This window comes from Thioalkalivibrio sulfidiphilus (genome assembly GCF_000377945.1).
Lineage (GTDB): Bacteria > Pseudomonadota > Gammaproteobacteria > Ectothiorhodospirales > Ectothiorhodospiraceae > Thioalkalivibrio_A > Thioalkalivibrio_A sulfidiphilus_A.
In genome coordinates, this window is sequence record NZ_KB898939.1 from 1 (window position 1) to 56,543 (window position 56,543).

Annotated in this window: 55 protein-coding genes, 1 pseudogene and 1 riboswitch (1 of these 57 running past the window's edge); of the genes and pseudogenes, 25 read left to right on the forward strand and 31 right to left on the reverse strand. The window is 63.2% G+C overall.

The genetic code is table 11. The annotated features are described in order from the left end of the window. The coding region (locus D580_RS16215; protein WP_155999743.1) for a DUF4372 domain-containing protein at nt 1-135 on the reverse strand (135 nt) is incomplete at its 3' end. A 174-nt stretch (nt 136-309) separates the two neighbouring features. Continuing rightward, nucleotides 310-1,266 (reverse strand): ChaN family lipoprotein, encoded by a 957-nt coding sequence (locus D580_RS0108925; protein ID WP_018954060.1) that lies wholly within the window; start codon nt 1,264-1,266, stop codon nt 310-312. A 103-nt stretch (nt 1,267-1,369) separates the two neighbouring features. On the opposite strand from D580_RS0108925, the gene D580_RS0108930 reads away from it, so the two are divergent. The 3 genes from D580_RS0108930 (at nt 1,370) to D580_RS0108940 (ending at nt 3,417) form a co-directional block, all read left to right on the forward strand. After that, a complete protein-coding gene (locus D580_RS0108930) occupies nt 1,370-1,669 on the forward strand; it encodes a DUF1244 domain-containing protein (RefSeq protein ID WP_018954061.1) in 300 nt (99 codons plus the stop codon). Continuing rightward, entirely contained in the window at nt 1,659-2,849 is a 1,191-nt protein-coding gene (gene rnd / locus D580_RS0108935) for a ribonuclease D (RefSeq protein WP_026289845.1), read from the forward strand. Before D580_RS0108930 ends, rnd begins: the two co-directional genes overlap by 11 nt. A 79-nt stretch (nt 2,850-2,928) precedes the next feature. Next, nucleotides 2,929-3,417 carry an FKBP-type peptidyl-prolyl cis-trans isomerase gene (locus D580_RS0108940; protein ID WP_012637093.1) on the forward strand — a complete coding sequence of 163 codons (489 nt, stop codon included), beginning with the start codon at nt 2,929-2,931 and terminating at the stop codon, nt 3,415-3,417. Between the two features lie 102 nt (nt 3,418-3,519). On the opposite strand, the gene D580_RS0108945 is transcribed toward D580_RS0108940, so the two are convergent. The 3 genes from D580_RS0108945 to D580_RS0108955 form a co-directional block, all read right to left on the reverse strand. Further along, a complete protein-coding gene (locus D580_RS0108945; RefSeq protein ID WP_012637092.1) occupies nt 3,520-3,723 on the reverse strand; it encodes a cold-shock protein in 204 nt (67 codons plus the stop codon). A 358-nt stretch (nt 3,724-4,081) separates the two neighbouring features. Next, a complete protein-coding gene (locus D580_RS0108950; protein ID WP_018954063.1) occupies nt 4,082-5,224 on the reverse strand; it encodes a response regulator in 1,143 nt (380 codons plus the stop codon). A 133-nt stretch (nt 5,225-5,357) separates the two neighbouring features. Then, nucleotides 5,358-5,540 (reverse strand): hypothetical protein, encoded by a 183-nt coding sequence (locus D580_RS0108955; protein ID WP_018954064.1) that lies wholly within the window; start codon nt 5,538-5,540, stop codon nt 5,358-5,360. Nucleotides 5,541-5,729: 189 nt separating this feature from the next. On the opposite strand from D580_RS0108955, the gene D580_RS0108960 reads away from it, so the two are divergent. Both D580_RS0108960 and D580_RS0108965 read left to right on the forward strand, forming a co-directional pair. Then, nucleotides 5,730-6,185 carry a universal stress protein gene (locus D580_RS0108960; RefSeq protein WP_018954065.1) on the forward strand — a complete coding sequence of 152 codons (456 nt, stop codon included), beginning with the start codon at nt 5,730-5,732 and terminating at the stop codon, nt 6,183-6,185. Continuing rightward, nucleotides 6,182-6,448, forward strand: a complete 267-nt coding sequence (locus D580_RS0108965; RefSeq protein ID WP_018954066.1) for a hypothetical protein — start codon at nt 6,182-6,184, stop codon at nt 6,446-6,448. Before D580_RS0108960 ends, D580_RS0108965 begins: the two co-directional genes overlap by 4 nt. 9 nt (nt 6,449-6,457) lie before the next feature. Here the strand turns inward: D580_RS0108965 and D580_RS0108970 are convergent, their stop codons facing one another. Beyond that, entirely contained in the window at nt 6,458-6,877 is a 420-nt protein-coding gene (locus tag D580_RS0108970) for a hypothetical protein (protein ID WP_018954067.1), read from the reverse strand. A gap of 315 nt (nt 6,878-7,192) precedes the next feature. Here D580_RS0108970 and D580_RS0108975 point away from each other — a divergent pair, with 315 nt between their 5' ends. Continuing rightward, the gene (locus D580_RS0108975; protein ID WP_231363528.1) at nt 7,193-7,624 is read left to right on the forward strand and encodes a SprT-like domain-containing protein; all 432 of its coding nucleotides are present in this window, start codon (nt 7,193-7,195) and stop codon (nt 7,622-7,624) included. Nucleotides 7,625-7,782: 158 nt separating this feature from the next. Then, the gene (locus D580_RS15370; RefSeq protein WP_018954069.1) at nt 7,783-8,244 is read left to right on the forward strand and encodes a PGPGW domain-containing protein; all 462 of its coding nucleotides are present in this window, start codon (nt 7,783-7,785) and stop codon (nt 8,242-8,244) included. Between the two features lie 191 nt (nt 8,245-8,435). Here the strand turns inward: D580_RS15370 and D580_RS0108985 are convergent, their stop codons facing one another. Then, nucleotides 8,436-10,331, reverse strand: a complete 1,896-nt coding sequence (locus tag D580_RS0108985; protein WP_018954070.1) for an ATP-binding cassette domain-containing protein — start codon at nt 10,329-10,331, stop codon at nt 8,436-8,438. Nucleotides 10,332-10,580: 249 nt separating this feature from the next. Then, on the reverse strand, nt 10,581-11,780 hold the full coding sequence (locus D580_RS15375; protein ID WP_038043480.1) for a GGDEF domain-containing protein: 1,200 nt from the start codon (nt 11,778-11,780) through the stop codon (nt 10,581-10,583). A 162-nt stretch (nt 11,781-11,942) separates the two neighbouring features. On the opposite strand from D580_RS15375, the gene mltF reads away from it, so the two are divergent. From mltF to D580_RS0109020, 6 genes are all read left to right on the forward strand, one after another. Next, entirely contained in the window at nt 11,943-13,316 is a 1,374-nt protein-coding gene (gene mltF, locus D580_RS0108995) for a membrane-bound lytic murein transglycosylase MltF (RefSeq protein ID WP_018954072.1), read from the forward strand. A gap of 139 nt (nt 13,317-13,455) precedes the next feature. After that, nucleotides 13,456-14,295 carry a hypothetical protein gene (locus D580_RS0109000; RefSeq protein ID WP_018954073.1) on the forward strand — a complete coding sequence of 280 codons (840 nt, stop codon included), beginning with the start codon at nt 13,456-13,458 and terminating at the stop codon, nt 14,293-14,295. 206 nt (nt 14,296-14,501) lie between these two features. Next, nucleotides 14,502-15,581: a homoserine O-succinyltransferase MetA gene (metA, locus tag D580_RS0109005; RefSeq protein WP_018954074.1), complete on the forward strand. Its 1,080-nt coding sequence runs from the start codon at nt 14,502-14,504 to the stop codon at nt 15,579-15,581. Nucleotide 15,582: 1 nt separating this feature from the next. Beyond that, nucleotides 15,583-16,911, forward strand: coding sequence for an MFS transporter (locus tag D580_RS0109010; RefSeq protein ID WP_026289847.1), 1,329 nt, complete (start codon nt 15,583-15,585; stop codon nt 16,909-16,911). After that, complete coding sequence (locus tag D580_RS0109015; RefSeq protein WP_018954076.1) at nt 16,908-17,258, forward strand: hypothetical protein; 351 nt, start codon at nt 16,908-16,910, stop codon at nt 17,256-17,258. The genes D580_RS0109010 and D580_RS0109015 overlap by 4 nt, the downstream gene beginning before the upstream one ends. A gap of 393 nt (nt 17,259-17,651) precedes the next feature. After that, complete coding sequence (locus D580_RS0109020; protein WP_018954077.1) at nt 17,652-17,855, forward strand: cold-shock protein; 204 nt, start codon at nt 17,652-17,654, stop codon at nt 17,853-17,855. A gap of 211 nt (nt 17,856-18,066) precedes the next feature. Here the strand turns inward: D580_RS0109020 and D580_RS0109025 are convergent, their stop codons facing one another. The 6 genes and pseudogenes from D580_RS0109025 to pap form a co-directional block, all read right to left on the reverse strand. Then, nucleotides 18,067-18,537 (reverse strand): GNAT family N-acetyltransferase, encoded by a 471-nt coding sequence (locus D580_RS0109025; protein ID WP_018954078.1) that lies wholly within the window; start codon nt 18,535-18,537, stop codon nt 18,067-18,069. A 107-nt stretch (nt 18,538-18,644) separates the two neighbouring features. Next, complete coding sequence (locus tag D580_RS0109030) at nt 18,645-18,866, reverse strand: DUF2061 domain-containing protein (RefSeq protein ID WP_018954079.1); 222 nt, start codon at nt 18,864-18,866, stop codon at nt 18,645-18,647. A 190-nt stretch (nt 18,867-19,056) separates the two neighbouring features. Then, entirely contained in the window at nt 19,057-20,550 is a 1,494-nt protein-coding gene (locus D580_RS0109035) for an ArnT family glycosyltransferase (RefSeq protein ID WP_018954080.1), read from the reverse strand. A gap of 113 nt (nt 20,551-20,663) precedes the next feature. Continuing rightward, nucleotides 20,664-21,355 (reverse strand): annotated as a pseudogene (locus tag D580_RS15380) (glutamate synthase-related protein); the annotation flags it as partial. 3 nt (nt 21,356-21,358) lie between these two features. Next, entirely contained in the window at nt 21,359-23,248 is a 1,890-nt protein-coding gene (gene thiC / locus D580_RS0109045) for a phosphomethylpyrimidine synthase ThiC (RefSeq protein ID WP_018954082.1), read from the reverse strand. Between the two features lie 46 nt (nt 23,249-23,294). Then, a riboswitch (TPP riboswitch) is annotated at nt 23,295-23,397 on the reverse strand. A 244-nt stretch (nt 23,398-23,641) separates the two neighbouring features. Then, a complete protein-coding gene (pap, locus tag D580_RS0109050) occupies nt 23,642-25,129 on the reverse strand; it encodes a polyphosphate:AMP phosphotransferase (RefSeq protein WP_018954083.1) in 1,488 nt (495 codons plus the stop codon). Between the two features lie 162 nt (nt 25,130-25,291). Between pap and D580_RS0109055 the strand changes: the two genes are divergently transcribed. From D580_RS0109055 to D580_RS0109070, 4 genes are all read left to right on the forward strand, one after another. Continuing rightward, a complete protein-coding gene (locus D580_RS0109055) occupies nt 25,292-25,948 on the forward strand; it encodes a protein-L-isoaspartate O-methyltransferase family protein (RefSeq protein ID WP_026289849.1) in 657 nt (218 codons plus the stop codon). Between the two features lie 18 nt (nt 25,949-25,966). Then, nucleotides 25,967-26,290, forward strand: a complete 324-nt coding sequence (locus D580_RS0109060) for a rhodanese-like domain-containing protein (RefSeq protein WP_018954085.1) — start codon at nt 25,967-25,969, stop codon at nt 26,288-26,290. Nucleotides 26,291-26,397: 107 nt separating this feature from the next. After that, entirely contained in the window at nt 26,398-27,720 is a 1,323-nt protein-coding gene (locus D580_RS0109065; RefSeq protein ID WP_018954086.1) for a TolC family outer membrane protein, read from the forward strand. 4 nt (nt 27,721-27,724) lie between these two features. Then, a complete protein-coding gene (locus D580_RS0109070; RefSeq protein ID WP_018954087.1) occupies nt 27,725-28,288 on the forward strand; it encodes a hydrolase in 564 nt (187 codons plus the stop codon). Nucleotides 28,289-28,570: 282 nt separating this feature from the next. On the opposite strand, the gene waaA is transcribed toward D580_RS0109070, so the two are convergent. The 4 genes from waaA to hldE all read right to left on the reverse strand — a co-directional run bounded on the left by waaA (nt 28,571) and on the right by hldE (nt 32,556). Continuing rightward, the gene (gene waaA / locus D580_RS0109075) at nt 28,571-29,818 is read right to left on the reverse strand and encodes a lipid IV(A) 3-deoxy-D-manno-octulosonic acid transferase (protein WP_018954088.1); all 1,248 of its coding nucleotides are present in this window, start codon (nt 29,816-29,818) and stop codon (nt 28,571-28,573) included. An 81-nt stretch (nt 29,819-29,899) separates the two neighbouring features. Further along, nucleotides 29,900-30,436, reverse strand: coding sequence for a D-glycero-alpha-D-manno-heptose-1,7-bisphosphate 7-phosphatase (locus D580_RS0109080; RefSeq protein ID WP_018954089.1), 537 nt, complete (start codon nt 30,434-30,436; stop codon nt 29,900-29,902). Further along, a complete protein-coding gene (locus D580_RS0109085) occupies nt 30,433-31,044 on the reverse strand; it encodes a D-sedoheptulose-7-phosphate isomerase (protein WP_018954090.1) in 612 nt (203 codons plus the stop codon). Before D580_RS0109085 ends, D580_RS0109080 begins: the two co-directional genes overlap by 4 nt. An 87-nt stretch (nt 31,045-31,131) precedes the next feature. Beyond that, a complete protein-coding gene (gene hldE, locus D580_RS0109090) occupies nt 31,132-32,556 on the reverse strand; it encodes a bifunctional D-glycero-beta-D-manno-heptose-7-phosphate kinase/D-glycero-beta-D-manno-heptose 1-phosphate adenylyltransferase HldE (protein WP_155999790.1) in 1,425 nt (474 codons plus the stop codon). A gap of 127 nt (nt 32,557-32,683) precedes the next feature. Here hldE and lpxL point away from each other — a divergent pair, with 127 nt between their 5' ends. From lpxL to cysN, 3 genes are all read left to right on the forward strand, one after another. Beyond that, entirely contained in the window at nt 32,684-33,607 is a 924-nt protein-coding gene (gene lpxL, locus D580_RS0109095) for an LpxL/LpxP family Kdo(2)-lipid IV(A) lauroyl/palmitoleoyl acyltransferase (RefSeq protein ID WP_026289851.1), read from the forward strand. A 123-nt stretch (nt 33,608-33,730) separates the two neighbouring features. After that, nucleotides 33,731-34,642 carry a sulfate adenylyltransferase subunit CysD gene (gene cysD, locus D580_RS0109105; protein WP_026289852.1) on the forward strand — a complete coding sequence of 304 codons (912 nt, stop codon included), beginning with the start codon at nt 33,731-33,733 and terminating at the stop codon, nt 34,640-34,642. Beyond that, a complete protein-coding gene (cysN, locus tag D580_RS0109110) occupies nt 34,642-36,552 on the forward strand; it encodes a sulfate adenylyltransferase subunit CysN (RefSeq protein WP_018954095.1) in 1,911 nt (636 codons plus the stop codon). Before cysD ends, cysN begins: the two co-directional genes overlap by 1 nt. A gap of 143 nt (nt 36,553-36,695) precedes the next feature. Here the strand turns inward: cysN and D580_RS0109115 are convergent, their stop codons facing one another. From D580_RS0109115 to D580_RS16235, 6 genes are all read right to left on the reverse strand, one after another. Further along, nucleotides 36,696-38,180, reverse strand: a complete 1,485-nt coding sequence (locus D580_RS0109115) for an ArnT family glycosyltransferase (RefSeq protein ID WP_018954096.1) — start codon at nt 38,178-38,180, stop codon at nt 36,696-36,698. Further along, on the reverse strand, nt 38,177-39,274 hold the full coding sequence (locus D580_RS0109120; protein WP_038043493.1) for a glycosyltransferase: 1,098 nt from the start codon (nt 39,272-39,274) through the stop codon (nt 38,177-38,179). The genes D580_RS0109115 and D580_RS0109120 overlap by 4 nt, the downstream gene beginning before the upstream one ends. Before the next feature lie 2 nt (nt 39,275-39,276). Further along, nucleotides 39,277-40,353 (reverse strand): glycosyltransferase family 9 protein, encoded by a 1,077-nt coding sequence (locus tag D580_RS0109125; RefSeq protein ID WP_018954098.1) that lies wholly within the window; start codon nt 40,351-40,353, stop codon nt 39,277-39,279. A gap of 53 nt (nt 40,354-40,406) precedes the next feature. Further along, nucleotides 40,407-41,177 (reverse strand): glycosyltransferase family 9 protein, encoded by a 771-nt coding sequence (locus tag D580_RS16225; protein ID WP_196799732.1) that lies wholly within the window; start codon nt 41,175-41,177, stop codon nt 40,407-40,409. Between the two features lie 101 nt (nt 41,178-41,278). Then, the gene (locus tag D580_RS16230; RefSeq protein WP_196799733.1) at nt 41,279-42,334 is read right to left on the reverse strand and encodes a polysaccharide pyruvyl transferase family protein; all 1,056 of its coding nucleotides are present in this window, start codon (nt 42,332-42,334) and stop codon (nt 41,279-41,281) included. 146 nt (nt 42,335-42,480) lie between these two features. Further along, a complete protein-coding gene (locus D580_RS16235) occupies nt 42,481-43,584 on the reverse strand; it encodes a glycosyltransferase (RefSeq protein WP_081617267.1) in 1,104 nt (367 codons plus the stop codon). Between the two features lie 54 nt (nt 43,585-43,638). On the opposite strand from D580_RS16235, the gene D580_RS17080 reads away from it, so the two are divergent. The 3 genes from D580_RS17080 to D580_RS0109140 are packed head-to-tail and all read left to right on the forward strand — an operon-like array spanning nt 43,639 to nt 46,614. Further along, entirely contained in the window at nt 43,639-44,766 is a 1,128-nt protein-coding gene (locus D580_RS17080; protein WP_081617268.1) for a glycosyltransferase, read from the forward strand. Further along, a complete protein-coding gene (locus tag D580_RS0109135) occupies nt 44,759-45,910 on the forward strand; it encodes a glycosyltransferase (RefSeq protein ID WP_051081794.1) in 1,152 nt (383 codons plus the stop codon). Before D580_RS17080 ends, D580_RS0109135 begins: the two co-directional genes overlap by 8 nt. 50 nt (nt 45,911-45,960) lie before the next feature. Then, a complete protein-coding gene (locus D580_RS0109140; protein WP_018954101.1) occupies nt 45,961-46,614 on the forward strand; it encodes a sulfotransferase family 2 domain-containing protein in 654 nt (217 codons plus the stop codon). Between the two features lie 119 nt (nt 46,615-46,733). On the opposite strand, the gene D580_RS0109145 is transcribed toward D580_RS0109140, so the two are convergent. The 4 genes from D580_RS0109145 to glnE form a co-directional block, all read right to left on the reverse strand. Next, on the reverse strand, nt 46,734-46,952 hold the full coding sequence (locus D580_RS0109145; RefSeq protein WP_012637053.1) for a zinc-finger domain-containing protein: 219 nt from the start codon (nt 46,950-46,952) through the stop codon (nt 46,734-46,736). A gap of 50 nt (nt 46,953-47,002) precedes the next feature. Beyond that, complete coding sequence (locus D580_RS0109150) at nt 47,003-47,380, reverse strand: GxxExxY protein (protein ID WP_018954102.1); 378 nt, start codon at nt 47,378-47,380, stop codon at nt 47,003-47,005. A 49-nt stretch (nt 47,381-47,429) separates the two neighbouring features. Then, nucleotides 47,430-48,350, reverse strand: coding sequence for a branched-chain amino acid transaminase (locus D580_RS0109155; protein WP_012637051.1), 921 nt, complete (start codon nt 48,348-48,350; stop codon nt 47,430-47,432). A gap of 217 nt (nt 48,351-48,567) precedes the next feature. Continuing rightward, nucleotides 48,568-51,480: a bifunctional [glutamate--ammonia ligase]-adenylyl-L-tyrosine phosphorylase/[glutamate--ammonia-ligase] adenylyltransferase gene (gene glnE / locus D580_RS0109165; RefSeq protein ID WP_018954104.1), complete on the reverse strand. Its 2,913-nt coding sequence runs from the start codon at nt 51,478-51,480 to the stop codon at nt 48,568-48,570. 615 nt (nt 51,481-52,095) lie between these two features. Between glnE and D580_RS0109170 the strand changes: the two genes are divergently transcribed. Next, nucleotides 52,096-52,653: an RNA polymerase sigma factor gene (locus D580_RS0109170; protein ID WP_051081795.1), complete on the forward strand. Its 558-nt coding sequence runs from the start codon at nt 52,096-52,098 to the stop codon at nt 52,651-52,653. Then, nucleotides 52,653-53,408, forward strand: coding sequence for a hypothetical protein (locus D580_RS0109175; protein ID WP_018954106.1), 756 nt, complete (start codon nt 52,653-52,655; stop codon nt 53,406-53,408). Before D580_RS0109170 ends, D580_RS0109175 begins: the two co-directional genes overlap by 1 nt. 90 nt (nt 53,409-53,498) lie before the next feature. On the opposite strand, the gene D580_RS0109180 is transcribed toward D580_RS0109175, so the two are convergent. The 3 genes in view from D580_RS0109180 to D580_RS0109190 are tightly spaced (at most 6 nt apart) and all read right to left on the reverse strand, a layout consistent with a single transcriptional unit that may run on beyond the window. Then, nucleotides 53,499-54,572 (reverse strand): type IV pilus twitching motility protein PilT, encoded by a 1,074-nt coding sequence (locus tag D580_RS0109180; RefSeq protein ID WP_018954107.1) that lies wholly within the window; start codon nt 54,570-54,572, stop codon nt 53,499-53,501. A gap of 6 nt (nt 54,573-54,578) precedes the next feature. Then, complete coding sequence (locus tag D580_RS0109185) at nt 54,579-55,673, reverse strand: type IV pilus twitching motility protein PilT (RefSeq protein ID WP_018954108.1); 1,095 nt, start codon at nt 55,671-55,673, stop codon at nt 54,579-54,581. Next, nucleotides 55,673-56,543, reverse strand: partial view of a HEAT repeat domain-containing protein gene (locus D580_RS0109190; RefSeq protein WP_018954109.1) — the final stretch only. 1,538 nt of this gene lie beyond the right edge of the window; the window shows 871 of its 2,409 coding nt (coding positions 1,539-2,409); its start codon lies off the right edge, out of view — the gene reads right to left on this strand; the stop codon is at nt 55,673-55,675. The genes D580_RS0109185 and D580_RS0109190 overlap by 1 nt, the downstream gene beginning before the upstream one ends.

Consider the following 56,543-nt stretch of genomic DNA (forward strand, 5'->3'; position numbering starts at 1 on the left):
CAGGATGCGAAAGTGTTCGGTACAAGGAAATGTCCTGACGCGGTGATCTCCGCCATAGCGTGTGACGATGCGGGCGAAAGTCGTCCAAGGCAGAAAGTCCATCAACTGCGCGAACAAGGTCTTTCCGGTGTACATAGGGGGTCCTCGATGGAATACCCCTTGTACGATCCCTTGAACACGACCTCGCGCTCAAGTCGACACCACCAATTTTCAGAAAAATATGACTAAAAGTCATATTGTTATGCGAATATGCATCAGAGTTAACCGGACACTAGTGTTGAATTTTGAATTTTGAATTTTGAATTTGAATCACCCCCTCATCCCCTCCAGCTGCTTGCGGAAGGCCTCGCAGGGGTCATCGGGCGAGTTGCGCCGGGTGAACCAGAACAGGTGATGGGGCGAGCCCCCGGCGTTGAGATAGTCAACGGCTGCCTGCCGCTCGGGATCCACCTCCACGAACATCAGGCTCAGCACCTGGCGGTCCGGCGCCTGCTGTTCCAGGTACCAGGGCACGCCGTAATCGAGCCGGGCATGGGCCGCGCCGGTGATCAGCACCACGGGCCCCTCCTGGGCTGCGATCCGGTCGGCCATGTAGGCGTCCCGGGCACGCTGGGCATTGATCATGCCGCCCGCCCGCGCCGCCGGCAGGTGTCCGCAATGGGCATCGACGATGCGCCGCTCAAGCCGCTGCATCGCGTCCTCCGGCAACGGCCTGTCCAGACCCAGCCTGGCGCGATCCTCCCCGGGCAGGGATTCCAGCCCCTCCATGGCCACGGCCATGGCGCCGCGACGGGACAGGTTGGTGGCCACGATGGGCAGCGCCTGATCCAGGGCGAACTGCACCAGGGGCCGGTACTCCGCCCAGACCCAGCCGCGCCCCGTCAGGCCCACCGCCTCGGCCAGGTCATCGGCATCCGCGACACCGGCCAGGCGCTGCCGGTCGATGATCTCCTGATCCTCCAGATCGAAGATCTCGAAGGCCAGCGCAGGACGCCGCCCCAGCGCTAGCAGCGCCTGCAGGATCTCCAGCTGCCGGGCGTGGTGATCCGCGTTGCCGTGGGACTCGCCCAGCAGCACCACGTCGGCCCGGGCCATGCGTGCCAGGGCCTCGTGGCGGTCGGACTGTGCCCCGCCGGACCAGATCTGCCCCACCAGGGGATGGTCGCCGTGGCGCAGGTCTTCCTGCACGGCCTGGACCTGGGAAACAGAAATACACGGCACGATCAGGAGCGTCGCGAACCAGGTCCGCAGGCGTCGGCGGGGCATGGGGCATCCTCGGTGGCAGCCGGACAACGGCCGTTGAGTATAATGGCTGCGACCATGGCCCGGGCTTCCGGGTTCCTGACACTGTATTCCCGAGGAGATTTTGATGGACGACAAGACCCGCACCGAGATCGAGGCGGCCGCCTTCAGGCGCCTGCTGGAACACCTGGATAGCCGCAAGGACGTGCAGAACATCGACCTCATGAACCTGGCCGGTTTCTGCCGCAACTGCCTGTCCAAGTGGTACAGCGCCGCGGCCCAGGAGCGGGGCGAGAACGTGGACTACGAGGCCGCCCGGGAGATCGTCTACGGCATGCCCTACTCGGAATGGAAGGCGCGCTACCAGCAGGAGGCCAGCGCCGAGCAGCAGGCGGCCTTCGAGCAGGCCCGGCCCCGTGACCATTGAATCGGGATCACGCCGGGTGACCGACGAGATCCGCTTCATCGACACCGCCGAGGCCCTGGCGGCCTTCTGCGGCGAGATCGCCGGCGCCGGGTGGATCGCCCTCGACACCGAGTTCGTGCGCGAAAAGACCTACTACCCGCGCCTGTGCCTGGTACAGGTGGCCACCCCCGACGCCCTGGCCTGTATCGACCCCATCGCCCTGCCGGACCTGGGTCCGCTCGCGGCCCTGCTGCACGACCCGGCCGTGACCAAGGTGGTGCACGCCGCCCACCAGGACATGGAGATCCTGCTCCAGTCCACCGGGCGGGTGCCCACGCCGGTGTTCGATACCCAGGTGGCCGTGAGCCTGCTGGGCCACGGCGACCAGATCGGCTACGCCCGCATGGTGCAGATCTACCTGGACCTGGAACTGGACAAGGGCCACACCCGCACCGACTGGAGCCAGCGCCCGCTGGAGACCGCCCAGCTGCGCTACGCCGCCGACGACGTGCGCCACCTGGCCCGGGTCTATCCCATGATCCTGAAGGATCTCGAGGAGAAGGGCCGGCTGGACTGGCTCAGCGAGGACTTCGCGGCCATCTCCGAGGAAAGCCGCTACCTGCCGGACCCGGACAACGCCTGGCGCCGGATCAAGGGACAGAAATACCTCAAGGGGGCGCAATTGGCCGTCCTGCAGGCCCTGGCCGCCTGGCGGGAACGCCAGGCCATGGAGAAGAACCTGCCCAAGCGCTGGATCCTGTCCGATGACGTGCTCACGGAACTGTCCCAGCGCTCGCCCACGGACCTCGCCAGCCTGGCGAAGGTGCGCGGCCTGGAGGAAAAGACCCTGCAGCGCCACGGTGAGACCCTGCTGGCCCTGGTCCGGGAGGCCCGCAGCCTGCCCGCCTCCGCCTGGCCCACCCGGCCGGGCCCATCCCGGGGCATCGGCCCCGAGCACGAGGAACTCATCGACGTGGCCATGGGCCTGCTGCGCCACCAGGCCCGGATCAACAACATCAGCCCCGCCGCCATCGCCACCCGCAAGGACCTGGAGGCCCTGTTCCGGGAAGAGCCCGGCTGCGCCCTGCTGCAGGGCTGGCGCGCGCGCATCGCCGGACGGGTGATCCTTGACTGGTACCTGGGCCGACTGCGCCTTCAGGTCCGGGACGAGCGCATGGCCCTCGACCGGGACGGTTCGTGATCAGCGCCCCTTCGTGACCTGCCACGGGCCGGCGGGTTAAACTGTCCAGCTAACTCATTGCTCCCCGGGGTTTCTCCCAATGCAGATTTCCAAAGACAAGGTGGTCGTGCTGGACTACGTGCTCACCGACGAACAGGGCCAGGTGATTGACCGCTCCGACGACGCCAGCCAGTTCGCCTATCTCCACGGCGCCAACAACATCATCCCCGGCCTGGAAAAGGCGCTGGAAGGCCGTTCCACCGGCGACAGCCTGAAGGTCAGCATTCCGCCCGCCGAGGCCTACGGCGAGCGTGACGACAGCCTGACCCACACCCTGGACCGCAGCCAGTTCCAGGGCGTCGACGAGTTGCAGACCGGCATGCAGTTCCACGCCGGCAACCCCGACGGCACAGGCATGCACGTGGTCACCATCACCGCCATCGACGGCGACGCGGTCACCATCGACGCCAACCACCCCCTGGCCGGCATGACGCTCAACTTCGACGTCACCGTGCGCGAGGTGCGCGACGCCTCTGCCGAGGAGATCGAGCACGGCCACGTGCACGGACCCGGTGGTCACCACCACTGAGCCGCCCGGCGTAATGCCCCGCGCGGGTCAATTGATCGCGCAAACAAAGAACCCCGCCAGTGGCGGGGTTCTTTATTACGGGTCCGGTTCTGATTCAGTCCCTTATGCCGGCGTGACATTCACGGCCTGCAGACCCTTCGGGCCCTGCTGCACCTGGAAGCTCACGCGCTGGCCTTCGGCCAGGGTCTTGAAGCCCTCGGCCTGGATGGCAGAGTAGTGCACGAACACATCGGCGCCGCCCTCTTCCGGGGCAATAAAACCGAATCCTTTGGATTCGTTGAACCACTTAACAATACCGGTAGACATAAAAATAACCTCGGTCGATAGAGATAAACGTCATCGCACGGCCGGGTTCGCGAATCTCTGACTCAGGACACTAGGCTCACCCGACGCGCGCGGGGCTCAGTCTAGCGAGGAAGCGCCGAAGGCGCCAGAAGGACAAAATGCGCCACTCACGGAACCGTGAGTCGCCATAGGGCGGCCCGTGGCCGCCTGCTGACCACGAGCCTGCGGCTGACGGCGGGCACGGCCCGCCCTATGCGTTAGCGTGACGGCGCTTGCGCTGGAAAACAGCTCAAATGATGCATGCACTCGCCTGCAGGCTGCGCTTTTTAGCCGCTGTCTGCCTTGCTATGCATCTGCCGGAGGATGGTTCCGGCGCCAGCTAGCGATCCACCTGCCAGCGCAGCACCGGCAGGGGACGGCTGCGCCCCTTGAGGAACAGCGGATTGGGCAGGCACTCGCAGGCGCGCGCACGTTCCTTGTCCAGGGTCTCGTGCAGGCTGCCGGAGAGCAGCACCTCGCCCGCCCTGGCCTGGGCCTGCAGGCGCGCGGCCACGTTCACCGCATCGCCCACCACCGTGTAGCTCAGGTAGGACTCGGCACCCACGTTGCCGCAGACCACCTCGCCACGGTTGATGCCGATGCCGAGCCCCGCGTCCACACCCCAGTCTTCGCGCCAGCTGCGGCTCAGCCCCCGGAAGGCCCTCTGCATCTCCCGGGCACAGTCGAAGGCGCGCACACCGGCATCCTCCTGGGGCAGCGGCACACCGAAACCCACCAGCAGGCTGTCGCCCCCCATGCCGAACACGGTGCCCCGGTGGGCATGGGTCACCCGGGTCATCACGGAGAAGAAACTGTTGAGCAGGGTCACCACCTGCTCGGCGGAGAGGCGCTCGGAGAGCCTGGTGAAACCGCGCAGGTCGGCGAACATGACCGCCGCGTCGCGCCGCTCACTGCGCTTGAGCAGGCTGCGAGCCTCGTCTTCCGGGGCGGCCAGCAGGTCATCCACCAGTTCGGGACACAGGAAACGGCTGAACAGCCCGCGCATCTGCTCGCGGCGGGCCTGCTCCAGGGCCTCGCGCGCATCGCGCCAGCGCATCAGGGAACGGATGCGGGCACTGAGTTCTTCCGGGTAGACCGGCTTGGACAGGAATTCGTCGGCGCCTGCCTCCATGGCGCGCACCCGGTCCGACTGGTTGTTGAGCACCGTGACCATCACCACGGGAATGAACCAGGTCACCGGATCGGCCTTGATGCGCCGGCAGACCTCGTAGCCGTCCATGCCGCGCATCACCACGTCCAGCACCACCCCGTCCACCGCCTGCTCCCTAAGGATCTGCAGAGCCTGTGGGCCACTGTCCGCCTGCAGCACCCGATGTCCGAGCAACTCCAGGTGACGGGCCAGGATGAGACGGTTGACCTCCTGATCGTCCACCACCAGCAGGGTACGGCGTCCGCTCGCCTGCTCCAGCAGAGAGGCGTCGTCGGTGGTGGTATTTCCCTGAGGAAGGTGTCGTGCGTGCATCGGGGCGGCCCGGAAAATCACTGTCCTGAGCCTGAGCTTATGCACAAATGTGACGGAGTTCTGCCTCTATCCCGTGACAGACGACGGGAGCGGCCGGACGGCCGATGGACGGGGGATCAGCGAACCGGCAGGTTCACTCGGCGGGCAACCACTCCACCTGGATGCTCAGACGGCGGTCCGGGGTGCGGCGTCGGTCCTCCAGGACCAGGCGGCCCTCGAAGTCCACGCAGGGGAAACTGGGTTCCAGATCCAGACAGCGCCGGTCACGCCTGCGGCGCTCCCCCACCCCACTGGATTCGCCCCCATCCCCCAACATATATCTATTTTTATTCATTATAGTTATAAGAAAAAACTCACACGCCAGAGAGGAGTTTTTCGTAACGACATGAGAATAGGATAAAAACTCCGGATCCACAAGCAGGATAATCGAGCCGGGATCGACCAGCGGCCCCGCGACCCCGGACACGGATTACACTTGTCATGGCACCCCCACCGGAGCCCGCCCATGGCCGCCTATCAGCGCATCCTGGTCTGCCTGGACCTTGATCCCAACAGTGGACAGACCCTCTCCCGCGCCGCGATGCTGGCCCAGGCCTGCGGCGCCCGCCTGGAGGCGATACACGTGGTGGAACACCACGCGCCCATGGACCTGGACTACGGCCTGGGCGGATTGCCCGGGATCGAACTGGACCTGCCGGCCCTGCTCAAGGGAGCCCGGGAGCGGCTGGACGGCCTTATGAACGAGGCCGGCCTGGGAGAGACCCCCAGGGAGGTGCTCGCCGGGATGGCGCACCTGGAGATCCCGCGCCTGGCGGAGGAACGGGGAGTCGACCTGATCGTCATGGGTGCCCACGCCCGGCGCGGCTTGGAGCGGCTGCTGGGCTCGACCACCCGGGCCGTGCTCAACCACGCGCCCTGCGACGTGCTCGCCGTGCGTCTCGAGAAACAACCGCAGCCATGAGCGGCAGCGATCGCGACTGGATCACCTTCAGGGAACTGGATCAGGCCTGCGCCCGGGACAAGGGCAGCGCCTTTCGCGCCTTCAAGCGCCTGAGCGCCGGCTGGCAGGAGGAGAGGGATTTCAGGGTGCTGAAGGCCGGGGAGGATCAGGAACAGATCCTGACACTGAAGTCTGCGGGAAGACTCTACGCCGGGACGGTCAATGCGGTGCTGCTGTCGCCAGCGGCGGCCCGGCAGATCCGGGCCGCCCTGGATCAGTCCTGAACTCGAGACTCAGGCGACGGCGTAGACGCCGCGCCCCTTGGTCTTGAGACGACCGGTGCGCTTGAGGTAGGCCAGGGTCTGGCTGAGGTTCTTCACATTGGCGCCGGCGGCCTCCAGCTGGGCACGCAGATCGGAGGTGCTGATCTGCCCGGCCTCGGCCACGGCGTTCAGGACCACCTGGCTCAGGTTGCCACCGCTGCGCCCGCCCCGGCCGCCAGCGGCACGTCCACCCAGGGCACGGATCTGACGATCCAGGGCCGCGAGCTCGGAGCGATGACGGGCCACCAGGGCACGCCGCTCCTCGCGCAGGGCCTGCACCTGTGCGCGCCGGGACTCCTCCTCCTGCATCCGCTCCTGTTCCTCGCGTTCACGGGCAATCTGATAGAGTTCTTCGGAGGAGAGCTCCTCCAGGGGCTTGCGCTTCGCCATGTATAAAAACCTCAATGAAAAGTAGAATATAAAATAAAACGACGCCGGGAGTTTATAACAATATCGCGTGATACATCAATCGAGAATCCGAATTCCCAATCATGGATTACCACTACACGACCAAGATCACGCTTTATGAATAAACATAGAATCCTCATCATGAACAGCATGGCGGCAAACAATGAACAGATCTCCGCAGATGCAAATACGCCACCGCGCCTCTCGCCCGGGGATCGCGATGAGATCGTGCAACGGGTGACTGAGTTCTATGAAATTGCCGCACGTCGATTCGGCTGCAGCGCGCACGCCGTTCCCGTGAGTTTCAGATTGCGCGGCAGGGCGGCCGGGCAATGGCGTCTGCGCCAGGGACAGGAAAGCCTGCACTTCAACGAGCGCCTGTTCGCCGCAGACCCCGCTCAGCACATGCCCGACACCGTCGCCCATGAAGTGGCTCATTCGGTGGTCTATCGCTGCCATGGCCGCGGCAAGAGACCCCACGGTCCGGAATGGCGCGCCGTGATGAAGCACCTGGGTTTCGAGCCCCGCGTGACCCACGAGACCTCCCCGGAGCTGCTCGCGCGAATCCTCAATCACCACCTCTACCGGTGCGCCTGCCGAAGCCATGCGCTGGGCCCCAGGCAACACCAGCAGGTGCACAGGGGCAAACGGGACTATCGCTGCAAACTCTGCGGCGAGAGGCTCATCCGGGCGGATCAGACGACCGGACTCGCAGTGCGGGAAAAATAAATATCACGCCCGGTGAGAAATAAAAGCGGCGTGAAGAAACCGCGATCCATTTGATGCGGTGCTCGCGGGACTCGCGGGGCTCGAACACCCGGATTAATCGCCCGACCCGGACGAGGTTACCAGAACCGGGTCGGTGAATTCTGTCCAATGAGTTGATGATGGACTGGATACTCACCAACTTCTCCACGCTGACCCTGGCACTGGGACTCATCCTGGCCGGCATCGTGCTGCCCCTGGCGGTGGCAGGCATCATGGTGCTGCGCCTGCCGCCGGACTATTTCACCCACAGCCGCCGCGACCCCCTCTACCGCCACGGCACCCACCCGCTGATCGGCTGGTCCATGGTGCTGTTCAAGAACCTTTCGGGACTGGTGCTGGTAGCCCTGGGCGTGGTCATGCTGTTCACGCCGGGCCAGGGGCTGCTCACCCTGCTGGTGGGACTGATGCTGCTCAACTTCCCCGGCAAGTACCGGCTTGAGCGCCGCCTGGTTCGCCTGGGGCCGGTGATCCCGGCGCTCAACTGGCTGCGCATGCGCTGGGGCCGGCCAGCGCTGATCGATCCCGCCGATCCGGTGGAAGATCAAGCGGGGCGGCGTAAAAAGCCCGGGGTCCGCGAATGAACGCGAATCAACGCAAATGAAGGGCGGATTAAAGCGAACCGCGAAGGACGCGAAGGGATGCACGAAGGTCGCGAGGCTTTTTCAGGATGAATTTCCTCTGCGTCCCTTGCGAGACCTTTGCGTCCTTCGCGGTTCGGCTTTTGATTTCGCATTCGCGTTGATTCGCGTTCATTTGCGGACCCCATAACCCCTTACCCCTCCAGCGCCTCCCAGCGCGCGTAGCACTGGGCCAGTTCCGTCTCGATCGCCGCGAGCCGCGCCTGCACTTCGGCGATCTTCTCCGGGCCCTGCTGGTAGAAGGTCGGATCACCCAGGGTCTCGGTCAGCGTCGCCTGCTCCGTCTCCAGGGCCTCGATGCGACCCGGCAGGGCCTCCAGTTCGCGCTGGTCCTTGTAGCTCAATTTTTTCTGTTTCACCGCCGGTGCTGACTCCGGCTGGGGTTTCGGCCTCGCCGATGCGGCCGGGGCGGCCGGCGCCGCGTCCCGGGATGCGGCACGCTGTCGCAACCAGTCCTCGTAACCGCCCACGTATTCGTTCACCCGGCCGTCGCCCTCGAAGGCGATGATGCTGGTGGCCACGTTGTCCAGGAAGGCGCGGTCGTGGCTGACCACCAGCACCGTGCCGGCGAAATTCACCAGGCGGTCTTCCAGCAGTTCCAGGGTCTCGGCGTCCAGGTCGTTGGTGGGCTCGTCCATCACCAGCAGGTTGGCGGGCCGGGTGAAGAGTTTTGCCAGCAGCAGGCGGTTGCGCTCGCCGCCGGACAGGGCCTTGACCGGCTGGCGTGAGCGGGCCGGCTCGAACAGGAAGTCCTGCAGGTAGGAGAGTACGTGGCGCGGCTCGCCGTCGATGTCCAGGCGGTCCCGGCCCTCGCCCACGTTGTCGGCCACACTGGCCTCCTCGTCCAGGGCCGCCCGGTGCTGGTCGAAGTAGGCGATCTCCAGGTTCGTGCCCAGGCGCACGTGGCCGGACTGCGGCTCGAGCTTGCCGAGCAGCAGGCGCAGCAGGGTGGTCTTGCCGGCGCCGTTGGGGCCGACGATGCCCACCTTGTCGCCGCGCAGGATCAGGGTGGAGAAATCCCGGATCACGGGCCTGCCGTCGTAATCAAAAGAAATATTCTCGGCCTCGATGACCAGGCGCCCGGAGCGCTCGGCGGACTGGATCTCCAGCCGCGCCGCCCCCTGGCGAACGCGGCGCTCGGCCCGTTCCGCGCGCAGCGCCTTGAGCGCACGCACCCGGCCCTCGTTGCGGGTGCGACGTGCCTTGATGCCCTGGCGGATCCAGGCCTCCTCCTGGGCGAGCTTCTTGTCGAACAGGGCGTTGGCGCGCTCCTCCGCCTCCAGGGCCTCGGCCTTGCGGCGCAGGTAGGTGTCGTAGTCGCCGGGCCAGTCGGTGAGCTTGCCCCGGTCCAGTTCGATGATGCTGGTGGCGAGCCGGCGCAGGAAGGCCCGGTCGTGGGTGATGAACAGCAGGCTGCCGCCGAAGCCCAGCAGGAACTCCTCCAGCCAGGCGATGGATTCGATGTCCAGGTGGTTGGTGGGCTCATCCAGCAGCAGCAGGTCCGGATCGGTGACCAGGGCACGGCCCAGCAGCACCCGGCGCTTGAGGCCGCCGGACAGGGCCTTGAAATCCGCATTGGCGGGCAGGCCCAGGCGCGAGACCACCGTCTCCACCCGCTGCTCCAGGCTCCAGCCGTCGCCGGCCTCGAGCTTCTGCTGGGCCCGCTCCAGTTCCGCCATGGCGGCAGGGTCATCGGGACGCTCAGTGAGGGCGTGCACGGCGCGGTGGTAGCGGCGCACCTGCTCGCCCATCTCCCCCAGGCCATCAGCCACCACGTCAAACACGCTGCCGCTGGTTGCGGCGGGCACCGCCTGCTCCAGCATGGCCACGCGCAGTTCACCGTTGCGCACCACCTCGCCGCCATCGGGCAGCACCTGCCCCAGCACCACCTTCATGAGCGTGGACTTGCCGGCCCCGTTGCGGCCCACCAGGCACAGTCGTTCGCCGGGTTCGATGCTCAGATTCACGTGGTCCAGCAGGGGGGCGGCGCCGTAACTCAGGGTGACGTCGCGCAGGGTCAGCAGGGGCATAAGGGAAGCAAGGCCGGTAGGAATGGGCCCCGTATTCTACGCCACGGGGGCCTGCGCGGTCTGCGTCCCCTAGCCCGCATATCTCACCACCGTTCGTAGCGAGGGCGTCGAGATGCCGCTGTGACGGGGCGCGCGGAGCGGAAGACGGCGCAGGCGTAGCCGACACTACGTCAAGCCGGCTGCAGGGAGCACGCCCCGTCACAGCGCGCATATCGGCGGCCGCAGTAGAAGGGTGGTGAGATATGCGGGCTAGGGATGGAGCACCTCGCCCGGCCCCGTGGCTCGGTGGAAACAGTAGCCGTTGCGCCCGGAGCGCTTGACCTCGTACATGGCCCGGTCGGCATGGTCGATCACCTCCGGCGGCGAGGCGGTCATGTCCGGGAACTCGCAGATGCCGATGCTGGCCCCCACGGTGACGAGCGGACTCTGGGGGTCCTGCTCGTCGATGGGAAACGGTTGGGACAGGGCCTCGATGATGCGCAGCGCCACCTCGTGGATGCGCTCGCTGGTTTCCAGATCCTCCAGCAGCACGAAGAACTCGTCCCCGCCCATGCGCGCCACGGTATCGCTCTCGCGCACGCAGGCCTGCAGGCGCTGCGCCACCTGCCGCAACACCCGGTCGCCGGCCTCGTGGCCGTAGCTGTCGTTGACCGGCTTGAAGCGGTCCAGGTCGATGAACAGCCCGGCCCCCAGGCGGCCATGGCGGCGCGCCCGGGCCATGGCCTGTTCCAGGCGCTGTTCCATCTGGTAGCGGTTGGGCAGGTTGGTCAGGTGGTCGTGCAGGGCACGCTCGCGATGCCGGTTGCGCTCCGATTCCAGTTCCTGGCGGCGCAGGTAGAGCTGGCGCCGCTGACGCTCCAGGGCGTAGGCGGAAAATCCGCAGATCAGCAGGGTCGAGACCAGGTAGAAGTTGTAGCGCACCAGGATCTCGCCCAGGGGCTGGATGCCCACCAGGAACAGCCCGTTGAACAGGGCGAGCACCAGCAGGTTGATCAGCAGGGCGCGCGCAAAGGACAGGCCGATGAACAGGAAGATCCAGATCATCACCAGCATCAGGCCCGCCAGGTACTCCATGAAGGTGGTCCCGGACACGAAGGCCAGCATGAACAGGATGCCCAGGCTCGGCGCAAGGGACACCAGGGTCAGGACCCGCTGCGACAGGCGGGTGAAGGAGGGCAGGAAGGTGTAGACCAGGGCGGCGAGGCCCGCCACCATGACCAGGGCACGGACCACCCAGAAAAACGGCTGGTGATCGCCGTGAAACCAGACATCCACCCAGCCGTGCAGAAGATACAGCAGCACCCCCGTCACCAGGGCGATGCGTGCCTGCACGCGCTGCAGCCCCACGGTCTCCAGGTGATAGTCCCGCTCCACGGCCACGGGGCGAAACCACAGACCGAACCAGTGCATGCGCACCGGCAGGTTCCGTGACAGCTCGTCTGGCGACATGGGGCCTCTTGTCGGCTGGTGGGGGATGATGGAACGATTTTCCGACAATCTTACTCAATATTCTGGGGGCGAAGCATAGCTGCGCATCCATCAGGCCATCGGGCAGGGAGTCCCGAGCAAGTCAGGCTGACCAACAAGAACAACAAGATCCGGGGAAGACCCTTGACCAGACACAGCACAACCCTGCCGAGCGCATGCCTGGCCCTGGTCCTCGCCGTTGCGGGGCTCAGCGGCTGCGAGCGTGCGCCACACACCTCCCCGGAACTGGCCGCCATCGAACAGCGGGGCGAACTGGTGGTGCTCACCCGCAACGCCCCCACCACCTACTACTTCGACCGGGACGGCGAGCCGGCCGGTTTCGAGTACGACCTGATCAGCGGCTTCGCCGCCCAGCTGGGCGTCACGCTCCGCTTCGTGATCAAGGACAGCATCGATGAGATCGTGCGCGCCCTGGCCGCCGGCGAGGGCGACCTGGCTGCCGCCGGGCTGACCCGCACCAGCCGCCGCCAGGAACAGTTCCTGTTCGGCCCCGCCTACATGCAGGTGCAGCAGCAGCTGGTCTGCCGTCGCGGCGGCCCGGCGCCCGCGAACCTGGAAGGCCTGAGCGACGTCAGCCTGATGGTCACCGCCAGCAGCAGCTACGTGGAACGCCTGGAGGAACTGCGCGAGCAGTTCCCCGAACTCGCCTGGGAGGAGCGCGCCGACCTGGCCACCGAACAGATCCTGGAGAAGGTCTGGAACCGGGAAGTGGACTGCGCCGTGGCCGATTCCAACATCGTGGCCATCAACCGTCGCTACTACCCGGAACTGCTGGTGATCATGCCCCTGACCGAGGAGGAACCGCTGGCCTGGATGCTGCCGCCCGAGTCACGGGGGCTCGCCCGGGCCATCGAGCGCTGGTTCGTGGGCATGGAGGACGAAGGCCTGCTGACGGTGCTCAATGGCCGCTACTACGGTCACGTGGAGATCTTCGACTACGTGGACCTGGCCCGCTACCAGCGGCGCATCCGCAGCCTGCTGCCCCGCTACCGCCCCCATTTCGAGGCCGCCGCCGAGGCCCACGAACTGAGCTGGACCCTGCTGGCCGCCCAGGCCTACCAGGAATCCCACTGGAACCCCTCGGCGCGCAGCCCCACCGGGGTACGCGGCATGATGATGCTCACCCTGCGCACCGCCTCGGAACTGGGCGTCGACAACCGCCTGGACCCGGTACAGAGCATCCACGGCGGTGCCCGCTACCTGGCCGACCTGCGCCGCCGCCTGCCGGAGTCCATCCAGGAACCGGACCGCACCTGGATCGCCCTGGCCGCCTACAACATCGGCATGGGCCATATCTTCGACGCCCGGGGCCTGGCCCGGGACCTGGGCCGCGACCCGGACCGCTGGGTGGAATTCCGCGAGGTGCTGCCCCTGCTCGCCCAGCCCCAGTACCACCGCAACCTGCGCTTCGGCTACGCCCGGGGCAACGAGCCGGTGGAATACGTGCGACGCATCCGCAACTACGAGGACATCCTGGTCAGAAGCCTGGGGGAATGACGATTCAAAATTCAAAATTCAAAATTCAAAGGGGATCGTTCATGCGGCTGGACCCGACTACCTTTGAATGTTGAATTTTGAATTTTGAATCCCGCTACAATACCCCTCCTCGCCAACAGACTATTCCCCGGAGCCTTCCGTGAGACTCACCCGCCAGGAATTCCGCGACTGGCCGCACAAGAGCATCACCCTGCTGGGCATGTCCGGCGTGGGCAAGACACGCCTGGCGCACATCCTGCGCCAGCGCCACTGGTTCCATTACTCCGGTGACTACCGCATCGGCACCCGCTACCTGGACGAGCCGATCCTGGACAACATCAAGCACCAGGCCATGCAGGTGCCCTTCCTGCGCGAGCTGCTGCGCTCGGACTCCATCTACATCCTGAACAACATCACCGTGGACAACCTGCAGCCGGTGTCGAGCTTCCTGGGCAAGCTGGGCGACCCGGAGCGGGGCGGCCTGCCGCTCACCGAGTTCAAGCGCCGCCAGGCCCTGCACCACGCCGCGGAGATTGCGGCCATGCGCGACGTGCCCGAGTTCATCGGGAAGGCGCGCAGCATCTACGGCTACGAACATTTCGTGAACGACGCCGGCGGCAGCGTGTGCGAGCTGGACGATCCCGAGACCCTGGAACTGCTGGCCGAGCACACCCTGCTCATCTACATCCAGGCCACCCGCCAGGACGAGGAAGAGCTCATCCGCCGCGCCGAATCCGCGCCCAAGCCCCTCTACTACCGGGAGGCCTTCCTGGACGAGCAGCTACGCGAGTACAAGCAGGCCCACGCCATCGAGTACGTGGCCCAGATCGACCCGGACGACTTCGTGCGCTGGATGTTCCCGCGCCTGTTCCGCTCCCGCATCCCCCGCTACGAGGCCATCGCCCGGGACTACGGCTACACCATCACCACGGAAGAACTCGGGCGGGTGAAATCGGAACAGGACTTCCTGGCGCTGATCGAAACGGCCTTGGAGAGATAAGTACGAATTGGGAATTGGGAAGTGGGAAGTAACCCCATAGGGCGGCCCGCGGCCGCCATCACCAAGACCCAAATACGGGCAGGCGGACATTGCCCGCCCTTATATGTCCCGGAAGGATAGGGACGACGCGGGAATTGGGTAGTCGCAACGAAAGGATTAGAATCAACCCCATTCCCACTTCCCAATTCACACTTCCCACTTCAAAAGTGCCCCTCGTCGCCCACACCGACCTGCCTACCTTCACCCGCCTCGCCGAGGAAGGGGAGACCGTGCTGTCCGGCAACATCGCCCTGCAGCAGGAGATCCGCGAGCTGCACATCGGGCTGCTCAACATGATGCCCGACGCGGCCATCGCCGCCACCGAGCGCCAGTTCTTCCGCCTGGTGGGACAGAGCAACCAGATCGCCCAGTTCTACATGCACCCCTTCACCCTGGACGCCCTGCCCCGGGGCGCGGAGGGGCGCGCCCACGTGGAACGCTTCTACGAGAGCTTCGAGCAGATCAAGCGCGAGGGCCTGGATGCCCTGATCATCACCGGCGCCAACGTCACCCAGCCGGACCTGTCCATGGAGCCTTTCTGGGAACCGCTCATCGAGGTGATCGACTGGGCCGCGGAGAATGTCACCTCCACCCTGTGCTCCTGCCTGGCCACCCACGCGGTGATGCAGTTCCGCCACGGCCAGCGCCGCCAGCCCCTGGGCTTCAAGCGCTGGGGGGTGTACGACCATCGCGTGCTGGATCGCAGCCACCCGCTGGTGGCCGGCGTGAACACCCGTTTCGACGTGCCCCACTCCCGCTTCAACGAGATCAACCGCGCCCAGTTCGAGGCCGAGGGCCTCAAGGTGCTGGTGGAAAGCGACCAGGCCGGTCCGCACCTGGCGGTGAGCGAGGACGGCTTTCGCATCGTGTTCTTCCAGGGTCACCCGGAGTACGACATCATCTCCCTGCTCAAGGAGTACAAGCGCGAGGTGAAGCGCTTCGCCGCCGGCGCCATCGACACCTATCCGCCGTTGCCGGAGAACTACTTCTCGCCCCGCTCCCAGGCCATCCTGGAGGAACATCGGGAGCGCGTGGAGGCAGCGCTGGCCCGGCGCGCCCCGGTGCCGGATCTGCCCGAGGCCCTGATCACCTCACACCTGGACAACACCTGGCACGACAGCGCCGAAGCGGTGATCAACAACTGGGTGGGCATGGTCTACCAGCTGACCCACATCGACCGCCGCCGTCCCTTCAAGGACAACGTGGATCCCGCCGACCCGCTGCGCTCCCTGCGTGGCGGGCACTGAGGTGTCAGAACCCGCCTCCAGGCTGCCGCGCCCGGCAGCCGCCCTCTTCGACCTGATCGCCAGCGACGAGGACGCGCGGGTCTGCAAGGACATCCCCGAGGCCGCCTGCCGGGAGATGCCGCGCAACTTCTTCCTCACCATCCTTTCCAACACCGCCAGCAAGATCGGCGACGAACTGGCCAGCGCCAAGCTGGTGCTGGCCTGGCTCATGGCCGCCCTGGGCGCGCCCGGCTTCCTGGCCGGATTCCTGGTGCCGGTGCGCGAATCCGGATCCCTGCTGCCCCAGCTGTTCGTGGCCAGCCACATCCGGCGCGCGGCCATCCGCAAGTGGTTCTGGGTGGGCGGCAGCATCGGTCAGGGGCTCGCGGTGCTGGGCATGGCAGTGGTGGCCCTCACCCTGAGCGGCACCGCCGCGGGCTGGGCGCTGCTCGGCCTGCTGGCCCTGTTCGCCCTGTCCCGGGGGGTGAGTTCCGTGGCCTCCAAGGACGTGCTCGGCAAGACCATCGCCAAGACCCGGCGCGGCACGGTGATGGGCTACGCGGCGGCCCTGGCCGGTTTCGTCACCCTGGGCGTGGGCGGCTGGGTCAGCCTGCGCGCGGAAAGCACCGACAGCGTCGGCTTCTTCGCCGTGCTGCTGATCGCGGCGGGCCTGATGTGGTTTGCCGCCGGCGGCATCTTCGCCGCCGTCAAGGAGGCACCCGGCGCCACCGAGGGCGGCGGCAATGCGGTCAGCGAGGCGCTGCGCTCCCTGGGCCTGATGAAGACCGATCCGCTGTTCCGCCACTTCGTCATCACCCGCGCCCTGCTCATGAGCACCGCGCTGGCCATGCCCTTCTACGTGATCCTGGCCCAGCAGCAGACCGGCGGTAGCCTGGGGAGCCTCGGGCTCATGATCATCGCCACGGGGCTGGCCGGCGGCCTGAGCGCGCCGGTATGGGGACGGCTCTCGGACCGTTCCAGCCGCCTGGTGCTGGTGGCCTCGGGGGTAGTGGCCGGCGCCCTGGGGCTGCTGACCTTCGGCCTGTCCGGTGTTGAAGGCGCCTGGGCGAAGAGCGAAGTCCTGTTCGCCGCCCTGTTCCTGGTCATCGGCATTGCCCACTCGGGGGTGCGCCTGGGGCGCAAGACCTACCTGGTTGACATGGCCACCCAGGACAACCGCGCCGCCTACGTGGCGGTGAGCAACACCCTGGTGGGCGCCCTGCTGCTGGTGGGCGGGCTGTTCGGCGTGGTGGCGGACCTGGCGGGTGTGGCCGCCACTCTGGCCCTGCTGGGCCTGATGTCACTCCTGGGCGCGGTCAGCGCCTGGCGACTGGAGGAGGTGCAACGATGAACCTGTTTCGAACCCTGAGCCCACTGCTGATCATCCTCTGGGCCGCTGGGGCGGCTGCGCAGGCGTCCTTCGAGACCCGCCTGGTCTCCATTCATCCCATCGACTGGCAATTCGCCGACGGGCGAGTCACGGAGGCCTTTCTGGTGCTGGAGGATGGCCGGGAGGTCCGCTTCGCCCACGAACGGGTGACCGAGTTACAACCGGGCGAACGCCTGCGCCTGCACCCCTCCGGGCGCAGCATGCGGGAACGGCGCATTCCGGTGATCTGCACCCTGGAAAGGCTGGACGCCGGCGGTACGGTTTGGCAGTCCACCCGCGGCAATCTGTGTACAACCGGGGAGCTTTAATAAGGCGGCCCTTTAATTCACTCACCTTGTCACCTATGGTGAATCGTAGGCCGGACAAAGCGCAGCGGTGTCCGGCATAAGCTGCCCGATGCCGCTTGCGCTCTATCGGGCCTACGAATCTTGCGCGATGGTCTCGTTATTTAATGGCCGGGGTAATAGGAGTGAGGAGATAAGGGTGAGGCGTCATAGCCCCCCTCACACCTATCCCTCACCCCTGACAAAATATCGCTGGCGATTCCCCGAACGGCCGCGTATAGTGGCACTCGCAGTCTGTTCTTGCAGTCAGAGTCGGAAGTCCCCTGTCGTTTCGTTACCGCAGTCACTCCCGCCGGTTGTTCTCCAGGAATCCGCTGCATCACCGTTTGTTTCCTGATATTTGAGGTTTATCGAGTTATGTCTAAAGGCACTGTGAAGTGGTTTAACGAAAGCAAGGGCTTCGGCTTCATCACCCCCGAAGATGGCGGCAAGGATGTGTTCGTGCACTTCTCCGCGATCGAAGCCAGTGGTTTCCGCACCCTGGCCGAGGGCCAGCAGGTCTCCTTCGAGGTGACCAACGGTCCCAAGGGTCTGGCCGCTGCGAACGTCAAGCCGGTCTAAGATCAGTCTGCCGAAAGCAGATACCTGGAACCCCGCCTTGTGCGGGGTTCTTTTGTTTTGTCCGTGAAAAAGACCGGCATACCCAGCAGATCAAGACCGGGGACCGGGTAAATCGACAGGATTAACATGATTTACAGGATTGGGTCATGAAAGACGAGTCCTTGTCTCAAATCCTGTAAATCATGTTAATCCTGTCCAATGCTGTTTTGACTCATGCCCGATGCCAGTAACGCAGGGCGTAGTCCCGGGACTCATCGCGCACCGGCAGGCGCTCCAGGCCCCGCCGCTGGAAGAACGGCTCGGCGTCCGCCTGGGCCTTGATCAGGACACCGTCCAGCCCCAGTTCGCGGGATCGCTCCAGGCAGACCGCAAGCAGGTGCGCACCGATACCTTGACGCTGCCGCTCGGGATCCACATACAGGCCATGGAGCAGCAGGCCTGACATGCCCTCGGGCAGATCTGCCCGCTCCGCTGGCTCCCAGGCGGCCAGGCCCGTGACCACTGAATCTTCCTCCGCCACCCACACCTCCAGGTGCCCCAGATCCGTTTCGCTGTAGCGGTACAGGGGCAGGGACAGGCGCTTGACCCGCTCCGGGAGCCGCCAGGTCATGACGGCGCGCTCAATGACGCCATTGATGGCGGGCAGGTCGGCCTTGCCGGCGGCACGGTACGCGATGCTCATCGGGATGGATCCTGGCGTTTCAGTCATGGGCAATCCAGAGCCGGACTGCGACGGGCGCGAAGGCTTTTCATCGAGCATTGCTTCACGGCCTTCGCGGTCCAGCATTTTCAGGCGGCGATCGCAGGTCCCCGGGGGGTGGCAGACGCCCTGGCCGCGCGGCGGGCGCGGATGCGCTCCCAGACCTTCTCGTGGAAGTGGTAGGCCACGGTGTTCACCAGGGGTTCCACCAGGGCCACCAGACCGCCAATCACCACGCTGCCCGTGAGTGCGAAGACGACGGCGAAGGCGACGCTGAAGTGCACGATGGCAAAGCTTGCAGTCTTGATCATGGCGGCATCTCCTCATCAAACATGTTGCCTTGATGATGAGAGTAGGCAAATGAGAATCATTATTGAAATTGATTTTTCAAAAATACCGAATAGGCAGGGACTATCCGGCCATCGGGCAAGCCCCGCACGGCACCAGGAGGCCGACCGGGGGGCCGCTGAAGGAACAAGGGTTTGTCGTGCGAGCGGCTGCCTACTCGACCACCACCATGCCGAGACGTGCCACATGACGCGTCGGTGAAAACTTGAACGGGTGTTCTACATAGACGGGTTCGTATTCGTTGGGATCGACACCCAGATGACGGATCGCCCACTCAGTAACGCGCTCGGTCGGTTCGGCGGTTCCACGCCGGCCAGCATCCCACAGAATGATCAGCGGGCGACGTGCGGCGTCATCACTCTGCGGGGGGACGGCGGCCGCTGAACTGTAGGCTGGCTGGCGGAACTGGTAATGAAGGTTGCCGCTGATGAAGTAGTTGTGCCCGAGAATCAGTCCCTGCTCGAACCCCGTCTGCTGCCTGATCTGTGCAGCCAGTTCGGCGTAGGGCCAGTTAGCATTGGCCGGTCGCTTGATGTGCTCCGCCAGCGGGATACGCACCAGGGTGAAGGTGACGGTGATCGCCGCCAACGCGATACAGGTGCGCGCATACCACCGTACGCGACGGGCGGTGAGCACGCTGTCTGGCACTACAGCGAAAAAGACCAGAGGTGCGAGAAAAAACAGTGGCAACACCCAACGCACCTTCGGCTTCCCCAGGTTTAGCGCAACGACGATGACGGTCAGGATCACCAAGGCGATCAGCATGTAACGCACCAGCAGGCGTGCGTGGTCGCCGGCTGGCCTCAGGAGATGCGGCCAGCCGCGGTGGAAGAAAACCAGCAGGACCAGCCAGAGCGGGCTCAGGAATGCCAGCGTGGTGTTGAGATAAAGGTGGGGCAGCGCATCCAGGACACGGAAGCTGTCCCCTCGGTCATGAACCCGGAGAAACGCCGTCCCTGCGGACAGATTCTCCGCCAGCCACAGCAAATGGGGGATCATCAGCGCAAAGGCGAGGATCAATGCCGCCACAGTGCGCCAGTCGAGCACCAGTCGACGACCTGAGGGTATGGTAAGCAGCGCCAGCGTGATGGCGGTCAGGAAGAAGGCGAAGTTGTACTTGGACAGCAACCCGCCGGCGATGACGCCACCGGCGAGAACGTAGTGCAGATGAGTCGCGCGCCGCGACGGGCTTTCCTCCACCCACCTCAACGCATTGGCCGTCAGTGCCAGAAAGGCCGCCGCCATGACCAGCACCGCGAGGCTATGGGTCAGATCACGCTGGGCCTCCCAAAGGATCTCCGGAATCAGAAAGAGGCTGAGCGTAGCAAGTACGGCACGGCGCTCGTCTCTCAGAAGATCGCGGGCAGCGAAATAGACGAACAGGTAAGTCAGGAAAAGGAGCGAATTGCGGGCCAGCAGCATCGTCAGCGGATGCATGCCAAGGAACTCAGCCCACAGTTTCACGTACCAGACGAACATGGGAGGCTGATCGGTGTACCCCGACAGCCACCACTGGGTAAACAGCACGATCTCCGCCTCGTCCATTTCAAACGAGTCGGAGAAAAAGGGGCGGTAGAGGGCGTGTATGGTGAAGTAGGCGGCAAGGCCCAGCAGGAGCGTGCGAGCATTCAGTATCGTCGAAGTCATCGTCGCCACAGGTGCGTTATCGGGTTCAGGTCAGCCCCTGTTCCGGGATGCGGGGAGGCTGTGGTGGCGTGAGCGTACCGGACCGTGCCTTGGACCGTCCACATCCGTATATCGTGGCCGCAGGTTCGGGCCATGACCTGCATCAGCGCCGACGAACTCTTCAGGAATCGCGCCACAGCCGTGCCGTCCCTTCGTCCACATCCAGCCGCTTGCGCAGTTCCGGGTCCTGTGTGGCGATGCCCGAGGGACACCGGTTGGTGAGACACATGCGCGCAGCCACGCAGCCCACCGCCTGGATGGCGCTGTTGGCTATCGCGATACCGTCGGCGCCCAGGGCCAGGGCCTTGATGAAGTCCTCGGGCGTGACCAGATCCGTGAAGGCGGGCGGGGAGACGGCATCCTGCCCGGGCTCGATACCACGCACCTTCGCTATCTCCTCGGTCACCTTGCGGCCCGGCAGATATCCGCCGACGCCGGTCTTGGCCGAGCCCCGGGCCAGTGCCAGCTTGGCCTCCCGGGAGAGCGAGCCGAAGCTCATGTCGGAGACGAACAGCGGGATGTCGAGCTTGAGCGGGCGCTTCGCCCGCGGCCCGATGACGAGTTCAGTACCCACCTCGGCATCCTGGGGAAGCGGGCGGGTGGCGAGCTGGGCGGTGAGGATCTGGATGTCATCCCAGCAGGGCAGCTCCGCCCGGGGCACGCCTATGGCCACGATCTCTCCGTGGGGACCGGTACGCTCCAGCCCGTGAACGAGTTTGAATCCCACGAACCCCGCCTTGCCTCTTGCTTCTGGCGGCCTCCGGCCGCCTTACACCTCCCGGTAGATCTGCGCCCCCTTCTCCACGAATTCCACCGCCTTCTCACGCATACCCTGCTCCAAGGCCTCCTGTTCGGTGAGACCCTGCTTGGCGGCATAATCACGCACATCCTGGGTGATCTTCATGGAGCAGAAGTTGGGGCCGCACATGGAGCAGAAGTGCGCCACCTTGTGGGCCTCCTTGGGCAAGGTCTCGTCGTGGAATTCCCGGGCCCGCTCGGGGTCCAGGGCCAGGTTGAACTGGTCCTCCCAGCGGAACTCGAAGCGGGCCTTGGACAGCGCGTTGTCCTGCACCTGGGCACCGGGGAAGCCCTTGGCGAGATCGGCGGCGTGGGCGGCGATCTTGTACGTGATGATGCCGTCGCGCACGTCCTGCTTGTTGGGCAACCCCAGGTGCTCCTTGGGGGTCACGTAGCAGAGCATCGCGGTGCCGTACCAGCCGATGTTGGCGGCACCGATGCCGGAGGTGATGTGGTCGTAGGCCGGCGCGATGTCGGTGACCAGGGGGCCGAGGGTGTAAAAGGGCGCCTCGAAGCAGTCGCTGAGCTCCTTGTCCACGTTCTCCTTGACCCTATGCAGGGGCACGTGGCCGGGACCCTCGATCATCACCTGCACGTCATGCTCCCAGGCGATCTTGGTCAGCTCACCCAGGGTCTCCAGTTCGCCGAACTGGGCGGCGTCGTTGGCATCCGCCAGACAGCCGGGGCGCAGGCCGTCGCCCAGGCTGAAGGCCACGTCGTAGGCCTTCATGATCTCGCAGATCTCCTCGAAGTGGGTGTAGAGGAAGTTCTCGCGGTGGTGGGCCAGGCACCACTTGGCCATGATGGAGCCGCCCCGGGAGACGATGCCCGTGACCCGGTCGGCGGTGAGCGGCACGTAGCGCAGCAGCACGCCGGCGTGGATGGTGAAGTAGTCCACCCCCTGCTCCGCCTGCTCGATCAGGGTGTCCCGGAACAGCTCCCAGGTCAGATCTTCGGGCTTGCCGTTGACCTTCTCCAGGGCCTGGTAGATGGGCACGGTACCGATGGGCACGGGGCTGTTGCGCAGGATCCATTCCCGGGTCTCGTGGATGTTCTTGCCCGTGGACAGGTCCATGAGGGTGTCGCCGCCCCAGCGGCAGGACCACACCAGCTTCTCCACCTCCTCCTCGATGCTGGAGGTGACCGCGGAGTTGCCGATGTTGGTGTTGATCTTCACCCGGAAATTGCGCCCGATGATCATGGGCTCCAGTTCCGGGTGGTTGATGTTGCTGGGGATGATGGCCCGGCCCGCGGCCACCTCGTCACGCACGAACTCGGGCGTGATCAGCTCCGGGATCTTCGCGCCGAAGGGCTGGCCGGCATGCTGGCGCAGCAGCTTGGCGTAGCGGGGGTCGGCGCGCATCTCCTCCAGACGGCAGTTCTCGCGAATGGCCACGAACTCCATCTCGGGCGTGATGATGCCCCGGCGGGCGTAGTGCATCTGGGTGACGTTCAGGCCGGGGCGCGCCCGGCGCGGCGCGCGGATGTGCTCGAAGCGCAGGGCGGCCAGCTGCGGGTCGGCGGCCCGGGCGCGGCCGTACTCGGAGCTGGGCCCGTCCAGGCGCTCGGTATCCTGGCGCGACTCGATCCAGGCCTCGCGCAGCGCCGGCAGGCCCTGCATCAGGTCGATGGACGCAGCCGGGTCCGTGTAGGGGCCGGAGGTGTCGTAGACGGTGATCGGCGGGTTCTCCTCCGCCCCCATGGAGGCCTGGGTGGGCGCCTGGCTCACCTCCCGCATGGGCACGCGGATGTCCGGGGTCGAGCCCTGGACGAAGATCTTGCGGGAACGGGGGAACGGCCGGGTGATCTCCTCGGAGAGCCGGGCGGTCTTGGCGATGAAGTCCTGTGGGATGGCGCTCATGGTGTACCTCGCGTGGGGAGCGGGGGAGGTACGGAGCGGCTGTGGAGGCGTGGCTCCGAAGCTTCCCTCCGCCGGTATGATCCGGTTCAGGTTCCAAGGGTATTTCTCAGCCCAATCGGTCGCTCCGGTGGGCACCCCTAGCCTCGTCTGTGATTTGAAACTATAGCAGCCCGGTCGGGTTTGCTGGAATAGTGGCAAGTAGCAAGTGGCTAGTGGCATGAAAAATCAAAGGCTTGCCGCAGAGGCGCGGAGAAGAACTGACTCGACAGGATTTACATGATTAACAAGATTTAAAACATGGATTTTGTGGTTTCTGATTCAATCCTGTTAATCATGTAAATCCTGTCCGATCCTTTGACTTTTCTGCGCCTCCGCGCCTCTGCGGCAGCCTTACTAATCCAGCACCGCTTCCAGGCGCTCGCAGACGGTCTCGATGACAGCGACCCGGGCGAAGCGCTTGTCCTCGGATGGCACCAGGGTCCAGGGGGCTTGCTCGGTGCTGGTACGGAACACCATCTCGTTGATGGCAGCCTCGTACTCGGGGCGCTTCTCCCGGTTGCGCCAGTCCTCGTCGGTGAGCTTGTGCTGCTTGTAGGCGGTCTCCTCCCGGGCGCGGAAGCGGGCCAGCTGCTCGGCCTCGCTGATGTGCAGCCAGAACTTGTGCACCAGGATGCCGTGCTCGCAGAGCTGCTGCTCGAAGTCGTTGATCTCGTGGAAGGCCCGGCGCCACTGCTCCGCCCGGGCCAGATCCTCCACCCGCTCCACCAGCACCCGCCCGTACCAGGAACGATCAAACACGGTGATGCGCCCGCTCCCCGGCACATGGCGCCAGAAGCGCCAAAGGTAATGATGGGCCAACTCCTCGTCGCTGGGGGCGCCCACGGGGATCACCCGGTGCAGCCGGGCATCGATGCCCGCGGTGAGCCGCCGGATGGTGCCGCCCTTGCCCGCCGCATCCCAGCCCTCGAACACCAGCACACTGGCCCGGCCGGCATCGTGGGCCTTCCAGGTCAGTGCGCGCAGGCGCCGCTGAGCCTCCTCCAGACGCTTCTTGTACCGAGCCTTGTCCAGGGACTGGCCCAGGTCCACCTGGTCCAGCACCGTGAGTCGCGCTTCCTCCGCCTCGGGCAGGCTGGGGGCGTGGGACAGTATCTCCTCCCGGTGCACGGGGCCCTCGGCATCCAGCCGTTCCGTGATGGCCTTGAGCAGGGTGCGGGCCACGGTCAGGTCCCGGTAGCGGGGGTCGGTGGCCTCGATCAGATACCAAGGGGCGAGCGCCGTGTCCGTGGCCTGGATGACCGTCTCGCCGACGCCGACAAAGGCCTTGTAATCCAGCAGCTTGTCGCCGTTGCGCCGGCGGGACCAGCGGCTGTCCGGGTCCTGCTTGCGTGCCTTGAGCCGCTGTTTCTGGGTGTCCTTGTCCAGATGGAACCAGAACTTGAGGATCAGGGTGTCCTCCAGGGCCAGCATGCGTTCCAGGTCCCGAATGCGGGTGGCGGCAGCCTCCACCCGCGCCCTATCCCACTCGCCGGTGGTGCCGCGCATCAGCGGCTCGGCATACCAGGCGCCGAAGAACAGGCCGATCTTTCCCCGGGCGGGCAGGCTACGCCAGTAGCGCCAGTAGCGCGGGTGCGACTGCTCCTCGCTGGAGACGTCCCAGAAGGCGTGGGTCTCGGTGCCGCGGGTGTCCAGCCAGCCGTTGAGACGATTGACCACCTCGCCCCGGCCCACGCCCTCGACCCCTTCCACGATCACCAGCACCGAGACCCCGCTGTCGCGCAGGCGCTGCTGGGCCTCCGTGAGCCCGGCACGCAGCGCCGGCAGGGCTTCCTTGTAGTCGGATTTTGAGACCTTGCGGCCCAGTTCGGCGGCTTCGAACATGCGGATAGATCCCGGCTGTGTGCGCTGCCCCTATAGCACACCGATTTCCCCATCGGGGCAAGCGGGACTTGCCCGGCCGGGGCCTTGTACGTACCCTTTGGCCGCTTAGCAACCCGAATAGATGCGGGTCACCCCCCTCAACCCAAGCAGGATGTCATGGTCATGAACTTCGAACAGGCCCGCTTTAACATGGTCGAGCAGCAGATCCGCCCCTGGGATGTGCTGGATCAGAGGGTGCTCGACGTGATCGAGCAGACCCCCCGGGAACTGTTCGTACCCGAGCAGCACCAGGGTCTGGCCTATGCGGACATCGAGATCCCCCTCGGCCACGGCGAGTCCATGATGGCCCCTAAGGTGGAGGCCCGCATGCTGCAGGCCCTGAACGTGCAGCCCACGGACGTGTGTCTGGAGATCGGCACCGGCTCAGGCTACGTCACCTGCTGCCTGGCCAAACTGGGCGCCCAGGTGGACAGCGTGGACATCCACGACGACTTCAAGTACGCCGCCATGAAGCGCCTGGAACAGCAGGGCATCACCAATGCCGCCCTGCGCCAGGGAGACGCCGCCCATGGCTGGACCGTGCAGCGGGAGCGTTACGACGTGATCGCCGTGACCGCCTCCCTGCCCGAGTACCGGGACTGCTTCGAGCGCCAGCTCAACGTGGGCGGGCGTCTGTTTGTGGTGGTGGGTCAGGCCCCGGTAATGGAGGCCATGCTCATCACCCGCCTGGGCGAGAATGAGTTCTCCCGGGAGATGCTGTTCGAGACCTGCCTCAAGCCCCTGGTAGGCACCGAGCCCAAACCCCGTTTCGTCTTCTGAGGACGGCCTGCGGCGACCATGCAGCAGCTCACGCCCCGGGGTCTGCAGGCCTGGCTCGAAGACAGCGGGCGGCCCGCGCCCCTGCTGCTGGACGTGCGCGAGCCCTGGGAATACGACATCGCCCACATCCAGGGCTCCACCCTGGTGCCCCTGTCCCGCATCCCCGCCTGGCTGACCGGGGCGGACCCGCAGCAGGAGATCGTGGTGATCTGCCACCACGGGGTGCGCAGCCACCACGCGGGGCTGTTCCTGGAACACCACGGCTTTTCCCGGGTCACTAACCTGGTGGGCGGGATCGACGCCTGGTCCCGGGAAGTGGATCCGCATCTTCCCCTATACTGATCCATCGACACCGCGTCCTTCTCAAGGAAGACCATCGCGGCTAGAATATTAGAAATATCTAATAATCAATTCCCTGCGGGGCATGCATCCGCACCATGGAGAGACCCATGACCACCCGACTGCATCGCATCCTCCTGTCCCTGACCCTGGGCACTGCGATCCTGCTGCCCACCAGCCAGGCGGCGGACCTCTGGACCATCTACCAGACGGCCCTGCAGCACGATGCCGAGCTGCGCGCCGCGGAGGCCGACTACCGGGCCGCACTGGAGGCCCGCCCCCAGGCCCGCTCCGTCCTGTTGCCCCAGATCGATGCCGGTGCCTCCCAGGCCCACACCCGCACCGAACCCTCGGGTTTCCCCAATACCAGCTACGACACCACCCGCTTCGACATCACCCTGAACCAGAGCGTCTACGACCACCGCAACTACGTGGCCCTGCGCCAGGCGGACCTGAGCATCGCCCAGGCCACCGCGTTCCGCGACGCCGCCCGCCAGGCACTGATCCTGCGCGTCGCCGAGGCATACTTCGACGTGCTCGCCGCCCAGGACAACCTGTCCTTCGCCGAGGCCGAAAAAGAGGCCATCGGCCGGCAGCTGGAACAGGCGGAGCGGCGTTTCGAGGTGGGGCTGATCGCCATCACCGACGTGAAGGAATCCCAGGCCCAGTTCGACATCGCCGTGGCCCAGGAGATCGCCGCCCGCAACCAGCTGGACATCGCCCGGGAACAGCTGGCGGTGGTCACCGGCCAGTACTACGAGGCCCTGGCCAGCCTGAGCGACCGCCTGCCCCTGACCACGCCGGAACCCGCCGACATGAACCGCTGGGTGGAGAGCGCCATCGACCGCAACCTGGGTCTGACCGCCCGGCGCTTCGCCACCGAGGCCGCCGCCGAGGAGATCAAGCGCCAGCGCGCCGGCCACTACCCCACCGTGGGTCTGCAGGCCAGCTATGCGGACATCGACAACAGCGGCGCCCCGACGGCCAACTCCCAGCTCCTGGACCGCACCGACGCCCAGATCGCCCTGCAGCTGCGCGTGCCCATCTACAGCGGCGGGCGCACCTCCTCGCTCACCCGCGAATCCCGGGAACGCTTCGACAGTGCCCGGGAACAGCTGGAACTGACCCAGCGCCTGACCGTGCAGCAGACCCGCAGCGCCTACCTGTCCGTGGTGGCCGGCATCTCCCGGGTGCAGGCCCTGAACCAGGCTCTGGCCTCCACCCAGGCCGCCGCGGAGGCCGCCGAGGCGGGCTTCGAGGTGGGCACCCGCACCGCCGTGGACGTGCTGCTGGCCCTGCGCGAGGTGTTCCGCGCCCAGCGGGACTACGCCCAGGCCCGCTATGAATTCGTGGTCAACACCCTGCGCCTGAAGCAGGCCGCGGGCACCCTGGACGAGCAGGACATTCAGGCCATCAACGCCTGGCTGGAGTGACCCCGTGCAGGCCCTCGGACTCTGCCACGCCGCCCATGCCCAGCTGCTGATCGTCGACGTCCAGGAGCGCCTGGCCGGCGCCATGGACGCAACGGCCCGGGAGGGCGTGGTGCGCGCCGCCGGGCGCCTCGCCCAGGCCGCCGGCCAGCTGGAGATCCCGGTGCTGGTCTCCGAGCAGTACCCAAAGGGACTCGGCCCCACTGTGGCGCCCCTGGCCGCGCAGCTGCCGGCCAGCGCCCGGGTGCTGGATAAGACTTCCTTCTCCTGCTGCGGCGATTCCGGCCTGCTGGATGCGTTGAAATCGGCCCGCCGCCCCCAGGTGGTGGTCTGCGGCATGGAGACCCACGTGTGCGTGCTGCAGACCGCCCTGGACCTGCTCGGCGCCGGCTTCACCCCCTTCGTAGCTGAAGATGCCGTCTGCTCCCGTGACCCGGCCCACAAGGCCAACGCCCTGCACCGCCTGCGCCAGGCCGGCGCCGTGGTGACCAATCACGAGTCGGTGATCTTCGAATGGCTGCGGGATGCAAGGCATTCCCAGTTCAAGGCCCTGTCGGGTTTGATCAAGTAGCAAGTGGCAAGTCTCAAGTGGCAAGGAAATTCAAAGAGTTGCCGCAGAGACGCGAAGGCGCAGAAAAATGCAATGAACAGGATTTTTCTGGATTGACAGGATAAGTACTTGAGTTTGAAACCCATTATTCATCCGATCCTGTGAATCCTGAAAAATCCTGTCGTTCTTTTCATTCGTACTCTGCGACTCCACATCTCTGCAGCAAGTCACTTCAATCCCAGCACAGCACCTGACCCTGCAGCCAGTGTCCAGACAACAAGCGGTTTTCCTTGCCACTTGAGACTAGCCACTTGCCACTTGCTCCACCCAGTCCACCACCCGCGCTACCGCGCCCCGGTTTTCTTGCACCACCCGCGCCGCCGACTCTCCCCGGCGTGAACGCTCGGCCTCATCGCTCAGCAGCGCGATGAGCCGCCCGGCCAGGGTGGCCTCGTCGGCCACCACCTCCGCCCCACCCGCCTGCACCAGGGCGTCAAACACCTCGCGGAAGTTGAACACGTGGGGGCCGGTCAGGACCGGAAGTCCATGGGCCGCCGCCTCCAGGGGATTGTGCCCGCCGGTCGGCACCAGGCTGCCGCCCATGAAGGCCACCCGGGCGAGGGGAAACAGTTCGGGCAATTCGCCCATGGTGTCGCCCAGCCACACCCGGGTGTCGGGTCCCGGCTGCTCACCCCGTGAACGCCGGGCAGCCGGCATCCCCGCCGCCCGACACAGCTCGGCCACCGCCTCGAAACGCTCCGGATGCCGGGGCACCAGGATCAGCAGGGCGTCCGGCACACGTTCGAGTACCCGCCCGTGGACCGCGAGCAGACGCTCGTCCTCGCCCTCGTGGGTACTGGCCGCGATCCATGCCGGTCGCATCAGGGGCTTGATCCCCGCCCCACCTGCCGGCAGTTCCAGGTCGTATTTCAGATTGCCGGTCACCCGCACCCGCTCGGGCCTGGCGCCCAGCCCGATGAACCGCTCGGCATCCTCGTCCGACCGGGCCGCCAGCGCGGTCACCGCCCCCAAGGCCTCGGCCACCAGGGGCCGGATGCGCCGGTAGCCCCGGAATGAACGCGCCGAGAGCCGCCCGTTGACCAGCATCACCGGCACCCCCTGCCGGCGGCAGGCGGCGAACAGATTGGGCCAGAGTTCCGTCTCCATGACCACGAGCAGGCGCGGCCGAACGGCGCGCAACAGGCCGCGCATCAGATGGGGCAGATCCAGGGGCAGGTAACGGTGCTCCACCGTCTCACCCAGACGCCGGCGCAACTCGGCAGAACCGGTGGGCGTGGTGGTGGTGACGAGGATGCGGTGATCCGGGAAACGGGCCATTAGCGCGCGCACCAGCGGCACCGCGGCCACCACCTCCCCCACGGAGACCGCATGAACCCAGAGGCGGGGCGCAGCATCCAGGCGCGGCCCCACGGCAAAGCGCTCCCCCCAACGCCGCCGGTATTCCGGATTGCGCCGGGCGCGCCACAGCAGCCGCAGGGCCACGAGGGGCCACAGCAGGTACAGCAGCAGGGAATAGAGGCTACGCCACATGGCTATCGCGGTATCCGGACAGGCTCGTTCGACACGGCCCGGATGTTAGCACGGCGCTGCGCGGTCAACCGCGCGGGGGAATCAGCCTGTACCCGTGATGATCTGAGCGATGTGCTGCCAATCCGCACAGACGTGATCGGCAGCCGCATCACGCAAGGCATCGTCTCGTTCGGATGGGAGGGCGAGTAAGATGGTACGGCAACCCGCCTCGCGACCCGCCTCGATGTCCGATGCCTTGTCGCCGATCATGAAGCTGTGCGCGGGGTCCACACCCAGGACTTCGGCCGAACGCCGGATCATCAGGGCAGAGGGCTTGCGGCACTCGCAATGCGCTTCGGGCGCATGTAGACAGTACTGGGCATCGTCGATGAAGACGCCGCGCTCCGACAAGAGCTCCAGCAGCCGCCCGTGCACTGCCTGGACGGCATCAGCACCGAAGTACCCTCTTCCGACACCCGACTGGTTACTGATAATGGACAGCCGATACCCCGCATGACGGCAAGCGGCCAGTGCTTCCGCCACGCCCGGGAGCAGCTCCACCTGATCCGGGTCGCTGGGGTAACCCACATCCACCATCAGCGTGCCGTCGCGGTCCAGAAACAGGGCCTTACCACTCATGCGCGGGAATCGCCGTCATACTGGTTCGGAATGCGCCCCTCGGCGACGGCCTCGTCCACAGCCATGCAGATCAGATGACCGATGGTGATGTGACTCTCCTGTATGCGGGCGGTGTCCGTGGAGGGAACCTGAATACAGTGATGGGCAACGCCGGCCAGCTTCCCACCACCACTCCCGGTGAGCGCCACGGTGACGAGGCCACGCGCCCGTGCCGACTCGATGGCCTTGAGTACATTGGGGGAGTTGCCGCTGGTGCTTAGCCCAACAGCCACGTCACCGGAGCGACCCAGGGCCTGGATCTGGCGCAGGAAGATCTGCTCAAATCCGTAGTCATTCCCGATGCTGGTGAGGATCGAGGTGTCGGTTGTCAGCGCTACGGCAGCCAGCGGACGGCGTTCGAACATGAAGCGTCCCACCAGCTCCGCCGCCAGGTGCTGGGCATCTGCAGCACTGCCGCCGTTACCAAAGAAGAACACCGTCCTGCCAACGGCCAGGGCAGAGACCACCACCTCGATCACTTCGAGGATCCGGCTCGCCTGCTCGTCAGCAAGCTGCGTCTTGATCCGCGCGCTCTCGCGCAGCACGTTTCCAAGGGATTCCGGGGTCATGGGCGGTGTCCTGGCCGACGATTCAAGAGTGTTGCAAGGCAGATGGATATCACCTCTTCCGCATGATCAGGGCGTGCTCGACACACCCTATCCACGAATGAGGTCGATGATACTGCTGGTCGATGCGCCCTCCACGTAGGGCAGAACTTCCACACGCCCCCCGGAAGCACGCACGCACTCCGCTCCCGCGATCTGTTCAGGGCGATAGTCGCCGCCCTTGACCAGCACATCCGGGCGGACAGCGCAGATCAGGCGCTCTGGGGTATCTTCGCTGAAGGGCACCACCCAGTCCACGGAGGCAAGGCCGGCCAGTACGGCCATGCGCCGGGCCAGCGTATTGACCGGACGCTCATTGCCCTTGAGACGCCGCACCGAGGCATCGTCATTGACCGCCACGATGAGCCGGTCACCGAGGCGGCGGGCCTGCTCCAGATAGGCCACGTGCCCCTCGTGCAACAGATCGAAGCAGCCATTGGTCATCACCAGGCGCTCACCCAGGGACCTGGCCTCCTCCACTGCCAGCAGCAGATCTTCCTCCGAGAGGACGCTGCTCCAACCGCCCCGCTGGCGGCGCAGGGCACCGCGAAGTTCGGCCGGGGAAACGAATGCCGTGCCCAGCTTGCCGACCACGATGCCGGCCGCCAGGTTGGCCAAGCCGGCCGCCTCGGCCAGATCGCGGCCGGCTGCCAGTGCCGCGGCCACCACGGCAATGACGGTGTCGCCGGCACCGGTCACATCAAACACTTCCCGAGCCCGGGTGGGCAGGTGCAGGGGATCGTGACCCTGGCGAAGCAGCAACATGCCACGGTCACCCAGGGTGATGAGCAGGACTTCGAGTTCCAGGCCGGCGCGCATCTGCTCGCCTCGCTCCACCAATTGATCATCATGGGCGCAGGGCCCTGCCACCGCCTCAAATTCGGACAGGTTGGGCGTGATCAGGGTGGCGCCGCGATAGCGCTCAAAATCCAGCCCCTTGGGGTCTACCAGTACCGGCACACCAGCGGCGCGGGCCGCGGCGATCAGCTCAGGTGTCTGCTGCAGGGTCCCCTTGCCGTAGTCCGAGAGTACCAGCGCGGCAATGCCGGCAGTCAGCCTCCCGCATACGTCTTTCACCAGCTCGCTACCGTCTACCCCTTGCAGGGGTGACTCGAAATCCAGACGCAGGAGTTGCTGGTGCTGGCTGATCACACGCAGCTTGGTGATGGTGGGTACATCAGGGCAGGTCATGAAGCGGCAGTGAATCCCTGCACTGGCCAGAATCGAGCGCAGAGAGCTACCCGCCTCGTCATTGCCGACCAGTCCGGCCAGCTCCACCTGGACACCCAGCCGGGCCATGTTGAGGGCGACATTCGCCGCCCCTCCGGCCCGTTCCTCCGCATCCGTGACCCGAACCACCGGCACGGGGGCCTCCGGGGAAATGCGCGACACGGGTCCGGTCCAGTAGCGGTCCAGCATGAGATCGCCGACCACCAGAACCCGGGCCTGATCGAAAGGCGGCAACATCTGGCTCAAGGGGGGCTCCAGGAAAAGCGGATTTACACAAGGGAAGTCAGTGGTTGATTGTATCACGCAAGCCAATGAAGTCCTTTGGGTTCACCCCCCAGCCCCTGCTAGAATGCCGATTTTGACCGGCCCGCCCATGAGCAAGACAAGCCCCCCCCAATCCCTCTGGCACCCGCGCCACTGGCCCATGTGGCTGGGCGTGGGGCTGCTCTGGGCCGCCAGTCACATGCCCTGGCGTTGGCAGATCCGGCTGGGCGAAGCCCTGGGCAGCCTCGCCTGGCATCTGGCCAGAAGCCGGCGGCACGTGGCGCAGGTGAACGTGGATCTGTGTTTCCCCAGCCTGGAACCCGCAGCTCGCCGCGAATTGGTCCGGGAGCATTTCCGCGCCATGGGTGCGGCGCTGTTCGAGACACCCTTCGGCTGGTGGGCCGACGACCGACGGCTGCAACCGCTGGCGCATATCGAGGGACTGGAACACCTGAAGACGGCGCTGGAGGGCGGCAAGGGCGTCCTGCTGCTATCGGCGCACTTCACCACCCTGGAGATTGCCGGCCGTCTGCTCGTCCCGCACCAGCCCTTCGCCGCCATGTACCGTCCCCACGAGAACCCGGTCATCGAGTACTGCTTTCGACGCAACCGTGAGCACCACTGCCAGCGCGCCATCAGACGCGACAAGGCCAAGGATGTGATTCGTGCGCTGAGAGACAACCTGGTCGTCTGGTACGCGCCCGACCAGGCCTACAAGGCCAAGAACAGCACCATCGTGCCCTTCTTTGGCGTACCTGCCGCCACCAATAACGCCACGGCGCGCCTGGCGAAGATCAGTGGCGCACCCGTGGTGCCATTCTTCGGCTATCGCCTTCCCGGTAGCCAGGGTTATCGACTGGTGATTGGCGCCCCGCTGGAGCACTTCCCCATTGACGACGCCGAGTCCGATGCGCAGCGCATCAACGAAGTGGTCGAGAAGGCGGTCATGGAGGCCCCGGCTCAATACTTCTGGACCCATCGCCGCTTCAAGTACAAACGCAACTGGGGTATACCGGATCCATACCGAAAGTGAGCATGTTCATCACCATGGGGCATGCAGCCTTTGAGCTGGTGATGGATATCGACAAGTACAGGGCGCATCCATACCTGAACGCGTGATCGGAATCAGTACTTGGACCTGAGCAGGGATCATCCCATGACCGACTCCCAGTCTTTGACCCATCTCGAGCGCCTTGAGGCCGAGAGTATTCACATCATGCGGGAGGTGGTCGCAGAGACCGAGAATCCCGTCATGCTGTACTCCATCGGCAAGGACAGTGCGGTGATGCTGCACCTGGCCATGAAGGCCTTTTATCCCGCCAAGCCCCCATTCCCCCTGCTGCATGTGGATACCCGCTGGAAATTCCGGGAAATGTATGCGTTCCGCGACAGAATCGCCCAGGAATTGGGCATGGACCTGATCGTCTACACCAATCCGGAAGGGGTGGCCCAAGGCGTCAATCCCTTTACCCATGGTTCCGAGCTGCACACCCACATCATGAAGACTGAGGCACTGAAACAGGCGCTTAACAAGTATGGCTTCGATGCGGCCATCGCCGGTGCACGTCGTGATGAGGAAAAATCCCGTGCCAAGGAACGCATCTTCTCATTCCGCACTGCCCAGCATCGCTGGGACCCCAAGAACCAGCGCCCAGAGCTGTGGAAGCTCTACAACGCCCGCAAGCAGAAGGGGGAGTCCATCCGAGTATTCCCCTTGTCCAACTGGACCGAGCTGGATATCTGGCAATACATCTATTTGAAGAACATCCCCATTGTGCCCCTGTACTTTGCTGCCGAACGGCCCGTCGTTGAGCGGGACGGAGTTCTGATCATGGTGGATGACCACAGGATGCCGCTCCATGAGGGGGAGGCGCCCATGATGCGCAGGGTGCGTTTCCGCACGCTGGGTTGTTACCCGCTCACCGGCGCCATTGAATCCACCGCCGACACACTGCCGGCGATCATCCAGGAGATGCTGCTGGCTCGCACTTCCGAACGGAAGGGTCGGATCATTGATCAGGATGCAGCCGCCTCCATGGAGAAGAAGAAGCAGGAGGGGTATTTCTGATGAGCCACAGTCAGGAGCAGATGATCAGCACGGATATCGAGCAGACTCTCAAGCATCACGAGCACAAGAACCTGCTGCGCTTTATTACCTGCGGCAGTCTGAACGATGGCAAAAGCACGCTGATCGGTCGCCTGCTCTACGACTCCCAGATGCTCTTTATGGATCAGTTGGTCGCCCTCCAGAACGATTCCAGGAAATGGAGCACCCAGGAAGGCGACATCGACCTGGCCCTGCTGGTGGATAGCCTCGCTGCCGAGCGAGAGCAAGGGAACACCATCGATGTTGCCTACCGCTACTTCAGCACCGACAAGCGAAAGTTTATCTTGGCGGATACGCCCGGGCATGAGCAGTACACCCGAAACATGATCACCGGCGCATCCAGTGCAGATCTCGCCGTGATACTGATCGACGCGAGCCAGGGTGTCCTGACGCAGACCCGCCGTCACACCCACTTGGTGTCCCTGATCGGTATACGTCACGTGGTACTCGCCATTAACAAGATGGATCTGGTGGGCTATTCACATGAGGTCTTCGAGCGCATCGTTGAGGATTACCGGGAATTCGCAGACAAGTTGGCTATAGAGAATTGCGTCGCCATCCCGATCTCCGCCCTCAAGGGGGATAACATCGTTCGCCCGAGCAAGGCCATGGACTGGTACCACGGCAGCACGCTTATGGGGTATCTGGAGACCGTCGAGATAGACGATACACGGATGCAAAGGGCGCCCTTCCGTCTGCCGGTACAATGGGTCAACCATCCGAATCCTGATTTTCGCGGTTTCTCCGGTTACGTGGCCAGCGGCACGATTCGACCTGGAGACCGAATCCGTGTGCAGCCCTTAGGGAAGGAGAGCCGGGTTACGCGTATCGTCACTGACGAAGGCGATCTGAGCCACGCAGTCGCCGGTCAATCCATCACTCTGACCCTGGAAGATGAGATCGATATCTCGCGGGGATCGGTGATCTCGACCGTCGATGCACCTGCCGAGGTGGCAGACCAGTTCGAGGCCAGGATCGTCTGGATGCATGAGCAGCCACTGTATCCGGGACGCACCTATCTGATGAAGATCGGCACAAATACCATCAATGCGGTGATCACCGACATCAAGTATCAGATCAACGTCAACACACTTGAACATCTGGCGGCCGACAAGCTTGATCTGAACGGCATCGCCGTGTGCAACATCGGCCTGGATCGCTCAATCCCCTTCGATCCCTACGAACTGAATCGGGACGTGGGCGGATTCATCCTGATTGATCGTCTGAGCAATAACACCGTCGGCGCCGGCATGATCAATTACGCCTTGCGGCGCGCCCATAACATCCACCTGCAGCATCTGGACATTGACAAGGAGGCGCGGTCCGCCCAGAAGGGGCACAAGCCATGTGTTCTGTGGTTTACGGGCCTCTCCGGGTCTGGCAAATCCACCGTCGCCAACCTGGTGGAAAAGAAGCTCTTCAACCTGGGCGCCCACACCTACCTGCTTGACGGTGACAATGTACGCCATGGCCTGAACCGGGACCTGGGATTTACCACTGCCGATCGAGTCGAAAACATTCGTCGCGTGGCGGAGTTGAGTAAGCTGATGGTGGATGCAGGACTGATCGTACTGACCGCCTTTATCTCCCCCTTCCGCTCTGAGCGGCGCATGGCCCGTGAGCTGCTCCCTGAGGGGGAATTCATTGAGGTATTCATGGATACCCCGCTCGAAATCGCAGAGCAGCGTGATCCGAAAGGTCTGTATAAAAAAGCCCGCAGGGGTGATCTCAAGAACTTCACCGGCATCGATTCACCTTACGAGTCCCCGGAGGCTGCAGAAATCCGCATCGACACCAGCACCTTGAGCGCGGAAGAGGGTGCAGACCGGATCATCGGGTTGCTCAGGGAACGGGGTGTTTTGAATTCCTGATGGCCTGATGGGTGCGCTGCGCTTCACCCATCCTACGATTTCGAGGTGTTTCCGGATTGCAGGATGGGCAAAGCAAAGCGTGCCCATGGAGTATGTAAAATCAGTACATCCGGCGTTCCGTCATATTCCCCGCTCAGATTGATCTAACAGTGATCTTCCAGACGCGACACATTGGAGGATATGAGCATCACGCCCAGGGCTGCACCGCTTGCCTCATCATGCAGAACCTGGAAATCAACCCCTGAGATGTCAATCTGCAGTTCCCCCGCGAGCCAGTCGCGCAGGGACGCGGAAGGTTCGGCACTACGTTGCGCATCCCAGGCGACCAGCAGATCCTCGCCAGGACCGCAGCTTAACCCGGATCGGCTCACGCCTGGATATGCAGCACTGCTCTCTTGCATGCGGAAACGCAGATTGCCCGCGATGAAGGCACGATCGGCCACGATCAGGCCTTGATGAAACCCGGCACGTCGAATCTCCTCCGCCATTGTTTCAAAGGGATAACTGTAGCGGTGCTGCCCTTCCAGGGCGGGCCACTCGTGGACACGCCCGGTCATGATCAAAAGGACCAGCCCAGGGACGGCCAGGCAGATGGCCACGAAGGCGCGAACACGCGCGGGCGACAGGGCAGCCGCTGGCAATCCGGAAAAGATGTACAGCGGAAAGAGCAGGAACAGGGGCAGCATCCAGCGGTCCTTGAAGTGAGCAACCCCCAGAAACAGGACCATGCCAACCAGAAACACGGTCACGGCGATCAGGTAGCGGCGCAGCGGAAACTCACCCGAAACACTTGGGTTGCCACGGCCCGCCAGCGCAGACATGAAATCTCGGCGAAACACAGCCAGCAACACGACCCACAAGGGTGTCAGGAAGGCGATCACTGCGATGGTCAGGCTGGTCAGCCCTGACAAAGGCCAAAGGCCACCACCGAAATCCATCTTCTCCATGGAGCGTGTTCCAAGCTCTCCCGTGCCAAAAAACCAGAACACATGGGGCGCCAGCACCAGCGCGGCGACACCTGCGCTGAGCAGAATCCGTGGCGTTAAAAGCAGGGCACGCCCCCGGGGCAGACTCAGCAGGACGGACAGGACCGCACTGGCAAACAGGGCATAGTTGTACTTTGACAAAATGCCCAGGCCGAGCAGCAGACCCAGCAGCAGGTAGTGCGCCAAGGTCGGACGTTCAAGCCAGCGCAACAGCACATAGACACTCGCTGAAGTGACGGTAGTTACCATGACGGAGTGCGTCAGGTCGCGCTGGGATTCCCAGGCCACCTGCGGAATGAGCAGCAGGGAGAGTGTCGCCAGCACCGCAAGCCGGGGATCCGGCATGAGCCTGCGCGCCGAAAGATACACAAACACATAGGTCAGCAACAGCAGCGCGTTCTTGACGACACTCAACGCCAGAAGGTTCACGCCCAGCACCTGGAAGGCGAGCTTCTGAACCCAGGCGTACAGAGGTGGCTGCCCCGAGTACCCGGCCAACCACCACTGGGTCACCACCAGCATCTCCGCCTCATCCAGGTCCAATACTGGCGAGCCGGTGACACGTATGATCACCTGCAGCGTGAAGTAGAAAAGCAGGCCGGGGATCAGCCAGCGCTCCCAGGCCGACCCTTGTGCACTCACAGCAAGCCCGTCCCGGATGCGATCAGCTCCCTGTAGACGCTCAGGTTGCCCTCCACCATGGCGTCGATGGAGAAGCGCTCACGCACCAGAGCGCGGCCCGCCTCCCCCATTTGCCGCGCACGTTCCGGATCCTTGAGCAGGCCGATCACCGCCTGCGCAAGCGCCGCCGGATCGGCGGGCGGCACCAGCACGCCATTCGCCTCCCGAATAATCTCCGGCAGCCCGCCGGCACGGGTACCCACCAGGGGAACGCCGGCGGCGGCGGCCTGCAGCAACGAGACCCCGAGCCCCTCCATATCCGCCGGGTGCACGACCAGGTCCAGGCAGGGCAGGATGCGCGACAGGTCGTCGCGAAAACCGGCCAGTTGCACACGCCCCTCCAGGCCCATGTCGCGAATCTGGTTGTGCAGTTCATCTTTCAGAGGACCCTGGCCGAACATCAGGATGCGGGTGTCCGGGCAGGCGGTGAGGATCGCCGGTGCGGCGGTGAGCAGATGCCGATGACCCTTGCGCACGATCAGCTGGGCGATGACGCCTATGGTGCGTTCACCGGGCGCCAAGGCAAATGCGCTGCGGAACCAGTCCCGATCGCAGGCCTGATCGTACGCGGCCACGTCCACCGCACTCGGCACGCAGACGAGCTTCTCGGGGGACACTCCCTCGGACAGCAGCACCTGACGGATGGCCTCGGAGATGGTGATGACCCGTGCGAACAACCGGTACTTGAGGCGCGCCCAGAGGGCGGGCTCGGGATTATCCACGCGTCTGGACAGCACTGCCGGCACCCCGGCGCGCATCGCCGCTATCCCACCCAGGATGTCTGCACCGCGCCGGCTGTGGAGGTGCACCAGGTCCGGGGATTCTGCACGGATGACCCGGCTCAAGCGGCCCGAGAAGCCCATGTCGAGGTCCCCCGACATGGGCAACTCGTGTACTGCTTCACAGTAGGGGCGGGCGGCCTCGGCAATGGCTGCGCCCACGGGGCAAACCAGGACATTGGCCACGCCCCGCGCCGCCAGCCCCTCCAGCAGGTAACGCACCTGCAGAGCGCCTCCGTACAGGTGGCGACCGGTCTCCACGTGCAGGACACGCAGTCTCACGCCATCGACTCCGCTCGTGACAGCAACCTCTCAACCTGTCCCATGACCTCGTCCACCGAGATCCCCGTCAGACAATCGAAACGCCCCCCGCAGGTGGGATTCCGCCGGCAGGGACTGCAGGGCAGTTCGTGGTAGATCACCACCGTATTGTCTCGACCAGTCTCCAGGTAGGGGCAGGTGGAACCGAACAGGGCGATGGTGGGCACATTGAACGCGGGGCCCATGTGGGTCAACCCTGTATCCACCCCGATCAGGAGCCGGGCGTGGGAGATAATTGCCGCCGCTCCGGTCAGGGACGTCTCCCCTACCCGGTTGTCCACAGCCTCACCTGCGGCTGCGGCGATGCGCGCCGCCGCCTCCCTGTCACCGGGGCCGCCGAGCAGCACCAGCCTTGCACCCAGCCGCTCGTACAGTTGCCGCGCCAAGTCTGCCCAGTAGGCCTCAACCCAGTGCTTCTGGGGGCGGGTTGTGAAAGGGCAGCCGACCACATAACCTGCGGGACCATGGGACTGCGCAATCTCGGCTGCTGCGGCCTCATCTGCGGTCGAAACCCCCACGTGCATGAAGAAGTCATCAGCCTGGAGCCCGAGTTCCTGTGCCAGATGCAGGTACTCGGAACCGATGCGTCGTGGATCCCCGCCCTTGCGATCTACCACCCGGGTCATGAGCAACCCACTGCCCTCACGGGAGCCCAGCCCCACCCGCTCCCGGGCGCCCGAGAGCCAGGCCCAGATGCCGCTCTTGAACAGGCCCTGTAGGTCGAGCGCCAGATCGTAACGCTCGGCGCGAAGCTCTACCAAAAAGTCGCGAATTTCGCGAATCAGTCGCCACCAGCGCAGCGTTCGGAACAGCTTCTTCCAATTGCCCTTGGGCCAGACAACAATGCGATCAATCTCATCGTTGTCGATCAGCAGTGGCATCGCCTGTGGCTCTACCAACCAGGTGATGTGCACGTTCGGCCATGTACATCGGATCGCTTTTAGCAAAGGCGAGGCCATCACGACGTCACCGATGGCCGAAAGGCGGATAATTAAAACAGTAGAACCTTTGACACTCCCATTAAAATCAAACATTTTACGTTTAAAACAAATAAATAATGCACGTCAAAAGGACAATCACGCATAGCTTACACGCCATCGACATGTAGCCATCCCTTCATACGAAGTGCATCAAACACAACGCTGGGCGTAATTGGCTCCATACATTCCATTGATTCGCACGGCGGCAACATCCTATTCGAATCAAAGCATGGTGAGCATGGAGACCGATGATAAAAAGTCAATTGATCCTTATATGCAGAGATTTCCGGCAGGATAAAACCCCCATATATTATTGCAGCACGTACACCAACAGCCTCTGACAAGTGCATTAATCCGCCCTCAAGCCCTATGAACAGTCGAGCATGCTTCAACACTGCCGCAGTCTCGCGTATATCAAGCCCGCGTCTATCTATAACGCCACTCAAGAGTGGATCGGCTTGATTGCCTACCTGGACAATAGCAAAGGCCTTGAGTAATTCACACAATTGCTGAAATCGCTCCACACCCCATTCTTTTCGATTCGCCGTCAAACCCATTTTCCCAATCGGGCATACGACAATATAGCTACTTGGCAATCCAAGACGGACAGAATCGAGTTCATCATTCGACAAAAATACCTCTGGTCTTCGCGTCTCAATGCCCCCTATAGACTGCCCCAGCTGTTTGTAGATTGACTCCTTAGTAGATGGAGTAACGCGGTAGCGCGGCTTCAAATGCTTGCCAGTTGTCACAATATGCAGATCTGTAACCCAGTCTATATTCGGGTTGCCGATAAACAATGCCGGCCATGGAGTCTCAACGATGATTTTGTGCAGCGGATATTTGGCTCGGATACCCGGCAGGAGCATCGACAACATGATATTGTCACCCAAGCCGCGTGAAAAACGACGCAGTATGATCGTTTTTGGCCGTATTATATAATAAGCCAATCTAACATAATTAAGCGCCTTTATGAGCATCAAGACAGCATTCCTAGCTGCGCCCTAATATCATTAGAAACTGAAAGCATAAATGAATCGAATATTCGCGCATACCTTGCCTTTACTTCATAAAACTCTTCAAATACTTCTATGCTCCCAGATGCGACCCTCCTAATCCGCTCATCAAGCTTATATCTTAGGTTGCTATCGGTAGAACTTACATTCCAGTCGCTCATTCCAAACATCTGCGAAAAGCCTAATCCCCTAGCATCAAGATTGATGTTGATAAATGGCTTACCAAGACCTGCCGCGAGTATTGATGCATGTAGCCTAGACCCAACAACCATAGTTACTTCCCGATAGAAATCCACAACCTCATCTACATAGTTAGAAAAAAACACCCTATCTTCCGGGAATTCACACTGAGCTGTAAATACATCTCTGTCATCATGGCACACAATCACCGGACACAATCCCAATGATTTAACTGTTTCACGCATATTCTTAACCAGCCCGATCAACCACCTGTACAGAGCAGGGTCCCCTTGATTTGCCAAAGGAAATGGAAATGTTAGCGCTACCACACCTCCACCATGGACATGGAATTTCTCATCGCACAAGTAGAGCGCAGGACACCCTGTTACAACCGCATCATGATATCCGATGTCAATGAGAAACTTCTCAGTCAAATGATCTCGAACAGCACACATCCTCGCATGATTATGCGTTGCGAGTATGTCGCTGTAATACGAGGGCTTCTGTATGTTCGGCTTGTCCTCCTGCAACTTCGAGGAAATCCCCATTCCAATTAAATACAGTGGCGACTGAAGCGCCTTAATCTCATTTCGATCAATGCGCAAAGCCCAGTTATTATAAAGATCCGACCCCCCCACAACGACCGCATCTGCATACTCATTGCTGAGATCAATGTTTTCACCCTTTAGTCTTATGGGCTTACCCCACCCACGATTTGCCGCAGCAGCTTTAGGCAAAAACAAAACATCCGAAAGATGCTGCCTCAAGTGTTTGCGTATTGAGCGAATAACAAAATGATCACCCGCATTGTAAGTATGCGGGCAGTAGTGATGGATCACTGTCGTGCCCCGAACCCGGGCGCTTTTGCTCCGCACAACTGGATTTATCTTCTTACGCCTGAAATATGAAAACATATAAGCCAGACCGTTATAATATTTGTCTTTTCTATAGCCTATAAATGCGCAGCAAACTCAATATGTAGTTCTTAGTTATTATTATCACAAACCATATTTATCATTTTGCAATAGGATTTTGCCGCATTCTCTTGTGTATACTCATTCACTGAGCTTATGAGCTCCTCAACAGATGCGTGATTATCCAAAGTAGCCGCAATGGCGCGCGCCATTTCATATGGCGATCTTACGGGGACGATTCTACCCCACCGACCATTCTTTAGAATCTCGCGCACGCCACCTGGACAATCAGTCGCCACCACAGGCGTCCCAAGCGCCAGCGCCTCTGTCAACGCGTTTGGGGAGCCTTCCCTTACAGATGAAAGCACATATAAATCTGCCGATTTTATGTAAGGGTATGGATTATCAACAAATCCTGCAAAATCCACATCCTCTCCCACTCCCATGGTCATCGAAAGGGATTTCAGTTCATCCTTCAGATGCCCCTCACCAAGAATGATCAACTTCAGTGCTCTCTGCTGACGAACTATAGAGAACGCTTCCAATAGAGTGGGGAAATCTTTGACTCGATGCAAATTGCCGATCCCGATGATGACTGGAACCGACTTATCCTTTATCCACTCATGCTCAATCACACCATCGGCCTGACTAAGCATGCGTTTATTGATAACCGGATTTCTTATTAAGTATATCTCATCGGCAGAAATACCAGTTACTGCCGAGACATCCTTCCTGACCGCCTCTGCATTTACCACAAGCGCATCCGCATCCCTGTAAACGCGTGCTATTGCCCGCCGCCTATACCACCGAATTAAAGGTAGTTCACTATCCAGTTTTGATAAAATAGTCGTCCCAGGACGCATTATTATTTTAGCATTACTTGCCACACGTTTCCGCGCTGAAAGGACCAGCTTTAAATCCTTGTCCTTAGCAACGATGATGCAGTCTGGCGCTTCTCGTCTCAAATAGGCACAAACGTAATCAAATCTTTCACGCCTACCCAAGGGCAGACCACAAAAAACCACGCGCGCATCCAAATGATCTAGATAGGGACCGTCTTCTGGTGCAATATAATCTACCGATAATCCCAACCCAGCCAACCCAGACGCCGTGTTGACCATCATCCTCTCCACACCACCACGGCCATATTTTGCTATTAGAAATGCAATATGCATATTTAATTCGCATCACATTAAGTAGCCATTACGCCAATATAATTAAATTCACACATGACGAAACCACATAATTCATCTCCGACCCTCGCCGTTTTCCTCGCAACATCCGGTCACAGCGGTGTCGATCGGATCATGAATAACCTCTTACCAGCTGTCGTTAGGCTAGGTATACATGTCGACCTACTTAAAATCGGAGGTCATGGGCCATATATCCAAGACACGCCCAACGGGTTCCGCATCGTACCGTTAAATTGTCGCCATGTTAGTACTGCATTGCCTTCCCTTGTTCGCTACTTGAGAAACGAGCAACCTGTAGCACTTCTATCAGATAAGGATCGCGTCAATAGAACAGCGATTCTAGCTCGCTGGCTTGCAAGAAGTAACTCACGCCATTATGTTCGCATCGGCACTACAGTCTCTGCGAACCTAGCGAATCGCACAAAACTAGAACGCTGGAAACAGACCCAATCTATACGTTACCTCTATAGTCATTCAGACGGCATCCTTGTCCCTTCTAAAGGCGTAGCTGATGATCTACACCGTCTCATGCGAAGCAATCATCCACCCATCAAAGTAGTTCCCAGCCCTGTAGTCAGAGGAGACTTGATTGCGCTTTCAACAGCCTCGCCGATTGATCCATGGTTGGATAAAATTTCTCCCCCCCTAATTCTCGCAGCAGGAGAACTGTCTGCACGAAAAGACCACGCCACATTGATCCGTGCTTTTTCTGTAGCCAGAGCAGAGCGCCCGATGAAACTCGCAATCATCGGTGAAGGACGTGAACGAACTCGACTACAAGCTCTAGCACATGAACTTGGTATCTCTTCGGATGTTTATCTACCCGGATTTGTGACTAACCCCTACCCATGGATAGCGCGAGCCGACGTTTTTGCACACAGCTCCCGCTGGGAGGGTCTGGCTGTGGTATTGGTGGAAGCATTGGCCCTCGGTACGCCTGTTGTCGCGACTGATTGCCCGAGCGGAACCCGAGAGCTTCTTGATGATGGCAGACTCGGAAGACTCGTGCCCGTTGGAGATGCCAATGCGATGGCGCGCGCTATATTAGACACGCTGATAACCCCCATTGACCGGCAAAGTCTACAGTATGCCACTCAGCCATACCATGTGATGCGTAGCGCCCGAGCATATTTACATGCCATGGGGCTGACCCCCAATGTCTAAACGTTCAGTTCACATTGAACAACCACCTGATCTAGCGGTACTGATCTCACTCTCCGGCGAGGGCGGTGTCGAGCGCATGGTGCTCAACCTGGTTCGGGAACTGGCGCGGCTCGGGCTCGTCATCGACCTGGTACTGATCCGCGAGGAAAGCGGCCACCTGGCGGATCTGCCACCCGGCGTCAATATTGTGCGCCTGGGCACCCGTCACAGCGCCCTCAGCGTGAAACCACTCGCTCGCTACCTCGCATCACGCCGCCCGCCGGTCCTGCTGGCCGCCAAGGACCGGGCCGGAAGGGCCGCGCTGACTGCACGTAAGAAGTCGGGCGTTGAAACACGCATCTTCATCCGCCTGGGCACCACCCTCTCCGAGGCGCTGGAGGGCCGCTCCCTGCTGCGCAAGTGGCTGCGCTATCGACCCATGCGCCGTCTCTACCCCCTCGCCGACGGCATCATTGCCGTGTCCCAGGGCGTAGCCGACGATGTGAAGGCCATCACGGGTGTAGATGACAAGCGGATGCATGTGATCCGCAACCCGGTGATCACCCCCGGCCTGGAGGCACGTGCCGCAGAGCCGGCACCCCACCCCTGGCTGACGGACGGTGGCGATCCGATCGTCATGGGCATGGGCCGGCTTACCCGGCAGAAGGACTTTCCCACTCTCATGCGTGCCTTCGCCCGATTGCGCGAGCGCACGCCTGCGCGGCTTGTGATCCTGGGGGAGGGCAGCGACCGTGACAGCCTGTCCGCATTGGCGCGTGAACTTGGCATCCACGATGCATTGCTCATGCCAGGCTTTCAGCCCAACCCCTATGCCTGGCTATCCCGGTCACGGCTGTACGTGCTTTCCTCACTCTGGGAGGGATCGCCCAACGCCCTCACGGAAGCCATGGCGCTCGGTATACCGGTGGTCTCCACCGACTGCCGCAGCGGTCCCAGGGAAGTGCTCGATGGTGGACGCTTTGGGGCCCTGGTGCCCACCGGTGACCCAGCCGCACTGGCGGAAGCCATGGCTTGCACCCTGTCCACTCCCCTGCCCAGGGAGACCCTGATGGCTGCGGTGCAGGAATACCGGGCTGACACAAGCGCACTGCGATACCTGCAGGTGATGGGGCTGGCACCGACTGAGGTACGCGGGGCGCCTTAGGCCGCGACCTAATCGTTTAGAATGTACCCGCACGGCCAATCGGAACCCCCATGCTCCTGTCTCCCAAACACAACTTCCTGTTCGTCCACATTGCCAAGACCGGCGGAACCAGCGTGCGCGCGGCGCTTTCACGCTATCGCTATCGCGGCATTTACGGCTTGCCGATGTTCATCGCCAACAAGCTGGATCAGATGACCGGGCATCGCATCGGCACCAAGTTTCCACGCCATGCCAAAGCGATTGCGGCAAAGGAAATGCTGCCGGCGGAGTTCTACGAGGGACTGTTCAAGTTCGTATTTGTACGCAACCCCTGGGATCTGCAGGTCAGTTCCTTCTTCCATATCCGCCGGGAACGTCCCGAAGTGCTGGAGGGTGTGGAAAATTTCGAGCAGTTCGTGCGGCTCAAGTTCGACCCAGAGCGCCCGTGGAACTACATGCTGGATACGTCGAGGGAACTGCAGAGCGACTACGTGGTGGATCTGCACGGCAATCTGATCGTGGACTTCATCGGCCACTACGAGAGCCTGCAGGAAGACTTCGACACCGTATGCGAACGCATCGGCGTGCCCCGCGTCGCGCTGCCCCACAAGCGCAAGGCCGAAGGTCGGGACGATTTCCGCCGCTACTACACCGACGAAACCGCGGAGATCGTGGCTGTCCACTACCGACCGGATATAGAGACCTTCGGCTACCGGTTCGGCTGAATGGGTGGGCAGGGGCGGCGACCCCGCCGCGAATTGGCCAGGGGCAGGTTGCCACACCTTGTCGGCCCGGAGTCGGGCCTCCTACTGCGAACTTCGACAGCGCAGAATTGACGCCTTTTTCAGGCCTTCAGCACGTATTCTGTACCGCAGTAAGGACAGATCATGCGCCCGTCCTTGGCATCCTCGATGGGGATGAATACGCGGGGGTGCGAGGCCCACAGGGCCGTGCCGGGCTGGGGGCAGTGCAGGGGCAGATCGGCCCGGGTCACCTCAACGCGGGTCTGGGCGTTGGCGGGCTGGTACTGGTTCTGGTGTTCGGCGGTGTGGGGGTTGGGCATTATTATTAACTCCAGAAGAACATCTGACAGGATTTACATGATTAACAGGATTATTGCTTTGGCAGCCTGTACTTTCTACGCACCTCAACACTTCGCCCGAAATTGATCAGCAGTCCCAAGTCCATGCGTGTTGTAGCAAGATAGTTCACCAGCTGAACTTGATGCTGGCGGCTCAGGCTTTCGACAGCCTTGAGTTCACAAACGACTTTCTTTTCCACGAGCAAGTCTATGCAATACGTCCCGACCACGTGATCCCTATACCAAACATCGGTGATCACCTGCGTTTCGGCCGATATCCCACGAGCACTCAGCTCGACAAGCAACGCCCTCTCATAGACCTTTTCCAGAAATCCGAATCCCAGTTCATTGTGAACCTGGTAGGCCGACGCAATGATCGACCTCGTCAGTGGATCGTCTATGGCTTCCATGCCTATTCATCCTGTTGATCATGTAAATCCTGTCAAATTTCTCTTTGCATCAGACAAACGTCAGCCACTGGTCGTGGCGGCCGGTGCGGCCGTGGACCACGTCGAAGTAGAGGGTCTGCAGCTTTTCGGTGATGGGGCCGCGGCCGCCGTTGCCGATGGGGCGGCGGTCCAGTTCGCGGATGGGGGTCACCTCGGCGGCGGTGCCGGTGAAGAAGGCCTCGTCGGCAACGTAGACCTCGTCACGGGTGATGCGCTTCTCGCGAATCTCCAGGCCCTCTTCGGCGGCCAGGGCGAAGATGGTCTTGCGGGTGATGCCGTCCAGGGCGGAGGTGAGTTCGGGGGTGTAGATCACGCCGTCCTGGATCATGAAGAAGTTCTCGCCGCTTCCCTCGGAGACGTAACCCTCGGTATCCAGCAGCAGGGCCTCGTCGTAGCCGCAGGAGAGCGCCTCCTGCAGGGCCAGCATGGAGTTCATGTAGTTGCCGTTGGCCTTGGCCTTGCACATGGTGATGTTCACGTGGTGCCGGTTGAACGAGGAGGTCTTCACCCGGATGCCCCGCTCCATGTTCTCGGCGCCCAGGTAGGCGCCCCATTCCCAGGCGGCGACGATGGCGTGCACTTCCAGGTTGTCGGCGCGCAGGCCCATGCCCTCGGAGCCATAGAAGCACATGGGCCGCATGTAGGCGCTCTTGAGGTGGTTCTCGCGAACGGCGGCCTTCTGGGCCTCGTTGAGCTGGTCCTGGCTGTAGGGGATCTTCATGCCCAGGATGCGCGCGGAGCGGAACAGGCGCCGGGTGTGGTCTTCCAGGCGGAAGATGGCGGTGCCCCGGTCGGTCTGGTAGGCGCGTACGCCCTCGAACACGCCCATGCCATAGTGCAGGGTGTGGGTCAGCACGTGGGTGGTGGCATCGCGCCAGGGCACCATCTTGCCGTCGTACCAGATCAGACCGTCGCGGTCGGCCATGGACATGGGGGTTACCTCGGTTGTCTCGTGTCTTTAAAGTCGAATGGACAGGATGAACAGGATTTTTCAGGACTGTAAGAAAACAAAGGAATCGACAGGATTTACATGATTAACATGATTTTTTGAAATGCCTTAATCGTGTTAATCATGTAAATCCTGTCAAAAATTGTTCTTTCTTTTTCCTGCCAATCCAGAACAATCCTGTAAATCCTGTCCATTGCATTCAAGCCTTGCCTTCCTCCATCACCCGGCGCCAGAGGGCGCGCACGGTCTCGCGCTGCTCGGCGAACTCGGCCGCGTCCACCACCGCGTCCGACTCCTGCAAGGTCAGCCGGTGGATGCGGTTGCGGAATTCACGGTAGGTGTCGGTCAGGAAGCGGGCATCCTCTTCCGGCAGCACGCCGGTGACCACGAGGCGCTCCAGGATGCGGATGTTGTCCGGGTAATCCAGCAGCGGCGGGTGGTCGCAGGCGTACGCCAAAACCCAGTATTGGACCATAAATTCGATGTCGGCGATACCACCCGGATCCCGCTTGAGGTTGAACCGGGACGGGTCCCGGGAGGCGTGTTCGGACCACATCTTCTCGCGCATCTCGCGCACTTCCTGGCGCAATTTCTCCCGGTCGCGGCAGATGCCGAGCACACGGCGGCGGATCTCGGCGAAGCCCTCGGCGATGCGCGCATCCCCGGCCACCGGCCGGGCGCGCACCAGGGCCTGGTGCTCCCAGGTCCAGGCCTTGGTCTCCTGGTAGAGCTCGAAGGCCTTGAGGCTGCTAACCAGCAGGCCCGAGGCGCCGCTCGGACGCAGCCGGGTGTCCACCTCGTAGAGCCGGCCGGCGCCGGTATAGGTGCCGAGCACGTGCACGATGCGCTGGCCCAGGCGGGCGAAGAACTCGCTGTTGTCCAGGGCCTTGTCGCCGTCGGTCATCTGCTGCTCGCCGGCGCTGTCGTGCAGGAACACGATGTCCAGGTCCGAGCCATAACCCAGCTCCAGGCCGCCCAGCTTGCCGTAGCCGATGATGGCAAAACCCGGCTCGTAGGGCTGCCCGTCGATCAGGCAGCGGGGGCGGCCATAGCGGGCATGCAGCTGGGCCATGACCAGGGCCAGCACCCGTTCCAGCACCACCTCGGCGATCCAGGTGAGGTGGTCACTCACCTTCATGAGCGGCAGCACGCCCATGATGTCGGCGGCGGCCACCTTGAGCATCTGCACCTGCTGGAACTGGCGCAGGCGGTCCATCATCTGCTCCATGTCGTCTTCCGGCACCTGGGACAGCTCCTCGTCCAGCTCCGCCGAGAGACCCTCCCGATCCATGGGGGCGTAGAGGCTGCGCGGGTCCAGCAGCTCGTCCAGCAGCAGGGGGTGGCGGGTGAGCAGCTGGGCGATCCAGGGGCTTGCGTCGCAGAGCTTCACCAGCTGGGAGAGGGCCATGGGGCTTTCCACCAGCAGGGACAGGTACACCGAACGACGGGCGATGCTGCGCACCAGGGTCACCAGCCGGGACAGGACGGTGTCCGGGTCCTCGGCACCGGCGGCGGCACCCAGCAGCAGGGGCATGAGCTGGTCCAGACGCTCGCGGCCCGTGGCGGTCAGGGAGCGGCAGGCGGCGCCCTCGCGCAGGTCCTCGATCAACTCCAGGGCCTTGGGCGCGTCCCGGAAACCCGCCTCCGCCAGTACCGCCTGGGCCCGCTCGCCGGAGCGGTCGCCGGCCCAGATGGAGGCCAGCACGGCCTGCCCCGGACCTTCGGCCCCGGCCGCCTCCTCCGCCTCGCCCTGGGGTGCGGCGAATACCTGCTGGAAGTGCTCCTGGACCCGGCGCCGGTGACGGGCCAGGTCCCGCGAGAAACCCTCCCAGTCGTCATGGCCCATGGAAAAGGCCAGGCGCAGGCGCGCCTCGTCGCTTTCGGGCAGGCGATGGGTCTGCTGGTCCTGGGCCATCTGCAGGTGGTTTTCCGTGCGACGCAGGAATTCGTAGGCGGTGATGAGCTGTTCCACCACGTAGCCGGGCATCAGCTCCATCTCCGCCAGGCGACGCAGCACCGGGCGGATGCCGCGCAGCTGCAGGCGGGGGTCACGGCCGGCGCGGATCAGCTGGAAGGCCTGGCCGATGAACTCCACCTCCCGGATGCCCCCCTCGCCCAGCTTCACGTCATCGCCGCGGCTGCGGCGCGCCGCCTCCCGGTTGATCATGGCCTTCATGTCGCGCAGGGCGGCAAAGGCGCCGTAGTCCAGGTAGCGGCGGAACACGAATGGCCGCAGGGCGCGCATCAGCTCCCGGCCCGCCTCCCGGTCGCCGGCCACCACCCGGGCCTTGATCAGGGCGTAGCGCTCCCATTCCCGGCCATGGCTTTCGTAGTAGCCCTCCAGGGCGTCGAAATCCATGACCAGGGGGCCGGAGTCGCCGAAGGGCCGCAGCCGCATGTCCACCCGGAACACGAAGCCCTCGGCGGTGTTCTCGTCCAGCAGGCGGATCAGGCGCTGGCCCAGACGGATGAAAAACTGCTGGTTGTCCAGGGGCTTCTCGCCGTCGGTCTCGCCCCGGGCCGCATAGGTGAAGATGAGATCCACGTCGGAGGAGAAGTTGAGTTCCCGGCCGCCCAGCTTGCCCATGCCGAGCACCACCAGGCGCTGGGGCCGGCCCTCGGCGTCCCGGGGCTCCCCGTGGCGCTGCACCAGCTGGTCATGGACCCAGGCGGCGGCCTGGTCGATGCAGTGCTCGGCGAGATCCGTGAGATCACCCAGGGTCTCGTCCAGGCTCGCCTCACCGCTCAGGTCGCGCCAGGCGATGCGCATCATCTCCCGCTGGCGCAACAGGCGCAGGTCGCGCATGAGGGCGGCCTCGTCCTGCGCCGCCTGGACCACCGCGCTCACCCGGGCCGCCATCTCCCCGGACTCCAGGGGGCGGGCCAGGGTCCCGTCCTGGATCAGTTCCAGGAGCAGATTCGGCCGGCGTATGGCGATCCGCGCCGCGAACTCGCTGCCCGCCCAGACCCGTACCAGCGCCTCGGGCCAGTGGTCCAGGGCGATGCCGTCGCGGGCACAGGCAGACTCGAAATCATCCAGCAGACGGATCAGATCCGGGCGCAGGGCTTCGGGGAGGACGTCCAGGGAGGGGCGGGGCGGAAGGCTGTTCATGGGGGCAGATTACGGGCCACCCCGCAACCCCGCAAGTGAGCAAAAAAACCCCGGCCCGAAGGCCGGGGCAATCTCAGAGGGGATACACCCGCAAAACACCATTCGGACAGGTACGGATCTGCTATGGAACCGCACCTGGCCTGGAGCCCCGGCGCATTGCGCCGTGCCCCGCTTGCAGCGACCGGCGATTCCCTGACCGGGCGCATGCCCGGGATACGGCCACCACGATTTGCCGCATCCCGACACCGGCGTGTCACCGCCGATGTTCTTGCCGGATTGGGCGATCACCCGAAGGCACCTGCCATGGAATCCGGCGTAAACTGTGTTCTTCTCTGGGGGTACAACACCCCCGGAAGAAAGGTTCGGGCTTCCCTGCCTCGCTTGTTAGCGACCTGTAAGATGGGTCCCGGAGAGGATTTATTCCGGATTCACGAGAAATTGATGTAAAAAAACTCTTTCAGGGCGAAACCGGGTGACTCACCCGTCACGATGGAATAAATTTTTGACTCGAACCATCTTTGGGAACATGCAGCCGTGCGCCCGCCATTCGGGGATTCACCCGGGCAGGTGTCCAATTATTCCAACCACAACACGGCTGCCCATCAGGAGGGATACATGAGCTGGATCCATTTATTCGGGGGAGGATCCCGTGCCTGGCAGCAGCGGCTCAAGGAGAGTCGCGTCCGGTTGTACCGGCTGGCGCTGTCCTGGTGCGGTGATGAGATGCTGGCCGACGACCTTGCCCAGGAGACCCTGGCCAGGGCGTTGCGCAAACACCAACAACTGCGGGACCCGGAGCGGGTCGACGCCTGGCTGTTCGCCATCCTGCACAACTGCTGGCGCGAACACCTGCGACGCCTCAAGCCCCAGGTCCCCCTGGACGATATTCAGTTCGTCTGTGATCGCTGCCCGGAGTACGAGCACACACAGGACGAGATCGTGTTCCAGGTGCGTCAGGCGGTGGCCGCCCTGCCCATGGGGCAGCGGGAAGTGGTCACCCTGGTGGATCTGGAGGGACTGAGCTACGCGGAAGTGGCCCAGGTCCTGGAAATACCCCTGGGCACGGTGATGAGCCGTCTGAGCCGCGCAAGGCGGGCCCTGAGAGAGACCCTGGAGTCCGTGCAATCGCCCGCCGGGAACCAGGAAGCGCCGAAACTCTGGAGAGTCAAGTGATGGACAAATCACACATCGGTGGCGACGAACACACCCTGAACGCTCTGGTGGACGGGGAACTGGACAGCGCCGCACGCCGGGAGATCCTGCGCCGTCTGCGCGAGGACGAGGAACTGCGCGGCGTCGCCTGCAGCCTGCGCCACGTGAAGACCCTGGTGCACCACGGCTATGCCAGCGCGGAGCCGCCGCGCCGACGCCGGGAACACCCCATACGCCGGGCGATGCGTTTCCCCTCCATGGCCGCCGCGGCCGTGCTGCTGGGCATCGGCTTCGCTGCCGGTCTGCTGATTTCCGACGGCATCGAGCGCCACAAGCCCGAGGCCTACGTGGCCCACATCCAGGGTCCCGAGCCCGCCGCCGTGGTCAACGGCGTGCGCATCGAGCCGCGCCAGATCCAGGCCAACAAGTTCGTGCTGCACATCAGCCAGGGCGGCGAGCACCGCTTCGCCGATGTCATGGATCGCGCCGAGCAACTGCTGGCCGTCTACCCGGGCCCGGGCCTGGAGATCGAGGTGGTGGCCAACTCCGAGGGACTTGGCCTGTTCCGCGAGGAGACCTCCACCCAGGTGGAGCGCATCCGTCTGCTCACTGAGCGCCACGAGAACGTCCACTTCATCGCCTGCCAGAACACCATGGAAGTCCTGCAGCGCCAGGGCGTGCGCACCCGCCTGATCACCGGCACCAAGACCACCCAGTCCGCCGTTGATCACATCATCGACCGGCTCCAGGACGGCTGGGTCTACGTGCGCACGTAGCCGTTCAAGCTCTCGAAAGGCGATACACACGAAAAGACCGGCCTTGGCCGGTCTTTTCGTTGACTGACTCCACGGGCATCGCCCCGTCTCTCAGTGCCGCTTCGTCCCCTCGTGGCGCACGGCCTCGAACTCTGCCTTGCTGATGGCCTTCTCGTAGGCCTCCCGCCCGGTGATGGTGCCCGCATCCAGCAGCCGGCGCAGGGCAGAGTCCATGGTCTGCATGCCCACCAGGGCACCGCTCTGCATGGTGCTCTCCAGCTGCTCGGTACGCCCCTCGCGGATGAGATTCGAGACCGCCGGAGTGTTCACCAGGATCTCGATGGCTGCCACGCGGCCCTTGCCGTCGGCACGCCGCGCCAGCTGCTGGGAGATCACGCCGCGCAGGGAGGTGGAGAGCATGGTGCGGATCTGACCCTGCTTCTGGGCCGGGAAGGTATTGATGATGCGATCCACGGTGGAAGCGGCGCCGCTGGTGTGCAGGGTACCCAGCACCAGGATACCGGTCTCCGCGGCGGTCACCGCCAGGCTGATGGTCTCCAGATCACGCATCTCACCCACCAGAATGACATCCGGATCTTCGCGCAGGGCGGAACGCAGGGCAGTCGAGAAACTGGGGGTGTGCAGGCCCACTTGGCGCTGGCTGATCAGCGAACGTTTGCGTTCATGAATGAACTCGATCGGATCCTCGATGGTGATGATGTGGCCCTTGCGACGAGCATTGATGTCGTCAACGATGGCCGCAAGCGTGGTGGTTTTACCTGAGCCGGTCTTGCCGGTCACAAGGACCAGACCGTGTCGCTGCATGCTCAGACTGGAGACAACTGGCGGCAGCCCCAGCTCATCCAGGCTCAGAGAACGCGAAGGGATACCGCGAAATACCGCGCCGATGCCATTGATCTGGCGCAGCATGTTGACCCGGAATCGCGACAACCCCTGGATTTCGTAAGCAAAATCGGCGCCATCGTCCCGCTCGAATGCCAGCCGAGAATGGTCCGGAAGGATTTCTGCCAGGGCATCCGAGACCGCCTCGGCGCTCATGGGCGCCTCCTCGATGGGCTTGAGCTCCCCATAGACACGCACCCTGGGAGGGTCTCCAGACATCATGTGCAGATCGGAGCCATCCATTTCGACCATGCGGGTCAGCAGAGAGTCGATGCGTTTCATGTCGACTTATCCGCCCGCCAGATTAATCTTGGGGAGCAGCGAGGCATCGGTGACAAAGCGCTGGAAGGCCTTCTTGTCATTAGCGTGCAGATAGGCATCATCGGGATCGATGAGCTTCTTCTCCAGAGCCTCCATCAGCGCCTGATCCAGCAGTTGCATACCCCGCTCACGCCCGGTCTGCATCTGGGAAGGGATCTGGTGCACCTTGTCGGTCATGATCATCTTGGCGATGGCCCGGGTGACCACCAGGCATTCCACCACGGCATGGCGTCCACGTCCGTCTGCTTTCTTGACCAGGTTCTGGGTAAGTACGCCATGAAGGTTCTGGGACAGAAAGGTCTTACCCTGCTCGCGCAACTCGATGGGAATGGCATCCAGGATACGGTCGATGGTCTTGACCGCAGAGGTGGTATGCAGGGTACCAAGCACCAGATGACCGGTCTCGGCGGCGATCATTGCCATGGTGATGGACTCCGCGTCACGCAACTCACCCACCAGGATTACGTCCGGGTCCTCGCGCAGTGCCGCGCGCAGACCATCCGCATAGCTCTGCACGTGGGTACCCACCTCCCGCTGTATCACCTGGGCTTTCTTGCTGTGGTGCACGAACTCGATCGGATCTTCCAGGCTCAGGATGTTGACCGCCCGGCGGCTGTTGATGTGATCGATGATCGCCGCCAGCGTAGTGGACTTGCCGGTACCCGTTGAGCCGGTGACCAGTACCATGCCCTGGTGATGCTCAATGAGCTCGTGAACCACCGGCGGCAGACCCAGTTCGTCCAGCTGGGGGACACTGGCGGGCACGTGACGGAAGGTCGCACCCACACCTGTTGCCTTGCGAAACAGGTTGACACGGAACCGGCCCACCTCGTCCGCTACGTAGGAGAAGTCCAGATCCTCGCCCTCTCGAAAACGCTTACGCTGGGTCGGCGTGAGGATCTCCAGCACGTAGGCCTCCAGTTCACGCTCACCCAGGTCGCGGAACTTGATGGGCATCAGATCCCCATTCATGCGCAGCATCGGCGGCACACCCACCGCGAGATGCAAGTCCGAACAACCCTGCTCGCGGCCCAGCTTGAGAAATGCGTTGATGCGTGCCATCAGTCGATGAATCCCGCCAGGGCGCGGCGGACCTCCTCCATGTTCTGGTACCGGTCTTCCGGGGACAAGGCCATCATCTTTGTCACCACGGCGCCCAGCGTCCTGGGCACGCCCGGGTTGACCTCGCTCACCGGACGGGCCTTGCCCTGTACATGCTGGTACATCACGGCCATCTGGTCCTCGCCGGTGTAGGGGAGGGTACCGGTAAGCATCTCATACATCATGATGCCCAAAGCGTAGATATCGGACCGGGCATCAACTGGCTTGCCCAGCACCTGCTCCGGTGACATGTACTTGGGCGTACCGATGAGGATGCCAGTGCGGGTCAGCTGCTGATCGCCAGCGGCGCGGGCGGCTGCCACGCCAAAGTCCACGATCTTCAGCACACCACGGTTGTTGATCAGCACGTTACCCGGCTTGAGATCGCGATGCACCACACCGGTTTCATGGGCCGCGGCCATGCCCTTGGCGATGTCGTGTGTGTAGCGCAGGGCGGTCTCGATCGGTAGCGGTTCGCGGGCCTCCAGGGACACAGCCAGAGTACTGGAGGGGAAGTACTCCATGGAGATAGCCAACAGTCCCTGAATGTTGAGGAAGTCATATATGCGAATGACGTTCTCGTGGGTGATCTTGCGCGACAGGCGCATCTCCTGCACGAAGCGCTTGATCATGTCCTCATCGGAGGCCATCTGGGGATGCAGCACCTTGAGGATCAATGACTCGGAGATCACTTCGTCCTCGACCAGCAGGACTGTACCGAATGCACCGCGCCCAACACGGCGCACGTAGCGGTAGCGATCTCCGATCATCTCCCCCGGCTGAAGGCGATTGATGTCGAGGTTTGCCAGTGACTGAGGCGCCGAGGCTGGC

Excerpts from the sequence above, each read along its gene's own strand:
- D580_RS0109035 (WP_018954080.1), bottom strand. The coding sequence starts at position 20,550 with ATGACTTCGACGATACTGAATGCTCGCACGCTCCTGCTGGGCCTTGCC.
- D580_RS0109185 (WP_018954108.1), bottom strand. The coding sequence starts at position 55,673 with ATGGCACGCATCAACGCATTTCTCAAGCTGGGCCGCGAGCAGGGTTGT.
- D580_RS0109125 (WP_018954098.1), bottom strand. The coding sequence starts at position 40,353 with ATGTTTGATTTTAATGGGAGTGTCAAAGGTTCTACTGTTTTAATTATC.
- D580_RS0109055 (WP_026289849.1), top strand. The coding sequence starts at position 25,292 with ATGAACTTCGAACAGGCCCGCTTTAACATGGTCGAGCAGCAGATCCGC.
- D580_RS0108950 (WP_018954063.1), bottom strand. The coding sequence starts at position 5,224 with ATGCACGCACGACACCTTCCTCAGGGAAATACCACCACCGACGACGCC.
- D580_RS15375 (WP_038043480.1), bottom strand. The coding sequence starts at position 11,780 with ATGTCGCCAGACGAGCTGTCACGGAACCTGCCGGTGCGCATGCACTGG.
- cysN (WP_018954095.1), top strand. The coding sequence starts at position 34,642 with ATGAGCCACAGTCAGGAGCAGATGATCAGCACGGATATCGAGCAGACT.
- D580_RS0108955 (WP_018954064.1), bottom strand. The coding sequence starts at position 5,540 with ATGTTGGGGGATGGGGGCGAATCCAGTGGGGTGGGGGAGCGCCGCAGG.
- D580_RS0108930 (WP_018954061.1), top strand. The coding sequence starts at position 1,370 with ATGGACGACAAGACCCGCACCGAGATCGAGGCGGCCGCCTTCAGGCGC.
- D580_RS0109175 (WP_018954106.1), top strand. The coding sequence starts at position 52,653 with ATGGACAAATCACACATCGGTGGCGACGAACACACCCTGAACGCTCTG.
- D580_RS0109030 (WP_018954079.1), bottom strand. The coding sequence starts at position 18,866 with ATGATCAAGACTGCAAGCTTTGCCATCGTGCACTTCAGCGTCGCCTTC.
- D580_RS0109085 (WP_018954090.1), bottom strand. The coding sequence starts at position 31,044 with ATGACCCCGGAATCCCTTGGAAACGTGCTGCGCGAGAGCGCGCGGATC.
- D580_RS0109060 (WP_018954085.1), top strand. The coding sequence starts at position 25,967 with ATGCAGCAGCTCACGCCCCGGGGTCTGCAGGCCTGGCTCGAAGACAGC.
- glnE (WP_018954104.1), bottom strand. The coding sequence starts at position 51,480 with ATGAACAGCCTTCCGCCCCGCCCCTCCCTGGACGTCCTCCCCGAAGCC.
- D580_RS0108985 (WP_018954070.1), bottom strand. The coding sequence starts at position 10,331 with ATGCCCCTGCTGACCCTGCGCGACGTCACCCTGAGTTACGGCGCCGCC.
- D580_RS0108970 (WP_018954067.1), bottom strand. The coding sequence starts at position 6,877 with ATGGCGAAGCGCAAGCCCCTGGAGGAGCTCTCCTCCGAAGAACTCTAT.
- cysD (WP_026289852.1), top strand. The coding sequence starts at position 33,731 with ATGACCGACTCCCAGTCTTTGACCCATCTCGAGCGCCTTGAGGCCGAG.
- lpxL (WP_026289851.1), top strand. The coding sequence starts at position 32,684 with ATGAGCAAGACAAGCCCCCCCCAATCCCTCTGGCACCCGCGCCACTGG.
- D580_RS0108965 (WP_018954066.1), top strand. The coding sequence starts at position 6,182 with ATGAGCGGCAGCGATCGCGACTGGATCACCTTCAGGGAACTGGATCAG.
- thiC (WP_018954082.1), bottom strand. The coding sequence starts at position 23,248 with ATGAGCGCCATCCCACAGGACTTCATCGCCAAGACCGCCCGGCTCTCC.
- D580_RS0109155 (WP_012637051.1), bottom strand. The coding sequence starts at position 48,350 with ATGTCCATGGCCGACCGCGACGGTCTGATCTGGTACGACGGCAAGATG.
- D580_RS0109065 (WP_018954086.1), top strand. The coding sequence starts at position 26,398 with ATGACCACCCGACTGCATCGCATCCTCCTGTCCCTGACCCTGGGCACT.
- D580_RS0109135 (WP_051081794.1), top strand. The coding sequence starts at position 44,759 with ATGTCTAAACGTTCAGTTCACATTGAACAACCACCTGATCTAGCGGTA.
- D580_RS16235 (WP_081617267.1), bottom strand. The coding sequence starts at position 43,584 with ATGCATATTGCATTTCTAATAGCAAAATATGGCCGTGGTGGTGTGGAG.
- D580_RS0108940 (WP_012637093.1), top strand. The coding sequence starts at position 2,929 with ATGCAGATTTCCAAAGACAAGGTGGTCGTGCTGGACTACGTGCTCACC.
- D580_RS0109170 (WP_051081795.1), top strand. The coding sequence starts at position 52,096 with ATGAGCTGGATCCATTTATTCGGGGGAGGATCCCGTGCCTGGCAGCAG.
- D580_RS0109145 (WP_012637053.1), bottom strand. The coding sequence starts at position 46,952 with ATGCCCAACCCCCACACCGCCGAACACCAGAACCAGTACCAGCCCGCC.
- D580_RS16225 (WP_196799732.1), bottom strand. The coding sequence starts at position 41,177 with ATGTTGTCGATGCTCCTGCCGGGTATCCGAGCCAAATATCCGCTGCAC.
- D580_RS0109025 (WP_018954078.1), bottom strand. The coding sequence starts at position 18,537 with ATGAGCATCGCGTACCGTGCCGCCGGCAAGGCCGACCTGCCCGCCATC.
- D580_RS0109180 (WP_018954107.1), bottom strand. The coding sequence starts at position 54,572 with ATGAAACGCATCGACTCTCTGCTGACCCGCATGGTCGAAATGGATGGC.
- D580_RS17080 (WP_081617268.1), top strand. The coding sequence starts at position 43,639 with ATGACGAAACCACATAATTCATCTCCGACCCTCGCCGTTTTCCTCGCA.
- D580_RS0108925 (WP_018954060.1), bottom strand. The coding sequence starts at position 1,266 with ATGCCCCGCCGACGCCTGCGGACCTGGTTCGCGACGCTCCTGATCGTG.
- D580_RS0108960 (WP_018954065.1), top strand. The coding sequence starts at position 5,730 with ATGGCCGCCTATCAGCGCATCCTGGTCTGCCTGGACCTTGATCCCAAC.
- D580_RS0109020 (WP_018954077.1), top strand. The coding sequence starts at position 17,652 with ATGTCTAAAGGCACTGTGAAGTGGTTTAACGAAAGCAAGGGCTTCGGC.
- D580_RS0109080 (WP_018954089.1), bottom strand. The coding sequence starts at position 30,436 with ATGAGTGGTAAGGCCCTGTTTCTGGACCGCGACGGCACGCTGATGGTG.
- D580_RS0108945 (WP_012637092.1), bottom strand. The coding sequence starts at position 3,723 with ATGTCTACCGGTATTGTTAAGTGGTTCAACGAATCCAAAGGATTCGGT.
- waaA (WP_018954088.1), bottom strand. The coding sequence starts at position 29,818 with ATGTGGCGTAGCCTCTATTCCCTGCTGCTGTACCTGCTGTGGCCCCTC.
- pap (WP_018954083.1), bottom strand. The coding sequence starts at position 25,129 with ATGTTCGAAGCCGCCGAACTGGGCCGCAAGGTCTCAAAATCCGACTAC.
- D580_RS0109015 (WP_018954076.1), top strand. The coding sequence starts at position 16,908 with ATGAACCTGTTTCGAACCCTGAGCCCACTGCTGATCATCCTCTGGGCC.
- D580_RS0109140 (WP_018954101.1), top strand. The coding sequence starts at position 45,961 with ATGCTCCTGTCTCCCAAACACAACTTCCTGTTCGTCCACATTGCCAAG.
- D580_RS0109150 (WP_018954102.1), bottom strand. The coding sequence starts at position 47,380 with ATGGAAGCCATAGACGATCCACTGACGAGGTCGATCATTGCGTCGGCC.
- D580_RS15370 (WP_018954069.1), top strand. The coding sequence starts at position 7,783 with ATGGACTGGATACTCACCAACTTCTCCACGCTGACCCTGGCACTGGGA.